The sequence below is a fragment of the Klebsiella sp. JB_Kp031 genome, from assembly GCF_040064295.1.
Classification (GTDB): domain Bacteria; phylum Pseudomonadota; class Gammaproteobacteria; order Enterobacterales; family Enterobacteriaceae; genus Klebsiella; species Klebsiella quasipneumoniae.
Genome location: NZ_JBEAJW010000028.1, coordinates 57,672 through 112,330 on the forward strand (window position 1 = coordinate 57,672; position 54,659 = coordinate 112,330).

Sequence of the window (54,659 nt, forward strand, 5' to 3'; positions counted from 1 at the left end):
CGATTGCGGTAAGGATCCTGTTTGCAAACACGCCGTGAAGAACATTTTCGCTAAGGGGCCGGTCTCACTGGATAACGCCTTCCAGATTGGCGTTGGTCATACGCGGGAAAGCAGCAAAACCGAGACGCTCAAGCTGGATGCCTGGCTGCTGCCGTTTATGAATGTTTATGGTCTCGTCGGACACACCGAGGGACACTCCATTTCGCAGATTGCCGTCGGCCTGAAGGGACCGAACGGCAAAGTGGTGCCCATGCCCGGGATGCAGGACCTCGACTTTCGCCTCGATTTTAAAGGTACCACCTATGGGATGGGCACCACGCTGGTGGGCGGCGTCGGCAACTGGTTTACGGTGCTGGACGCTAACTACACCCAGACCCGCTTTGATATCCTCGACGGCAGCATTGATGCGTTTACCTTTTCGCCGCGCGTAGGCTATCGTTTCAATACGCCTTCGGTCGATGCGCTACATCTCCCCGCCGGTAAGCTGAACCTGTGGGTCGGCAGCATGTATCAGGACGTGCAGCAGGAGTTTAAGGGCAGCCTTAACGATCTCTCGATGCCGTCGCCGCTGCTGCAGAATATGGTCAACCTGGCCAACCAGGACAATAACGGTCGCTTCGATGTGAAGCAGCATCTGCAGTCGCCGTGGAACGTGCTGGTGGGCGCACAGTATGAGCTGACGCAGAATTTTAACATCACCACGGAGTTTGGTTTTGCCGAACGTAACAGCTTCTTTATCTCCGGTGAGTATCGCTTTTGAGCCGACCGCTTAACCCTGTTCTGTTGCTTCTGACATGCGCGCTATGCGCGCCGGTCCAGGCCAAGGCCATCAGCCGCGAGCAAATCGACGGCTGGCTGCAGCATCTCGGCGCCAGCGATAAGTTCGACGCCAGCAAAGGCATTGACTGGGGCATGATGCCCGGTCCGTTTTATACGCCGGAGCTGGGGCTGGGCATCGGCACTGCCGTCGTCGGTCTCTACCGTCCCGATCCGCAGGATACCACCAGCCAGAATTCCACGCTGACGCTCAGCGGCTACGCCAGCTCCACCGGGGCCTTTGGCCTTAGCGTGAAAAACTACGCTTTTTTTGACCACGACCGATGGCGAATTTTTGTTGATGGTTCAATGGCCAACACCCCGACGTACTTCTGGGGACAAGGCTTTCATGCCGGCGATAAAGACAACGAAAAAGAGAAATATACCGCCCAGGTGCTGACCCTGCGCCCGACGGTCTACCGGCAGCTCATCGACAATGTTTATCTCGGCGCTGGATGGTCGCTGGCGGCGCAGAATGCCGATAAGATGGACCATAACGATCTGCCGAAAATTGAAAATACCCCGCAGGGACCGTCGGTATTCAGCTCGGGTGCCAGCGTCGCGCTCAACTGGGACGATCGCGACTTCGTCCCCAACCCGCGCCGGGGTCAGTATGCCAACTTCCGTTACACCCACTATGCGCCCGGCTTAGGCAGCGATACCCGCTTTGAAGAATTTCAGCTGCACTACAGCCATTATCATGCCCTCAGCGAGAAGAGCGTCCTCGCCTGGGAGGCCGATGGCGCCTTCACCCAGGGCGAGGTACCGTGGAGCATGATGCCGCTGCTGGGCAGCGATGAACGGATGCGCGGCTACTACCAGGGGCGCTACCGGGATAAAAACGTCGTCAGCGGTCAGCTGGAATATCGCCGGCAGCTCACCTGGCGGCACGGGATTGTCGCCTGGGCCGGGGCGGGAACCATGGGGCCTTCACTGTCGTCGCTGAATAATGACCGCTGGCTGCCTTCGGCGGGCGTTGGCTACCGCTTTGAATTCAAACCTCGCGTTAACGTTCGCCTCGACTACGGTATCGGCAAAGGCAGCAGCGGCTTTTACTTCCAGGTCGGCGAAGCGTTTTAAGCTCGTCGCCGGGCATTCAACCCGGTGCGGATTGCGGTATGCTAAGGCTACTCTCATATCGGCCCGGTCAGCACACCATGAAACAAGTTACCTTTGCTCCTCGCAACCACCAGCTCACCAACACCCGCACCTGGACCCCCGACAGCCAGTGGCTGGTGTACGACGTCCGCCCGTCCGGCGCGTCGTTCACCGGCGAGACCATAGAGCGAGTGAACGTAAACAGCGGCGCGGTGGAGACCATTTATCGTGCCACGCAAGGCGCGCACGTCGGCGTGGTGACCGTGCATCCAACCCAGGAGCGCTACGTGTTCATTCACGGCCCCGAGCGGCCGGATGCACAGTGGCAGTATGATTTTCATCACCGTCGCGGGGTGGTGGCCTTTCAGGATACCGTCGAGAATCTGGACGCCATGGACATTACCGCCCCTTACACCCCCGGGGCGCTGCGCGGCGGCAGCCACGTCCATGTCTATAGCCCCAACGGCCAACTGGTCAGTTTTACCTACAACGATCATGTGTTGCATGAGCGCGACCCGGCGTTGGATCTGCGCAACGTCGGCGTGGCGGCGCCGTATGGACCCGTGACGCCGCCGGGCCACCATCCGCGCGAATACGGCGGCAGCCACTGGTGCGTGCTGGTGAGCCGCACGACGCCGACTCCCGCGCCGGGCAGCGATGAGATTAATCGCGCCTATGAAGAGGGCTGGGTCGGGAACCATGCGCTGGCGTTTATTGGCGATACGCTGGCGGAAAACGGCGACAAAGTCCCGGAGCTGTTTATTGTCGAGCTGCCGCAGGATGAAGCCGGCTGGAAGCAGCCCGGCGGGGCGCCGCTGGCGGGCACCGCAACCACGATGCCGGCGCCGCCGGCGGGCGTCAGTCAGCGTCGTTTGACCTTCACCCACCATCGCCGCTACCCGGGGCTGGTGAACGTTCCGCGCCACTGGGTGCGCGCCAATCCGCAGGCGACGGCGATAGCCTTTCTGATGCGCGACGACGCCGGCGTAGTGCAGCTATGGCTTATTTCCCCGCGGGGGGGCGAGCCGCGGCAGTTGACGCATCACGCGTCGGGTATCCAGTCGGCGTTTAACTGGCATCCGTCGGGAGAGTGGCTGGGCTTTGTACTGGAGGGGCGGATTGCCTGCTGTCATGCCGGCACAGGCGATATCACCTTTTTAACCGAGGCGCATGCTCATGCGCCCTCGGCGGACGCGATCGTCTTTTCGCCAGACGGTAAACAGATTGCCTGGATGGAGGAGGTGGACGGTTATCGTCAGCTGTGGGTTACGCAGACCGGGCGATAACTTACTGGGCAGGCATCGGCGCTGGCGGGATCACCGAGTTGGTCGCCAGCGTGGCCTTCTCGCTCTTTTCGACCCGAGATTTGATTGAGCTGTCGGTGCGGAACATATCCCACGGCAGCAGCAGGGTATCCATGACGGCGGTGAACGGCATGTCCAGCGCCACCAGCGATTTCACACCCCAGTTGGTATTGCTGTCCCCCAGCGTTTGCGCACTGGATCGCGTGCCCGGATAGGTTCCCTCTTTGCCACCGGTATGTGACATTACGCTGGAGCAACCGCTCAGGCTTATTATCCCGCTGAACAGGACCAGCTTTAACAGTCGTCTGCTTTTCATTGTTCTTCCATCGTCGTTTCGGGCGTTGAGATAACCTTGTTGGGTTATATCGGGCCATCCCGTGAATGCATAGCGTTATTGCGCCGCACTGTGGCGGGCATCGCACTTTGCTTTTTGTGCTCCTCCCCCCAGTCTAAGCAATCATCGGCAAACTGCAAAAAAAAACGCCCCGAATCCCTTGAAAAGGACGGGGAGAAACCCATTTTATAGGTGTAACCCGCTGAGAATACGCCTGAGGGGTATTCCGGATTACCGCGGCCTGTCCACGATGGAAGGTCATTTGATTCTCGCTGATTTTCAGGAGCTATTTATTATGCGTAACTTCGATCTCTCCCCGCTTTATCGTTCAGCCATTGGTTTCGACCGCCTGTTTAACCTGCTGGAAAACAATCAAAGCCAGAGCAATGGCGGCTACCCTCCGTATAACGTCGAGCTGGTAGACGAAAACCACTATCGCATCGCCATCGCGGTGGCCGGCTTTGCTGAAAGCGAACTGGAGATCACCGCCCAGGACAATCTGCTGATCGTCAAAGGCGCCCACGCTGCCGAGCAGAAAGAGCGGACCTACCTGTATCAGGGGATCGCCGAGCGCAACTTCGAGCGCAAATTCCAGCTAGCGGAAAACATTCATGTCCGCGGCGCCAACCTGGTAAACGGTCTGCTGTATATCGATCTGGAACGGGTGATCCCGGAAGCGAACAAGCCGCGCCGTATCGAAATCAACTAATTGTCTCTCTCAGGCCGCAAGGCGGCCTGATGTAACAACCTGCTCGCCGTCAGGGAGCAGATGCGAATTCACGCAATTCGCAGACATTCACTCGCTTCTTAGAAGGAGAAAACAGTATGCGTAACTACGATTTATCCCCCCTGCTGCGTCAATGGATCGGTTTTGACAAACTGGCCAGCGCCCTGCAAACCGCCGGTGAAAGCCAGAGCTTCCCGCCCTATAACATCGAAAAAAGCGACGATAACCACTACCGCATCACCCTTGCGCTGGCCGGTTTCCGTCAGGAAGATCTGGATATTCAACTGGAAGGCACCCGTCTGGTGGTAAAAGGCACGCCGCAGCAGCCGGAAAAAGAGACCACCTGGCTGCACCAGGGGCTGGTGAGCCAGGCCTTCAGCCTGAGCTTTACCCTCGCTGACAACATGGAGGTCTCTGGCGCGACCTTCACCAACGGTCTGCTGCATATCGATCTGACCCGCAATGAGCCTGAGCAGATCGCCCCGCAGCGTATCGCCATCAGCGAACGACCGGCGTTAAATAGTTAATTAAGCGAATAACTTATAAGGCCCCGATTTTCGGGGCTTTTTTGTGCCTGTCTGTTTGCTGGTATTGTGCGCCAGGCAGCATACAACCCGCCTGGTCGCGGTCATAATCCCTGTTAATAATAATGTTATTCACAGGGACGGTACCATGAGTGAGATAGCATTGACGGTCAGCGTACTGGCGCTGGTGGCGGTGGTTGGGTTGTGGATCGGCAATGTCAAAATCCGCGGCGTTGGCTTTGGTATTGGCGGCGTGTTATTTGGCGGCATTATCGTCGGTCACTTTGTCGATCAGGCGGGCGTCGCCCTCAGCAGCCCGATGCTGCATTTTATTCAGGAATTCGGCTTGATCCTGTTTGTCTACACCATCGGTATCCAGGTGGGACCGGGCTTTTTCGCCTCGCTGCGGGTCTCAGGCCTGCGGCTCAATCTGTTCGCTATCCTGATCGTGATTCTCGGCGGCCTGGTCACCGCGGTGCTGCATAAGCTGTTCAATATTCCTCTCCCGGTGGTGCTTGGCATCTTCTCCGGCGCGGTGACCAACACGCCGGCGCTGGGGGCCGGGCAGCAAATCCTGCGCGATCTCGGGGTGCCGTTCGAGGTGGTCGATCAGATGGGGATGAGCTACGCGATGGCGTATCCGTTCGGCATCTGCGGCATTCTGCTGACCATGTGGCTGGTGCGCCTGTTCTTTCGCATCAATGTCGAGAAAGAGGCCCAGCAGTTTGAGGAGAGCAGCGGCAACGGCCATGCCCATTTGCACACCATCAACGTGCGGGTGGAGAACCCCAACCTCCACCAGATGGCGATTCAGGATGTGCCGATGCTCAACAGCGACAATATCGTCTGTTCGCGGCTGAAGCGCGGTGAGCTGCTGATGGTGCCTGCGCCGGGAACCCTTATCCAGGCCGGCGATCTGCTGCACCTGGTGGGGCGGCCGGAGGATCTGCACAATGCGCAACTGGTGATCGGCCAGGAGGTGGCCACCTCGCTGTCAACGCGCGGCACCGACCTGAAGGTGGAGCGGGTGGTGGTGACTAACGAGAAAGTGCTGGGGAAGAAAATACGCGATCTGCACGTCAAACAGCGCTATGACGTGGTGATCTCCCGGCTTAATCGCGCAGGCGTCGAACTGGTGGCCAGCAGCAGCGCCAGCCTGCAGTTTGGCGATATCCTCAACCTGGTCGGCCGTCCGGAGGCGATTGACGCCGTGGCCGCCGAGCTGGGTAACGCCCAGCAGAAGCTGCAGCAGGTTCAGATGCTGCCGGTATTTATCGGCATCGGCCTCGGGGTACTGCTGGGTTCTATCCCGTTGTTTATTCCCGGCTTCCCCGCCGCCCTGAAGCTGGGGCTGGCCGGGGGGCCGCTGATTATGGCGCTGATTCTCGGGCGCATCGGTAGCATCGGCAAGCTGTACTGGTTTATGCCGCCGAGCGCCAACCTGGCGCTGCGCGAGCTGGGGATCGTGCTGTTTCTGGCGGTGGTCGGGCTAAAATCGGGGGGCGACTTTGTGGCGACCCTGACCCAGGGCGATGGCCTGAGCTGGATCGCTTACGGCATTTTCATCACCGCCATCCCGCTGCTGACGGTAGGCATTCTCGCGCGCATGCTGGCGAACATGAACTATCTGACGCTGTGCGGCATGCTGGCCGGCTCGATGACCGACCCGCCGGCGCTGGCCTTCGCCAACAATCTGCACGCCACCAGCGGCGCGGCGGCGCTCTCTTACGCTACCGTCTATCCGCTGGTGATGTTTCTGCGGATTATCACCCCGCAGCTACTCGCCGTGCTGTTCTGGGGGCTGAGCTAGCGGGCTGTGCGTCTGGACGCGGCGCAGATGGTAGTCCACCTGATACTCGCTGGCGTTGCGGAACATGACCGAATAGTTAAGAAACTCGCCGCTGTCGCTGTAGGAAAGGGAGGTAATACGCAGCAGCGGCGTCTGCTCCGGGACGTTCATTGAGCGCGCCAGCTGCTTGTCCGCCAGCACCGGCGTCAGCGTTTCATAGTTCCCGCTGATGATGATCCCGCACTCCTTCTCAATATAATCAAATTTCGACCCTTCCAGATGACTCAGCGACAGGTTGCGGAACAGCTTCACCGGCATATAGCTATCCTCCAGCATCAGCGGCTTGCCGTCGACGAAGCGCACCCGCCGTGAGAAGTAGATCCGTTCATCAATTTTAATCCGCAGCAGACTGGCGATGGCCGGCGGGGCGGGCATCACCTCGAAGGCCAGCACCTGACTCACCACCTCTTTACCCTGTTTGCGCAGCACTTCCGCCAGGCCGGTGAGATTGCTGGTTTCATGATGGACGTCTTTGCGCGCCACGTAGGTCCCCGAGCCGTGACGACGGACCACCAGCCCCCAGTCCACCAGCAGGTCGATGGCTTTGCGGATGGTCATGCGCGCCACCCCGAACTCCTCGGCCAGTTTTTTCTCTCCCGGCAGCGGGCTGCCGATGGCGAAGTCGGCAGAATTCAGCCGTAGCCGCAGGCGGTCAGCAATGGATTTGTAGATCACCAGTAGTCCTCTTGTCCAGGAAAGGGCGAGGTTATTTTCTTCACCTGTTAGCAAAAAATAGGTTTTAAGACAGATAGTTATTATCCATTCATTAGATCGATTACATCCTTTAGCTTATCGATGTCTAACTTTTGTTAGCGAAGTAGACAACTTTGGCCAAATTAAAACCATGAAAGCGATCACGAATCGCAACGGCGCGGCATGTTGTCGGACGGGCAAATTCCTATTCTCGAGTGAGGCCGGTAACCAAGAAAAAGAAGGCCATTCACCCTACGAGTTGTTATATGAGGATTTCCCAATGCTCAGTCAAATACAACGCTTTGGCGGCGCCATGTTTACCCCGGTTTTATTGTTTCCTTTCGCCGGGATCGTGGTCGGTATCGCCATTATGTTGCGCAACCCGATGTTCGTCGGCGAAGCGCTGACCGCACCCGACAGCCTGTTTGCACAAATCGTTCACATCATCGAAGAGGGCGGTTGGACCGTCTTTCGTAATATGCCGCTGATTTTCGCCGTCGGCCTGCCGATTGGCCTGGCGAAACAGGCCCAGGGCCGGGCCTGTCTGGCGGTACTGGTGAGCTTTCTCACCTGGAACTACTTTATCAATGCCATGGGGATGACCTGGGGCCACTTCTTCGGCGTCGACTTTTCCGTTGAACCCACGGCCGGCAGCGGCCTGACGATGATTGCGGGGATTAAAACCCTCGACACCAGCATTATCGGGGCGATCGTCATCTCCGGCCTGGTGACGGCCCTGCATAATCGCTATTTCGATAAACCCCTGCCGGTGTTCCTCGGCATCTTCCAGGGCTCATCGTTCGTGGTCATTGTCGCCTTCCTCGCGATGATCCCCTGCGCCTGGCTGACGCTGCTCGGCTGGCCAAAAGTCCAGCTGGGTATTGAATCGCTACAGGCCTTCCTGCGCTCTGCCGGCGCGCTTGGGGTGTGGGTTTACATCTTCCTTGAGCGCATTCTGATCCCCACCGGCCTGCACCACTTCGTCTATGGCCCGTTCATCTTTGGCCCGGCGGTGGTGGAGGGGGGACTACAGGTCTACTGGGCAGAGCATCTGCAGGCGTTCAGTCAGAGTACGGAACCGCTGAAGACGCTGTTCCCGGAGGGCGGCTTTGCCCTGCACGGTAACTCGAAAGTGTTTGGTTCGGTGGGCATTGCGCTGGCGCTCTACTTCACCGCCGCGCCGGAAAATCGCGTCAAGGTTGCCGGCCTGCTGATCCCCGCCACGTTGACCGCGATGCTGGTCGGGATCACCGAGCCGCTGGAGTTCACCTTCCTGTTCATCTCGCCGCTGCTGTTCGCCGTCCACGCAGTGCTGGCGGCGTCCATGGCGACGGTAATGTACATCTGCGGGGTGGTGGGCAATTTCGGCGGTGGCCTGCTCGACCAGTTCTTGCCGCAAAACTGGATCCCAATGTTTCATCACCACGCCTCGATGATGTTCATTCAGATAGGTATTGGTCTCTGTTTCACCGCTCTCTACTTCGTGGTCTTCCGCACCCTGATCCTGCGTCTGAACCTGAAGACGCCGGGCCGGGAAGAGAGTGAAATCAAGCTCTACAGCAAGGCCGACTATCAGGCAGCGCGGGGTAAAACCACGGCGGCGGCCGTGCCAGAGACCCGGCTGGGCCAGGCCGCTGGCTTCCTGCAGGCCCTCGGCGGCGCCGGCAACATTGAAAGTATCAATAACTGCGCCACCCGACTGCGCATCGCACTGGTCGATATGGCGAAAACGCAAAGTGACGACGTCTTTAAAGCGCTGGGCGCCCACGGGGTAGTTCGCCGCGGCAACGGGATTCAGGTCATCGTCGGCCTGCACGTTCCCCAGGTGCGCGACCAGCTGGAAAACCTGATGAAAGATTCTCTTTCGACCGAACATACCACCATGACGGAGGCAGTATCATGAAAAAATTCTCAGTTGTTATCGCAGGCGGCGGCAGCACCTTCACTCCGGGCATTGTCCTGATGCTGCTGGCAAACCAGGATCGTTTTCCGCTGCGGTCGCTGAAATTTTACGACAACGACGGTGCGCGCCAGGAGACCATCGCCGAGGCGTGCAAAGTGATCCTCAAAGAGCAGGCACCGGAGATTGAATTCAGCTATACCACCGATCCGCAGGCGGCATTTACCGATGTTGATTTCGTCATGGCGCATATCCGCGTCGGGAAATATCCGATGCGTGAACAGGATGAGAAAATCCCGCTGCGCCACGGCGTGCTGGGCCAGGAGACCTGCGGACCGGGCGGGATCGCCTACGGTATGCGGTCTATCGGCGGCGTGCTGGAGCTGGTGGATTATATGGAAAAATATTCGCCGAACGCCTGGATGCTCAACTACTCCAACCCGGCGGCGATTGTGGCGGAAGCCACCCGCCGTCTGCGGCCAAACGCCAAAATCCTCAACATCTGCGATATGCCAATCGGTATCGAAGGGCGGATGGCGCAGATTGTTGGCCTCAAAGACCGTAAACAGATGCGCGTGCGCTACTACGGCCTTAACCACTTCGGCTGGTGGACTTCGATTGAGGATCTCGACGGCAACGATTTGATGCCAAAACTGCGCGAATATGTGGCGAAATACGGCTATGTGCCGCCTTCTAACGACCCGCACACCGAGGCCAGCTGGAACGACACTTTTGCCAAAGCGAAAGATGTGCAGGCGCTGGATCCGCAGACCATGCCGAATACCTATCTGAAATATTACCTGTTCCCGGACTACGTGGTGGCCCACTCCAACCCGGAACGCACCCGCGCCAATGAGGTGATGGATCATCGCGAGAAAAACGTCTTCAGCGCCTGCCGGGCGATTATTGCCGCCGGGAAATCCTCCGCTGGCGATTTGGAAATTGACGAGCACGCGTCGTATATCGTCGATCTGGCGACGGCCATCGCCTTTAACACCCAGGAAAGGATGCTGCTGATTGTGCCGAACAACGGCGCGATCCATAACTTTGACGCTGACGCGATGGTGGAAATTCCTTGCCTGGTGGGTCACAACGGGCCGGAGCCGCTGACGGTCGGCGACATCCCGCACTTCCAGAAAGGGATGATGAGCCAGCAGGTGGCGGTGGAAAAACTGGTGGTCGATGCCTGGGAACAGCGCTCTTACCACAAGCTGTGGCAGGCGATTACCCTGTCGAAAACCGTGCCGAGTGCCTCGGTGGCAAAAGCGATCCTCGACGACCTGATTGCCGCCAACAAAGATTACTGGCCGGAGCTGCATTAATCCCCGCCGTTGACCGGCGCCCTGCGGGGCGCCGGTTCTTCTCCCCGGTTCCTGATTTACGCTATGCTGAAGCCTGCTGCGCGATGAACAAGGAACCGTCATGAAAATCTCCCGCCTCGGCGAAGCGCCGGATTACCGCTTTTCGCTGGCTAACGAACGTACCTTTCTGGCATGGATCCGCACGGCGCTCGGTTTTCTCGCCGCTGGCGTCGGTCTTGACCAGCTGGCGCCAGACTTTGCCACGCCGCTGATCCGTGAAATTCTCGCCCTGCTGCTGTGCCTGTTTGCCGGCGGCATGGCCATCTATGGCTATCTGCGCTGGCTGAATAACGAGAAGGCGATGCGCCTGAAGCAGGATCTCCCCTATACCCGGACGCTGCTGGTGATTAGCATCCTGCTGCTGGCGGTGGTGGTCGCGGTGATGCTGCTGGTGCTGTATGGCGGATAAACGCCGGGCGCGGCGGGAAAGCGACCCGGGACTACAGCCAGAGCGTACCTCGCTGGCCTGGTTTCGCACCCTGTTGGGCTATGGCGCGCTGATGGCGCTGGCGATTAAGCACAGCTGGCACCGCGCCGGACTGCCTTTCTGGCTGTCGATCGGCGTGCTGGCGATAGTGGCGGTGATCCTCTGGGGCTATACCCGCCGTCGTCATCTGATGGACGTCGACGACAGCGATTTTTTACAGCCGCGGGCGGTTCGTGACAAATTTTTGATCGCACTCGCAGTACTTTCTCTGGCATTCCTGTTTGCTGTTACTCACCTTCAACAGATCGTTTTATTCATTAGGGATATGTCATGACAGGATGTCCGGCGAATTTGCCTCTCACTCATGCCCCCGGCCAGCAACATGACACTCCCTTTCAGGCTGTCGTTGTGGAGGCGCATCATTGCCATCAACCGCAGGCGTTCTATGCGCAGCTGCGTCAACAGGGACTCACGGCTATCCATTTTATTCCGCAGCTGGGGACCGGCGACGCCGTGCTTTGGGGTGAGTTTCTCTGCGCAGTCTTTCACCGCTGGGTGCGGGAAGATATTGGCCGTATCAATATTTTGCTGTTTAGCGAGACGCTGAGCGCCTGGTGCGGCGAGTTGATAACGCAGGCGGGGGCGCTGGCGGCCAACAGCGCCTGCTACGGCTGTCCGTGGCTACGCCTGTGCCGCTGCGGCGAACAGGAAGACCCGCTGTGCGCGGGTTACCGGCAGTTTTACGATCTCAGCGGGCCCTATATGCGGGTGATGCGGGACCTGCGCCGACAGCAGCGGCCGCCAGAGGCGTTGATGCCGCTGCTGCGCTGAAGATTAGCGCCCCTTCGCCAGATACTGCGCCATCTCCTCTTCCGGCACCATTCCGCCGCCGGTGGCCCACACCAGGTGGGTCGCCTGCTGCAGCTGTTGCTCACTCAGCCCCTGCAGCTGATGGTACGCTTTGCTGGCACAGACGCGCTGCGGCCCGGCCATTCCGGCCAGCGCGGAGGGTTCAAGGCGGATATTTTCCGCTGTCGCCAGCCAGCCCAGCATGTCATACATCGTCTGGTCATCAAGGGTATAGAACCCGTCGAGCAGGCGCTCCATTGCCCGGCCAACGAAGCCGGACGCCCGGCCGACCGCCAGACCGTCGGCGGCGGTCAGATTATCAATGCCTAAATCCTGCACCGCTATCTGGTCATGAAGCCCGGTATAGACGCCGAGCAGCATGCAGGGGGAGTGGGTCGGTTCGGCGAACAGGCAGTGAACGTGGTCGCCAAAGGCCAGCTTGAGGCCAAACGCCACGCCGCCAGGGCCGCCGCCGACGCCGCACGGCAGGTAGACGAACAGCGGATGGTCGGTATCGACCACCCGTCCGGCTTTGGCGAACTGCGCCTTCAGGCGCTCGCCGGCCACGGCATAGCCGAGGAACAGCGTGCGCGAATTTTCATCGTCGATGAAAAAGCAGTTTGGGTCGTATTCCGCCGCCTTGCGCCCCTGTTCGACCGCCACGCCGTAGTCCTCTTCATACTCCACCACCGTCACGCCGTGGCTGCGCAGTTTGGCCTTTTTCCACGCCCGGGCGTCTGCGGACATATGCACGGTAACCTTAAAGCCGATGCGGGCGCTCATGATGCCGATCGACATCCCGAGGTTGCCGGTGGAGCCGACGGCGATGCTGTACTGGCTGAAGAACTGTTTAAACTCCGGCGTCAGCAATTTGCGATAATCGTCTGCGGTAGTCAGCAGTCCGGCTTCCAATGCCAGCTTTTCCGCATGGGTCAGCACTTCATAAATGCCGCCGCGCGCTTTGATCGAGCCGGAGATCGGCAGATGGCTGTCTTTTTTCAGCAGCAGTTCGCCGCCAATCGGCTGGCCGAATTTTTGCTCAAGGCGGTGCTTCATTGCCGGAATGGCGACTACTTCCGATTCGATAATCCCACCGCTGGCGGCCGTTTCCGGGAAGGCTTCCGCCAGATAGGGCGCGAAGCGCTGAAGGCGGGCATGGGCGCCCTGCACGTCGTCGGCGGTCAGGCCGACGTAAGGCAATCCCTCCGCCAGAGAGGTGGTGGCGGGGTTAAACCAGGTGGTTTCTTTCAGGGCGATCAGATCCTGCACAAGCGGGAAGGTCGCGGTTAAGTTGGTCAATTCAGCGTGTTTCATCATACGTCTCTTTGCGCTCAGATAATGAAAGAAAGCAGGAAGGTGGCGGCCAGTGCAAGTAGCGACGCGATAAAAGTCGCCGTCGTGTAGTACTTGAACGTTTCACTGAGGCTGGCGCCGCAGTACTGTTTTACCAGCCAGAACAGGGAATCGGTGACGATCGTGCAGCCAATGGCGCCGGAACCGATGGCAATGGCGATGATCTCCGGGCTTACGCCGGGATAAAGCGGCAGCATCGGGGCAACGATGGCGGTAGCGCCCATCATCGCCACGGTGGCGGAGCCAACGGCGGCGTGCAGGATAAGCGCCACCAGCCAGGCCAGCAGAATCGGATGCATGTCGAGGTTCGACAGAATCACCGCCAGGCTATCGGCCAGGCCGCTGGATTTTAAAATCGCGTTGAATGCGCCGCCTGCGCCGATAATCAGCAGGATGTTGGCGATAGACCCAAAGCCGTTTTCCGTATGGGTCAGCAGGACGCCCATCCCCATCTGCCGACGAATGCCGAGCATGTAATAGGCGACAAAGACGGCGATAAACATCGCGGTGATGGGGTTGCCGATAAATTCCAGCACCGTATACAGCGTGCCGCCTTTCTCCATGTTCAGTTCGGCGACGGTTTTCACCAGCATCAGGCCAATCGGCAGCAGTACGGTAAACAGCGTGGCGCCGAGTGACGGCAGCGTCGACGCCTCGCGGACCTCAAGGTTGGCAAATTCGGCCGGAACCGGTTTGTACGGCAGGCGGTTGCCTAACGCTCTGAGAAACAGCGGACCGCCAACCAGCGAGGCGATCAGACCGACCAGCAGGCCATAAACAATCACTGTGCCGATATCGGCGCCCAGTTTGTTAGCGACAAACAGGGCCGCCGGATGCGGGGGGACCACGCAGTGCACCGCCATCAGCGCGGTACACAGCGGAACAGCCAGCTTCAGTAGCGAGGTATTGGTTTTTTTGGCGATGGAGAAGGCCAGGGGGATCAGCAGGACCACGCCGACTTCGACAAACAACGTGATGCCGCAGATCAGGCCGACCAGCACCATAATCACGTCCGCCGACAGCCAGCGGCAGCGCTGCAGCGTCAGGCCGATGCGCTCCGCCGCGCCGGAGACCTCCATCATCTTGCCGAGAATGGTGCCGAGACCGATCACCGCCGCAAGGAAGCCCAGCGTACCGCCGATGCCGCTCTCAATAGCGTTGACCATCTCCAGCGGGCCCATCCCCATCATCGCGCCGACGAAAAAGCTCGCCAGCAGCAGCGCCAGAAATGGATGAAACTTCAGTTTGACGATCGTTAAGACGATTAACACGATGCTGATCAGCAGCGTGCTCACAACCCAGACTTGCGAACCCATATTCCACCTCGCCTGTGAATAATCTGGCCTTATTGAAGCGAGAATCGTCATGGGCTGACAAACGATAAAAATGGGCTTTAGGGTGAGGAGAATTGAATCAAATGGGTGATTTAGCTCAAAAACAGACCATTAAATATGCTATGGGTCAAATTAACTCACCCTTTTGCGGCAAAACCGGCGTGATTTTTTTATCATCAACAGCCACTGTATTTGCCAGGAGCGCGTGATGGATGTGCTAAAAACCTTAGGTACCCGGTTGCTGAACGGCTGGCAGCTCTCCAGGCTGTCGACCTTTGAGGTGGCGGCGCGGCACGAGTCGTTTGCCCTGGCCGCCGACGAGCTGGCGCTCACGCCTGGCGCCGTCAGCCACCGGATTAATCAACTTGAAGAGGAGCTGGGGATCCTGCTCTTTGTCCGCTCGCATCGCAAAGTTGAGCTGACGCGTGAAGGTAAGCGGGTCTACTGGGCGCTGAAGTCGTCGCTGGATGGTCTCAATCAGGAGATCCTCGATATCAAAAACCAGGAGCTCTCCGGCAGTCTGACGGTCTACTCGCGGCCCTCTATCGCCCAGTGCTGGCTGGTGCCGGCCCTGGGTGACTTTACCCGCCGTTACCCGGCCATCTCCCTCACCGTGCTGACCGGCAATGAGAACGTTAACCTGCAGCGGACGGGCATCGATCTGGCGATCTATTTTGATGATGCGCCGTCGTCGCAGCTGAGTCACCATTTTCTGATGGATGAGGCAATCGTGCCGGTATGTACGCCGAATTACGCGCAACAGCGGCAGTTAATGTCGAATCCGGGCAATCTGTGCCACTGTACGTTGCTCCACGACCGCCAGGCATGGAGTAACGATTCCGGCACCGACGAGTGGTATAGCTGGGCGCAGCAGTTTGCGGTGGAACTGCCGCCATCGTCGGGGATTGGCTTCGATCGTTCCGATTTAGCGACGATTGCGGCGATGAATCATGTCGGGGTGGCGATGGGGCGTAAGCGGCTGGTGCAGAAGCGGCTGGAGAGTGGGGAGTTGATCGCCCCGTTTGGCGATATGACGCTGAAATGCCACCAGCACTACTATGTAACCACCCTGCCGGGTCGCCAGTGGCCGAAAATCGACGCCTTTATCGAGTGGCTGCACAGCCTGACATAAGACAAAAGCAGCCACCGGGAGGTAGCCCGGATAAGGCGTCAGCCGCTATCCGGGGAGCGCCAAGCGGCGCTTAGACCGGCTGCTGATGGTGGGTAAAGCGCGAGGCCAGCGGCAGCCAGCACAGCAGAATCAACAGACCCATCAGCATCATCAGCAGACCGAGACTGCCCTGACCGTTTTGCGGCATCATCGCCGACAGCCAGGCCAGTACGCCGGAGCCGATATTCTGCAAGCCGCCAACCAGCGCCCCGGCGGTACCGGCGAGGAACGGGAATGGCTCCATCGCGCCGCTGGTGGCCAGCGGGAACAGCATGCCGGCGCCGAAGAAGAACAGCGCCGCCGGCACCAGCAGGGTCCAGACGGTCATGACGCCCAGCAGCCCCGGGATCCACATCATCAGACCCGCCAGCAGGCAGCAGATAACCGATTGCCACATCAGGGTCGGGAAACGCTTGTTCGGGCGGCCGGCAAACCAGGCGCCGAAGAAGGCCGCCGGGATCGGCAGAATAAACAGAATACTCACCGCCATGCTGCTCAGGCCGAGCACCGCGCCCATCAGTACGCCGGAACAGGCTTCGAATACCGCAATCCCCGCCAGGCCGCCGATCAGCATCAGCAGATAGCAGTTAAACGCGCCAGTGCCGAACAGCGTTTTGTAGCTGGCCAAAAGTTTGGTGCGCGGCGCGCCCTCCGGGCGCGTTTCCGGCATCCATTTCGCCATGCTGAAGGTCACCCCGGCGCACAGCACCAGCAGGAAAGCGTAACAGGCGCGCCAGCTCCACAGGGTGTCGAGGATGCCGCCGAGCAACGGGGCAATCAGCGGGCTGACCAGAATACCCATATTTAACAGGCTATTGGCATGACGTAGCTGGGCGCCTTCGTACAGATCGCGGGGCAGGGTGCGCGCCATCACGCCGCCGACGCCGGTGCCCATCCCCTGCATGGCGCTGGCGGCGATCAGCACCGGCAGGCTATGGGTGGTCATGGCGACCAGCGTCGCCAGCATAAAAATCGACATCCCGACGAGGATCACCGGGCGGCGACCAATGCGGTCGGAGAGCGGGCCGTAAAACAGCTGTGAAATACCGTAGGTCAGCAGGTAGGCCGCCATCACGCTTTGAACCGCCCCTTCGCGAACGTTCAGCGCGACCGCCATGTCGGCGATGGCCGGAATATATATGGTCTGCGCCATCTGGCCAACGGCCACCAGCAGTACCAGCATCAACAACAAATTGAAGTTTTTATGCCGTTTCATGTCGATGAATACTTTGTGAGTAAAGAGAAATGAAGAATATGTGACTGGCACATCCCGTAATCGATGGAGGAATCTACCATATAAAAATGACAGAACAACTGCAAAGTGCCGATTGTTGAGGGAATTCCAGGCAGATTATGTAAACAGGAACGGCAACTAATGTTGCCATTGCAGGCTACGCAAGGCGCAGGAGGATCGCCCCGGCGGCAATCCCGCAGGCGGCGAAGATGCGCAGCGGCATCAGTTGCTCTTTCAGGACGATAAAAGCGATCAGCGCGCCGAACAAAATGGAGGTTTCACGCAGCGCGGCGACCACCGCCAGCGGCGCCTGGGTCATCGCCCACAGCGCCAGGCCGTAGGAGCCCATGGTGCCGATACCGCCGAGGATACCTTTTCGCCAGTGCAGGCGCAGATAGCGGCTGGCTTCAGCGCGGCGGGTCATCATTGCCCAGCTTAGCAGGCAGAAGCCGTTCATAAAAAAGGTCCACAGGGTGTAGCCCAGCGCCGAGCCCGCCAGCCGGACGCCGGTGCCGTCCACCAGCGTATAGCCGGCGATGAAGCAGGCGTTGATCAGCGCCAGCACGATGCCTTTGCGCGAGCTGGCGCGGCCGTTAAAGGCCATCGCCAGAATAGCCAGGCAGATGACGCCGATGCCCAGCCAGGCCAGCGGCGACAAACGATCGCCGAGAAACAGCACGCTTATCGCCGCCACCAGCAATGGGGCAGTTCCCCGCATCAGCGGATAGGTCTGGCTCATATCCGACACCTGATAGGTCTTCGCCACCAGCACCGTATACACCACCTGTAACGCGCACGACGCCAGCAGATAGGGGGCGCTGGCAAGCGTTGGCTGCGGGGAAAAGGGCAGCATCACCAGCGCGATCAGCGCGGCCGAGCCGCTGACGCCGATCGCCGCGTACATTTTATCGCCGCTGGCTTTGACAATAGCGTTCCAGCTGGCGTGCAGCAGGGCGGCGAACAGCAAAATGCAGAATACGGTGATGGTCATCGCAGACAGGTTCAACAGTGAAGGTCACCGGACTGTAACACGCGCCCGCGCTGCCAGCCAGCGGGGCTACAGCGAACAAAACAGGCGATGCGTCACCCGCGGTTCATCGTACACCGGGCGAAAGCCAAGTCTTTCATAAAAGGGCCAGGCCTGCGCCGGGGCGTGGGTGTTCAGAAAATCAAACCAGGCGCTGGAGTGGGTGATAACCGAGACCAGCAGCTGCTGGCCGATCCCCCGGCGGCGGTAGCGCTCGCTGATGTAGAGATGGCGAATACGCCCGGCCCGCGGCTGCGGGCTGAAGGGATCGCTATTGATGCCGCATACCCCAACCAGCTGGTGGTTCACAAAGGCGCCCAGCAGCGTTTCGCCCGGCGCGGTAAAGCGGTTTTTGCCGCTCTGCCAGTTTTCCGCCAGGCGGCGCAGCATATTGAAATGCTGTTCAAGGCTTTCGGTGCGCAGCGCCGCGAACCCCGGGGCATCCGGCGTCGTGGCGGCAATTAACAGGGGTGGCATAGCTTCCTCCATCAAGTCATCCCGGGACGCCCGGCGGGCGCCTGCAGGGGGGCGGTTTCCCGCCCCCCTCAGGTGCGACTTGAACCTGAATCAGCGGAACTGTTTCAGGACTGCATCAAGTAGTTGCAACACAGCAACCATGAGTTTCAGGATTAAAATAATAATATCCATTCCGCCCATACGCGCGTCTCCTGTGGTTAAGGAGCACAATAAGCTGACGTACCTTTCCGCTGCCTGTTGCCAGCTTATCCCTGCCTGTCGCCGGCGGCGTCGCCCTGGCCAATGATTGCTCCTTCCGTGGACGGCTTCCCGGCCCGCCGCCAGCAACGACAGGGGTGCGCAGCGCTGAACCACGCGTTGCCGCGCGGACCAGTGACTGCACGTTGTTGACGTAACACAGTGTGCTCTCTCGGGGTTAAGGCACTGACGGCACCACCCGTTTCAGCCAGGACTTCGTTGCGCCGGTCAAACTTGCGGCCCCCGAATGGCACACCATGAACACACCCAGTATAGATAAATACTGTATGGATGAACAGTATTTTTTGGACAAATCCGCCGCTCTCGCCCATACTCTATGGCAGAGAAAAAGCGACCTTAAATTGCGCGAACTGCAGCGATCGCGTATACTTTTGGCGTTGACGTAATACAGTGTGCTTGCGGCTACCACCTGTAACCATACTGATAAAAACCTCGCTCCGGCGGGGTTTTTTGTTTTCTGCCCTTTTGCGCCGAACTGTGATCTTTCGCGCAAATTTTCGTGGATGAAAATAAATCCATTGTGAAAACGTAAAACCTGTGTTTGTATAAATTCAGCTTATTTTTCGACACAACAGGTCCCTAATGAACGCAACCCTGATCGCTTCGACCCTACTAAAAACCGCGCCAGCCGCGGTGGTCGTCGTGTCTGTGGTGGTCGTCGTCGGCAATGCGCCGTAGGGTCCGGAACAACACGAATTCCAAACCCCGCCGGCGCAAACCGAGCGGGGTTTTTTGTTGGCGAGCCCCCCGGTAAAGTCGGCCCAGAAGAAAAGGACTGGAGCATGGCAAGTTCGGGCACCACATCAAACACAATGCGCTTTACCGGCGCGCAGCTGGTTGTTCATTTACTGGAACGCCAGGGTATCACTATGGTTAGCGGCATTCCGGGCGGCTCCATCCTGCCTATTTACGATGCCTTAAGCCAGAGCACGCAGATCCGCCACATCCTGGCGCGCCACGAGCAGGGCGCGGGCTTTATCGCCCAGGGGATGGCGCGTACCGAAGGCAAACCAGCGGTCTGTATGGCCTGCAGCGGCCCGGGGGCGACGAACCTGGTGACGGCGATCGCCGATGCCCGCCTGGATTCGATTCCACTGGTCTGCATCACCGGCCAGGTGCCGGCATCGATGATTGGCACCGACGCCTTCCAGGAAGTGGACACCTACGGCATCTCTATCCCCATCACCAAACATAACTATCTGGTGCGCGACATCGCCGAGCTGCCGCAGGTGATCAGCGACGCCTTCCGTATTGCTCAGTCCGGGCGTCCCGGGCCGGTGTGGATAGACATTCCTAAGGACGTACAGTCGGCGACCATTGAGCTGGAAACGTTGCCGGAACCGGGCGAGCGCGCCGCTCCGCCGGCATTCGCCCACGAAAGCGTGCGCGAAGCGGCGGCGATGATCAATGCGGCGAAGCGTCCGGTGCTCTATCTGGGCGGCGGGGTGATTAACGCGCCGCAGGAGATCCGTGAGCTGGCGGAAAAAGCCAATCTGCCAACCACCATGACCCTGATGGCGCTGGGCATGCTGCCGAAGGCGCACCCGCTGTCGCTGGGGATGCTGGGGATGCACGGTGCGCGCAGCACCAACTTCATTCTGCAGGAAGCGGATTTACTGATTGTTTTAGGCGCGCGTTTTGATGACCGGGCGATTGGCAAGACCGAGCAGTTCTGCCCGAACGCGAAGATTATCCACGTCGATATCGACCGCGCCGAGCTGGGCAAAATCAAGCAACCGCACGTGGCGATTCAGGGCGATGTGGCGGAAGTCTTAGCCCAGCTGAACCCGCAGATTGAGGCGCAGCCGCGCGAGGAATGGCGCCAGCTGGTGGCCGACTTGCAGCGCGAATTCCCTTGCGCCATCCCGCAGGAAAGCGACCCGCTTTCCCATTACGGCCTGATTAACGCCGTGGCAGCCTGCGTGGATGATGAAGCGATCATCACTACCGACGTTGGCCAGCACCAGATGTGGACGGCGCAGGCCTACCCGCTCAACCGTCCGCGCCAGTGGCTGACCTCCGGCGGCCTCGGTACCATGGGCTTCGGCCTGCCGGCGGCGATTGGCGCGGCGCTGGCGAATCCGCAGCGCAAGGTTATCTGCTTCTCCGGCGACGGCAGCCTGATGATGAATATTCAGGAGATGGCTACCGCCGCTGAAAATCAGCTGGATGTAAAAATTATTCTGCTGAACAACGAAGCGCTGGGGCTGGTGCATCAGCAGCAGAGCCTGTTTTATCAGCAGGGCGTTTTTGCCGCCACTTATCCAGGGATGATTAACTTTATGCAGATTGCCGCCGGTTTTGGCCTGCAAACCTGTGATTTAAATAACGAAGCCGATCCGCAGGCGGCGCTGCAGGCGATCATCGCTCGTCCGGGACCGGCGCTGATCCACGTGCGCATCGACGCGCAGCAGAAAGTGTATCCGATGGTACCGCCGGGTGCGGCCAATACTGAAATGGTGGGGGAATAAGCCATGCAAAAACACTGTGAAAACGTCATTCTGGAACTCACCGTCCGCAACCACCCCGGCGTCATGACCCACGTCTGCGGGCTTTTTGCCCGCCGCGCTTTTAACGTCGAAGGGATTCTTTGTCTACCGATTCAGGGCAGCGAACACAGCCGCATCTGGCTGCTGGTGAACGACGATCAGCGTCTCGGGCAGATGATTAGCCAGATTGAAAAGCTGGAAGATGTCACCAAAGTGGCGCGTAACCAGTCCGATCCCACCATGTTTAACAAAATTGCGGTGTTCTTTGAGTAAATCGCGCAAGGCTTGAACGGTAAGGTGCTTATGGTTAAGGTAAGCGCCTTTGCCGGATGGCGCTGCGCTTATCCGGCCTACGGACACAGCGCTTTGTCGCCTCAGGCACCAGGACCCTATCATGACCACCATCGCCCTTATTGACGATCATTTGATTGTCCGCTCCGGCTTTGCTCAGCTGCTGGGGCTGGAAACTGATTTTCAGGTTGTCGCCGAATTCGGCAGCGGCCGCGAGGCGCTGGCGGGGTTGCCGGGGCGCGGCGTTCAGGTCTGTATCTGCGATATCTCAATGCCGGATATTTCCGGGCTGGCGCTGCTCAGCCAGCTGCCGAAGGGGATGGCGACCATCATGCTGTCGGTGCACGACAGCCCGGCGCTGGTCGAGCAGGCGCTTAACGCCGGCGCGCGGGGCTTTCTGTCGAAACGCTGCAGCCCGGACGAACTTATCGCCGCGGTGCGCACGGTGGCGGCGGGCGGCTGCTATCTCACACCGGATATCGCCATGAAGCTGGCCGCCGGGCGCCAGGATCCGCTCACCAAACGCGAACGCCAGGTGGCGGAAAAGCTGGCGGAGGGCATGGCGGTGAAAGAGATCGCCGCTGAGCTCGGACTGTCGCCGAAAACCGTCCACGTTCACCGCGCTAACCTGCTGGAAAAGCTGGGCGTCAACAATGACGTCGAGCTGGCGCGCCGTATGTTTGACAGCTGGCAATGAAGACCATACTCCCGCGCCTGCTGTCGGTGATCGGCTGCGCCTTTATTTTCGCCGCCGCCTGGTTTTGTCTGTGGAGCATCAGCCTGCATCTGGTGGAGCGCGCCGATCTGGCGGTGCTGCTGTTCCCCTTCGGCCTGCGTTTGGGGCTGATGCTGCAGTGCCCGCGCGGCTACTGGCCGGTGCTGCTGGGAACCGAGTGGCTGCTGATCTTCTGGCTGGCGCAGGAAGTAGCGCTGGCGCACCCGATAATATTGATGACCGGAAGCCTGCTGACCCTCCTGCCGGTGGCGCTGATCTCGCGATATCGCCAGCAGCGCGACTGGCTGACGCTTCTGCGTCAGGGCGGGGCGTTAATGGCCGCCGCGCTTCTGCAATCGCTGCCCTGGCTGGCGGAGGGGGACGAGGGTCTTAACGCCCTGCTGTTGACGCTCACCGGCGGCCTGACTCTGGCGCCGACCTGTCTGGTGTTCTGGCACTACCTCACCAGCACCGTCTGGCGGCCCCTGGGGCCGTCGCTGGTGGCGCAGCCGGTAAACTGGCGCGGGCGGCATCTGATCTGGTATCTGTTGTTATTCACCATTAGCCTGTGGCTGCAGCTTGGGCTGCCCGCCGAGCTCTCCCGCTTTACCCCGTTTTGCCTTGCGCTGCCGATTATCGCCCTCGCCTGGCACTACGGCTGGCAGGGCGCGCTGATCGCCACATTGATGAACGCTATCGCCCTGATTGCCAGCCAGACCTGGCACGATCACCCCGTCGATCTCCTGCTTTCGCTGCTGGCGCAGAGCCTCACCGGGCTGCTGCTGGGGGCGGGGATCCAGCGATTGCGCGAGCTTAACCAGTCGCTACAGAACGAGCTGGCGCGTAATCGTCGTCTGGCGGATCGCCTGCTGGAGACCGAAGAGAGCGTGCGCCGCGACGTCGCCCGCGAGCTCCATGATGATATTGGCCAGACCATCACCGCAATACGCACCCAGGCGGGGATCGTCCAGCGGCTGGCGCCGGACAACGCCAGCGTTCGCCAGAGCGGCCAGCTGATTGAACACCTCTCGCTAGGGGTTTACGACTCGGTGCGTCGCCTGCTGGGCCGCCTGCGTCCGCGCCAGCTTGACGACCTGCCGCTGGAGCAGGCGGTACGTTCTCTGATGCGCGAGATGGAGCTGGAGGACCGCGGCATTGTCAGCCATCTCGACTGGCGGATTAACGAGGCGGGGCTGAGCGAAAACCAGCGCGTGACCCTGTTCCGCGTCTGCCAGGAGGGACTGAACAATATCGTCAAGCACGCCAGCGCCAGCGCCGTGACCCTGCAGGGCTGGCAGCAGGAGGAGCGTCTGATGCTGGTGCTGGAGGATGACGGCTGCGGCCTGCCGCCGGGATCCAGCGCGCAGGGATTCGGTCTGACCGGCATGCGCGAGCGCGTGACCGCCCTGGGGGGCACGCTGACGATCTCCTGCACCCACGGTACCCGGGTGTGCGTCAATCTACCGCTGCGTTACGCCTGAGAGGATCGCTGATGTTCGCCTTTTTAAAAGCCCCGCCTGACGCTGCGCCGATTAGCGATAAACGCGAGCTTGATGCGCGTTATCGCTACTGGCGCCGCCATATCCTGTTGACCATCTGGCTGGGCTACGCGCTGTTCTATTTCACCCGCAAAAGCTTTAACGCCGCGGTGCCTGACATTCTCGCCAGCAACGTGCTGACCCGCAGCGATATCGGTCTGCTGGCCACGCTGTTTTACATCACCTACGGACTGTCGAAATTTTTCTCCGGTATCGTCAGCGACCGCTCCGATGCCCGTTATTTTATGGGGTTGGGGCTTATCGCCACCGGGGTGGTGAATATTCTGTTCGGTTTTTCTTCCTCACTGTGGGCCTTCGCCCTGCTGTGGGCACTGAACGCCTTCTTTCAGGGTTGGGGCTCGCCGGTCTGCGCCCGGCTGCTGACGGCCTGGTATTCACGCACCGAACGCGGCGGCTGGTGGGCGCTGTGGAATACGGCGCATAACGTGGGCGGCGCGCTGATCCCGATGGTGGTGGGAGCGGCGGCGCTACATTACGGCTGGCGCACGGGGATGACCATCGCCGGCGGCCTGGCGATCCTCGCCGGATTATATCTGTGCTGGCGGCTGCGCGATCGTCCGCAGGCGGTGGGGCTACCCGCCGTGGGCGACTGGCGTCACGATGCGCTGGAGATTGCCCAGCAGCAGGAGGGCGCCGGGCTGACGCGCAAAGAGATCCTCACCCGATACGTGCTGGCAAACCCCTATATCTGGCTGCTGTCGCTGTGCTATGTGCTGGTGTACGTGGTGCGGGCGGCGATTAACGACTGGGGCAATCTGTATATGTCGGAGACGCTTGGCGTCGATCTGGTGACCGCTAACTCGGCGGTGACCATGTTCGAGCTGGGCGGATTTATCGGCGCGCTGGTGGCGGGGTGGGGCTCGGATAAGCTGTTTAACGGCAATCGCGGACCGATGAACCTGATCTTCGCCGCCGGCATTTTGCTGTCGGTTGGCGGCCTGTGGCTGATGCCGTTCGCCAGCTACGTGATGCAGGCGGCCTGCTTCTTCACCACCGGTTTCTTTGTCTTCGGCCCGCAGATGCTGATCGGCATGGCGGCGGCGGAGTGTTCGCATAAAGAGGCCGCCGGGGCGGCTACCGGGTTTGTCGGCCTGTTCGCATATCTTGGCGCGTCGCTTTCCGGCTGGCCGCTGGCGCAGGTAATGGATATCTGGCACTGGACCGGATTCTTCGTGGCGATCGCGATTGCCGCCGGCATTTCCGCGCTGCTGCTGCTGCCGTTCTTAAACGCGCAGGCGCCGCGCGCCGCCAGTGAAGCGTGATGCATCTCACTCTTTCGCCGCGAATGGGGCAAAACTAAGAAATTTTCCCGGTTTCACCTGGACGCCGTCTCAGGCCAGACGGCGCGCTGATTTTTACAATGCCTGGCTATGACGCAGGCATAAAAAATCAGCTCAGGAGATACCCATGCTGGCCTTTCTGAATCAGGTTCGTAAGCCGACCCTGGATCTGCCGCTCGACGTGCGGCGCAAAATGTGGTTCAAACCTTTCATGCAGTCCTATCTGGTGGTCTTCATTGGCTACCTGACCATGTACCTGATCCGCAAGAACTTTAATATTGCGCAGAACGACATGATCTCCACCTACGGGTTGAGCATGACCCAGCTGGGGATGATTGGCCTGGGCTTCTCCATTACCTACGGCGTAGGGAAAACCCTGGTTTCCTACTATGCCGATGGCAAAAACACCAAGCAGTTCCTGCCGTTTATGCTGATCCTCTCCGCCATCTGCATGCTGGGCTTTAGCGCCAGTATGGGTGCGGGTTCCACCAGCCTGTTCCTGATGATCGCCTTCTATGCGCTAAGCGGCTTCTTCCAGAGCACCGGCGGCTCGTGCAGCTATTCCACCATCACCAAATGGACGCCACGACGCAAACGCGGCACCTTCCTCGGCTTCTGGAATATCTCTCACAACCTCGGCGGCGCCGGCGCGGCGGGCGTGGCGCTGTTTGGCGCCAACTATCTGTTCGACGGCCACGTGATCGGCATGTTTATCTTCCCGTCGATTATTGCGCTGATCGTCGGCTTTATTGGCCTGCGCTACGGTAGCGACTCGCCGGAATCCTACGGCCTCGGCACGGCGGAGGAGCTGTTTGGCGAAGCGATCAGCGAAGAGGATAAAGAGACCGAAGAAAACGCGATGACCAAGTGGCAGATCTTTGTTGAGTACGTGCTGAAAAACAAAGTGATCTGGCTGCTGTGCTTCTCCAACATCTTCCTCTACGTGGTGCGTATCGGTATCGATCAATGGTCCACCGTGTATGCCTTCCAGGAGCTGAAGCTGTCGAAAGAGGTGGCGATTCAGGGGTTTACCCTGTTTGAGGTCGGCGCCCTGGTTGGCACGCTGCTGTGGGGCTGGCTGTCGGACCTGGCCAACGGCCGCCGCGCGCTGGTGGCCTGCATCGCGCTGGCGCTGATTATCGCCACTCTCGGTGTTTATCAACATGCCAGCAATCAGTACGTCTATCTGGCTTCGCTGTTTGCGCTGGGCTTCCTGGTGTTTGGCCCGCAGCTGCTGATTGGCGTCGCCGCCGTTGGCTTCGTACCGAAAAAAGCGATCGGCGCCGCCGATGGGATCAAGGGCACTTTCGCCTATCTGATCGGCGATAGCTTCGCCAAGCTGGGCCTCGGGATGATCGCCGACGGCACCCCGGTCTTTGGCCTCACCGGCTGGGCCGGCACCTTTGCGGCGCTGGACGCCGCCGCCATCGGCTGTATCTGCCTGATGGCCATCGTGGCTATCTTCGAAGAGCGTAAAATTCGCCGCGAGAAAAAGAACCGCGTTTTGCAGACCGCCTGATTCACCAGGTATTGGGTAACCTTGCCCGGCCATTGCGCCGGGCTTTTTTTATCGTTTCTGCTGGCTGGTTTGTAGCAGCAGCTCCCGCAGCCACTGTTGAGCCGGATCGCGATGATTGCGTTCGTGCCAGGCCATACTTTTGGTAAACCCGGGGATCGCCAGCGGCGGAGTAGCGATTTTCATGCCGCTGGCCATTTTCGCCAGCCTGCGTGGTACTACGGCAATCATGTCACTCACCGCCAGCACTTCCGGCAACACCAGAAAACTGCTGACCGACAATCCTACTCGCCGGGTCCGACCAAGCGCCGCCAGTGCGTCGTCGGTCACGCCGCGAAAGCTATCGCCCTGCCATGAAACCAGAACATGTTCCAGCGCACAGAAGCGGTCTAGCGTTAGCGGCTGGTTGGCCTGGGGATGGTCTTCGCGCAGCAGACAGACATACTCTTCCTGATACAGCGCCCGGCTGTGCAGTTCCGGCGGCGTATCGTGGGGCGTTAACAACGCAATATCCACTTCGCCGCGTTCGGTCTGTGCCAGCAGCGTGGCCGGAGATTCGGGAATAATGCGCACGCGGATACCCGGCGCCATTGGCTTCAGCGCGGCGATAAATGGCACGATCACCGCTTTCAACGCATAATCCGTCGCGGCGATGGTCCAGGTGAAGTCAGCCTCCAGCGGATCGAAAACCGCGGGTTGCAGCAGGGCTTCGGCATCGGTCAGCAGTTGCTTTACCGGAGCCGCCAACGCCTGGGCGCGCAGCGTCGGCACCATGCCGTGCGGGGCGCGGATAAACAGCGGGTCATTAAAGGCGTCGCGCAGGCGAGTGAGCATGCCGCTGACCGCTGGCTGGGTGAGTGCTAGCCGCGCTGCCGCCCGGGTGACGCTGCGCTCATCGAGCAACGCATCCAGGGCTTTCAGCAGGTTGAGATCGAGGTTTCTGATATCAGATTTCATGATAGCCATCCGCAAACGCGATAAGTCACATTATGGTACGTCCGGCAGTCGACAGCAGGCAAATTCCCATTATGATAGTGAGGCCGCGATTGGATGAGAGGATGCATGATCTGGATAGGACTGGCCACCCTGGTAGTGGTGTTTGTTGTGGGATTTCGGGTGCTTACCTCTGATTCACGCCGCGCGATTCGTCGTCTGAGCGAACGCCTGGGCATGACGCCTGTTCCGGTGGAATCGATGATCGATCAGCTGGGCAAAACCGCCGGTCATGAGTATTTGCGCTACCTCGAGCGACCAAATGAAGCGCATCTGCAGAATGCCGCCCAGGTGCTGCTCATCTGGCAGACCGCTATCGTTGACGCCAGCGAAAAAAACCTGCATGACTGGTATCGCCTGATGCAAAAAGCGCGTTTAGCGGCGCCGATTACCGATGCGCAGATCCGTCTGGCGCAAGGGTTTCTGCGCGAACTGGACCCGGATGTCAGTGATCTGTATCACCTGCAGCAACGCTATAATGCGCTGTTCCTGCCGGAAGAGGGCGTGCACTGGCTGCACTGATATCACCCTTGCTTATGATGGTCATCAAAGATGGTGATTCGCTTTATATCACTGCCCGGCGCATGATTAACCTCGTTATATCAATCGTTCACGAGGTGAAACATGAAACAGTCTCTACAGCAAAGCGCCATTGTCTGGCCGGAAGAGTATCTGCCGGGTACGACCGACAACTTTGCCTCCAATGAAATTATCGTCAGCGGCCTGACGGCGGCCGAGATTTGGGCACAGCTCGATGACACCACGCTGTGGCCGGGCTATTACAGCAACGTTGCCGATATCCATTTCCATGACGGCAGCGGCCCGAACCTCAGCGCCAACGCCCGCTTCAGCTTCAGCACCTTCGGCTTTCCGATTGAGGCGCAGATTACCGAATATGTTCCTCCCGTTGCCGGCCAGGCGGCGCGCGTAGCCTGGCACGGCTGGGCGGAAGGGGATGCAACAACGCGGCTTGATGTGATCCACGCGTGGTTGTTTGAAGATTTGCCCGGCGGGCGCGTGCGTATCCTCACCCAGGAGTCGCAAAAGGGCGTTCCGGCGCAGGAGCTGGCGCGTACCTTGCCCAATCCGATGATTAACGGCCACCAGGAGTGGATCTGCGGGCTGGTGAAATCGGCTCGCGGCGAGTAAATCCGAGTGCCGGATGGCGGCTGCGCCTTATCCGGCCTGTGCTTCAAACCTTTGTCTTCCTTGTGTTCCTTGTAGGCCGGATAAGCGTAAGCGCCATCCGGCAGGATAACTACAGTAGGATTTTCAGGCCGTGTTTTTGTACGACGCTAAGCAATTTTAATGACATTCCGCTTGGTCGCTTAGCGCCAGTCTCCCATTTTTGCACGGTAGACACGCTGGTATTCAGATAACGAGCGAACACGGGTTGGCTAACATTGAGTTGTTCACGTAGCGCTTTAATTTCAATGGGTTGAAGTGCGGCTACGCTACCGAGACATGATTCATCAAAATGGCGCATTGTTTCCTGTGGGATTGCGCCAACGCTGAATAGCCCCGACGCAGCGCTATGGATCGCTTCGAAAGCCGGGCTTTTGTATTTATTTTTTGCTGTCATCGCAAATCTCCACCAGTTCTTTACTTTTAACTAAGACCGTCGTTTTCTCTTAAGAGAGATTGGCATAGTGTTTTGCTAACTCACGAAAACCCATTAACTCGCGATGGTTGATATTGGCCATATCCTGTTTGGCATATAGAAAGGTATAAAACCAATACCCTGCGCTTTTGGTAAGGATGATTGCGCGATCGCGATTCTTGTTGAGTCGCTTTTTATAAACCCCTCCTCCTAAATCAACCACCTTGCCCTGAAGCGCAGATTGAATTGCCTGGTAGAGCTCGTCGTCGGAAATGCCATGAGAGCTAGCCTCTCTGGCGAACCATTTGGTTTTGAAGATACGCATTGCTGACATCCTGTCGTTAAAAGTATAGCACATAGTGCTATATTAAATTCTCCTGAGATTTGTTAAAGCGATAGCAAGCATCGTTTTTTTAAACATGCGAGCAGCTACGCATCCTCTTATGAAAAGCGAGAAGAGTTGCGAAAACGTTAAATGCGTCACAAACAAAATGTTACACTGCGCAGCTTTCCGCCACTTTCTTCGCAGGTCACTCATGAGTTATTCAAATGAAGCCAAACCCCATGCACGCGAACTCGCGCGACCAAACTGGTCGGCGGTCTTCGCGGTTGCTTTCTGCGTCGCCTGCCTGATTACCGTCGAATTTCTACCGGTCAGCCTGCTGACGCCGATGGCGCTGGATTTAGGTATCTCCGAAGGGATGGCCGGGCAGTCGGTGACGACGACGGCATTCGTCGCGATGTTTTCCAGCCTGTTTATCACTTCCGTCATTGGCAAAACCGATCGCCGCTACGTGGTGATCCTCTTTTCGCTGCTGCTGACCCTTTCCTGCCTGTTGGTGTCCTTTGCCGATAGCTTCACCCTGCTGCTGCTGGGACGCGCCTGTCTGGGGCTGGCGCTCGGCGGTTTCTGGGCGATGTCAGCCTCGCTGACCATGCGGCTGGTGCCGATGCGCGTGGTGCCGAAAGCGTTGTCGATTATCTTCGGCGCGGTATCCATCGCGCTGGTGATCGCCGCCCCGTTGGGCAGTTTCCTTGGCGGGCTTATCGGCTGGCGCAACGTGTTTAACGGCGCGGCGGTGATGGGTGTACTGTGTACGCTCTGGGTGCTGAAAGCGCTGCCGTCGCTGCCTGGTGAATCGGCGGCTCAGCAGCAAAATATGTTTGGCCTGCTGAAGCGGCCGGGGGTGATGGCCGGCATGTGCGCCATTTTCATGGCCTTTGCCGGACAGTTCGCCTTTTTTACCTATATTCGCCCGGTCTACATGACCCTCGCCGGGTTTGATGTCGATGGCCTGACGCTGGTGCTGCTGAGCTTTGGTATCGCCAGCTTCATCGGCACGTCGCTCTCCTCGGTGCTGCTCAAACGCTCGGTGAAAGCGGCGCTGGCGATTGCGCCGCTGGTGTTGACCGCCTGCGCGGCGGCGCTGGTGCTGTGGGGAGAAAGCAAAATCGTCGCCTCGACGGTGGCAATTATCTGGGGCTTCGCGTTCGCCTTGATCCCGGTGGGGTGGTCAACGTGGATCACCCGTTCACTCTCCGATCAGGCGGAAAAAGCCGGGTCGATTCAGGTGGCGGTAATCCAGCTGGCCAACACCTGCGGCGCCGCGGTCGGCGGCATTGCGCTTGACCACTTAGGGCTGCTGTCGCCGCTGGTGTTGTCAGGGGTATTAATGCTGTTTACCGGCCTGTTGGTGGCGGCCAAAGTGAAGGTGAATTCACCTGCTTAAGGCCGTTCGCCTTTTGCCAGCCGGGCGTTGATGTCGGCAATCACTTCCGGCAGGTCCGCCAGGGTATCAACCACATAATGCGCCCCGGCGGCATACAGCTTGCCTGCCGCCCGCTCGCGACGGGTGGCGATTTCCTCTTTCGACATCGTCTGGTACGCCTCCCAGGTAGCGCCGAATTCGTTACCGGACACCGCCAGGCCGACGCTCCACATCCCGGCATGTAACCCTTCGCTGATGCCCGGTGCGGCGTCATCGACCTTCACGCAGTGGGCCACATCGTCTATGCCAAGGGCAATTACGTTCTGCAGCGCCATCCACGGCCCGGGACGCCCGCCGGCGGCAAGGTCATCGGTGGCGACCCAGTGGTCCGGGGCATAGCCCTGGGCGGCGGCGGCTGGAACCAGCTTTTCCATCACCGGACGCGGATAGCCCGAGCAGGAGCCGATCTTCAGTCCGTCGGCGCGCAGCGCGGCGAGGGTGTCGACCACGCCGGCGATCGGAGCGGAAAAATCGACAACCTTAGCGATTTGCAGCGGCATAAACGCGGCGTAGATCGCATCAATATCAGCAGCCGTCATTGGCCGACCAAATTTCGCCTGCCAGCGGCTATCGACCGACGGCAGTTTGCCCAGCGCCTCAATGTGCTGCCATTTGCCAAGCCCCATCGGCACGCGGGCCTCTTCAAGGGAGAGCTCAATATCGAAGGCCTGGCGGAAGGCCTCGACGAAAATTTGCGTCGGCGCGAAGGAGCCGAAGTCCACGGTGGTGCCGGCCCAGTCGAGGATGAGTGCGGTGATACGGTTCATGGCGGTTCCTTATTGTTTCCAGTACATGGCGTTGTCGATGGCCGCCAGCAGGGCGGTGATGTCGGCGTCGTAGACTTCGCCGATGTTGCCGATGCGGAAGCAATCGCTTTGCGACACTTTGCCCGGATAGATAACGAAGCCCTGATCTTTCAGCTTCTGGTAGAAGGTGTGAAAGCGATACTGCGGCGCGTCCGGCGAATAAAAGGCGGTAATGATCGGCGAGTGCAGGCTGTCATCAAGCAGCGTCCGGAAGCCGAGCGCGCGCATTCCGGCGACCAGTCGGCGCTGATTGTGGCTGTAGCGCTGATGGCGGGCGCTGACGCCGCCCTCCTGGGCCAGTTCTTTCAGCGCCTGAGCGAAGGCCAGCACGGTATGGGTCGGTGAGGTGAAGCGCCACTTGCCGTGGTTATCCTCCATACAGCGCCACTGGGCGTAAAGATCCAGCGACAGCGAGCGCGAGCGGCCTTTGCAGGTGGCCAGCTCCGATTCGCGGGCGATGACGAAAGCGAAGCCCGGCACGCCCTGAATGCATTTGTTGGCGGAGCTTATCAGATAGTCAATATTCAGCGCGGCGATATCCAGCGGAATGCCGCCGAAGCTGCTCATCGCATCGACGATATAGCGTTTGCCATACTCCTTCGCCAGCGCGGCTACCTCTTCGATCGGGTTGAGCATGCCGGTGGTGGTTTCGCTATGCACCATCGCGATATGGGTGAACATCGGGTCATCCTGCAGGATACGCGCGATCGCCGCCGCGTCCGGACGGGCGACTTCGCCGCAATCGTAAGGATGAAAGGCGATACCCATCAGCTGCGCCATCTCAATCATACGCGCGCCATAGGCGCCATTGCTGACGATCAGCACTTTGCCCTGTTCGCCGATGACGCTGCCGAGCACCGCTTCGACCGCGTAACTGCCGCTGCCCTGCAGCAGCACCGCCGTATAACCGTCGGCCGGGGTGGCCAGCTGCACCAGCTGCTGGCGAATGGTCTGTACCACGCCGAGATTGTAATCATCATCCCAGGTGCAGCTATCGAACAACATCGCCTCTTTCACCGTGCGGGAGGTGGTTAGCGGGCCGGGAGTCAGCAGCAGGTAATTCCGTGAACTCATTTGTCTCACCATTTGGTCTATACCAGATTGATATTTATCATGGAGACAAAGCCGGGGCAGGGTCAAAGGAAATGTGGCGCTGCAACAAAAAATTCATCTGGCTATGTATAATGAGCGCACCAAAAGTGGCAGTGAGTAAACATGAAATCACCCTCTGGCGAGATGCCGCAATACCTGATGATTAAGGCGCAGCTGCAGGCGCGTATTCAAAACGGCGCATTGAAAAGCGGCGATAAGCTGCCTTCCGAGCGCGAACTGTGCGCGCTGTTCAACACGACCCGGATTACGGTACGCGAGAGCCTGGCGCAGCTGGAGGCCAGCGGCGTGATCTACCGCGCCGACCGCCGCGGCTGGTTTGTGACGCCGGAGCGTCTGTGGCTGGATCCGACGCAGAACACCAACTTCCACAAGCTGTGTCTCGAACAGGGACGTGAGCCGAAAACGGTGCTGCTTGATGGCCGCTTAACCGCCGTGCCGCTGGATGTGATGGCGCCGCTGGCGCTGCAGCCCTTCGATCAGGTCTACCTGCTGACCCGCCTGCGCTATGCCGACGGGCGTCCGGTGTGCTATTGCGAAAACCACTGCCTGCCGGCCCGGGTGCCGGAGCTGCTGCGCCACGATCTCAATGGCAGTCTGACCGAGATTTATCAGAGTCACTACGACCTGATCTATACCAGTATGCATCTGTCGTTTTATCCCACCTCCATGCCGCCGCAGGCCGCAGAGGCGTTGGGGGTGATGGAGGGGCGCCCGGCGCTGCTGCTGCGCAGGCTGAATTACGATCAGCACGGGCGTATTCTTGATTACGATATCGAATACTGGCGGCATGACAGCCTGCGGATCGAAGTCGATACCCATTGATTTTATTGTATTAACCCTTCCCGTATCCCCGGTGGCGTCAGCGTTAACCGGGGGCGACGTATCCCCTTCGCTTTAACTCTTTCGACACACTTCTTTCATTGTTTTGTCATAAACCCTCGGTAGCGTGAACGCAAATCTGGTCTACACCAGAACAACTAACTGCGATGAGGCTAACACGATGAAACTCTCCCGACTTGCTCTGCTGTCCCTGTTCGCGCTGACCAGCTCCCCGGTTTGGGCGGACGGCGTCGTCACGGTTTACTCCGCCGACGGCCTGCATGACGGCGATAACAGCTGGTATCAGAGCCAGTTTGACGCCTTCACCAAAGCGACGGGCATCAAAGTGCAGTATGTGGAAGGCGGCTCTGGCGCGATCGTCGAGCGTCTGGCGAAGGAGCGCACCAATCCGCAGGCCGATGTGCTGGTCACGGTGCCGCCGTTTATCCAGCGCGCCGCGAAAGAGCAGCTGCTGGCCACTTTTACCCCACAGGGCAGCGCGCAGATCCCCGGCGCCAATGACCGCTATTCGCCGCTGGTGAACAACTATCTGACCTTCATCTATAACGGCCAGTTGCTGAAAACCGCGCCGGCCAGCTGGCAGGATCTGCTGGATAGCCGCTTTAAGAATAAGCTGCAGTACTCCACGCCGGGCCAGGCGGGGGACGGCACCGCGGTGATGCTGCAGGCCTTCCACAGCCTTGGCGGCAAAGATGCCGGCTTCGAGTATCTGGGCAAGCTGCAGGCCAATAACGTCGGCCCATCGGCCTCCACCGGCAAGCTGACGGCGCTGGTCAACAAAGGCGAGCTGTACGTCGCCAACGGCGATCTGCAGATGAACCTGTCGCAGATGGCGCGTAATCCGAACGTCAAAATCTTCTGGCCGGCGGACGACAAAGGCGAGCGCAGCGCGCTGGCGCTGCCCTACACCATCGGGCTGGTGCAGAACGGACCGAACAGCGAAAACGGCAAGAAGCTGATTAATTTCCTGCTGGATAAACCGGCGCAATCCAGCGTCAGCGCGCGCTCCTGGGGCTTACCGGTGCGCAACGACGTGGCGCCGGATGACGCTAACTTTAAGGCAGCGCAGGCGGCGCTCGACGGCGTGAAGCGCTGGGAACCCAACTGGGACGACGTCGCGGTTTCTCTCTCGGCGGATATCGCCCGCTGGCATAAAGTGACCGATAGCGAGTAAGCCTGATGTTAATGAAAACCACCGTCATCTCTTCCCCGTCGCTGGCGGGGACCTCCGGGATCACCCTGGACTCGCTGCGCGTTTCCTACCACGGCAACGTGGTCTTAAAACCGCTGTCATTGACCATTGAGCCCGGTGAAGTGCTGGCGCTGATTGGCCCTTCCGGTTCCGGGAAAACCACCGTGCTGCGGGCGATTGCCGGTTTTGTGCAACCGGCTGGCGGGCGGATCCTGATCGGTGACACGGACGTCACCCACCTACCGCCTTACCAGCGCGGGCTGGCGATGGTGGTGCAGAACTACGCGCTGTTTCCCCATATGAAGGTGGAAGACAACGTCGCCTTCGGCCTGCGGGCGCAAAAGCAGCCCAGGGGGCTTATCGCCGGGCGGGTGACTGAAGCCTTAAAAATCGTCGGTATGGCGGACTACGCCACCCGCTATCCGCATCAGCTTTCCGGCGGCCAGCAGCAGCGCGTGGCGATAGCCCGCGCGATTGCCGTGCGTCCTCGGGTGCTGTTGCTTGATGAACCGCTGTCGGCGCTGGATGCGCAAATTCGCCATAACATGGTGGAAGAGATTGCCCGCCTGCATCGCGAACTGCCGGAGCTGACCATCCTCTACGTTACCCACGATCAGACCGAAGCGCTGACCCTGGCGGACAAAATCGGCATTATGAAAGACGGGTCGCTGATCGCCCACGGTGAAACGCACGAGCTGTACCACTATCCGCCGAACCGCTTTAGCGCCGAATTCCTCGGCCGCGCCAATATCCTGCAGGCGACGGCGCTGAAAGACAGCCCCGAGCCGGGGCTGGTTAGCGTAAGCTGCGGCGGCGGCCTGATTAACGCCTTCAGCCGGGGCGGCCTGCATGGCAACAATAAGCTGTTATGCATTCGCCCGCAGCACATGAGCCTGGCGCCGCGATCGGCAACCAGTAATCGCCTCAACGCCACCCTGACGTCGGTGCACTGGCAGGGCGATCTGACGCATCTGCTGTGCGACGTCGCGGGCGAAGCGGTGCGGATCGTCATGACTCACGTAAATCCACTGCCGCGCGCGGGGGATAAGCTGGCGCTCTACTTCGAACCTGGCGATGCGGTTCTGATCGAGGTGCAATGATGGCGCAAACCTTAATACTCACGCCCCCGGCGCGAAACCTGCGCCCTTATCTGTGGCTGGCGTTGCCGCTGCTGGTGCTGGCGACGCTGTTTTTCTATCCGCTGCTGCTGATCGCCGAACAGGCGTTACGCGACGCCAGCGGCAACCTGAGCCTCGAGACCTTCTGGCAGGTGATCGACTCTAAGCGCTTTATTGGCGCGCTGCTCAATACCTTACAGATTGCGGTGTTCGCCACCCTTGGCTGCCTGGTGCTCGGCAGCGTCCTGGCGCTGATTCTGGTGTTTATTCCGTTCCCCGGCAGCCAACTGGTGGGCCGGGTCATTGATACTTTTATTGCGCTGCCGACCTTTCTTATCACTCTCGCGTTCACCTTTATTTACGGCTCGGCGGGGCTGCTCAACGGCACCCTGATGGCGCTGTTTGCTTTTGAACTGCCGCCGGTAGACTTCCTCTATTCGATTAACGGCGTGATTCTGGCGGAGATTACCGTGTTTACGCCGCTGGTGATGCGCCCGCTGATGGCGGGACTGCGGCAGATAGATAAGAGCCAGCTGGAAGCGGCGAGTATTCTCGGCGCTCATCCGTTACGGGTGATTACCCAGGTTATCTTCCCGGCGGCGCTGCCGGCGCTGATGGCGGGGGGCAGCCTGTGCCTGTTATTGACCACTAACGAGTTCGGTATCGTGCTGTTTATTGGCGCCAAAGGGGTCAATACCCTGCCGATGATGGTCTACAGCAAGGCGATTCTGGAGTCGGATTACAGCGTGGCCTGCATGATTGCGCTGATCAATATTTTGCTGTCGCTGGGGCTGTTTATGCTCTATCGGCTGGCGGCGGTGCGCACTGGCGTAAGGAGTTAACGATGTTGATTTGGTCGCGTAAAGGCCGCGCGGCGGCGGGCGCGCTGGCGGTGACACTTTTTGCCGGCGTTTTCCTGCTGCCGCTGGCGGTGATTTTACTCTCCAGCCTGAGTAAACAATGGAACGGCCTGCTGCCCACCGGCTTTACCTTTGCCCACTTTGTTAACGCGTTTCGCGGGGCGGCGTGGGATTCGCTGTTTTCCAGCCTGGTGGTGGGCTTCTGCGCCAGCCTGCTGGCGCTGCTGTGCGGGATGTGGGCGGCGCTGGCGCTGCGCCAGACTGGCGCGAAGCTGCAGAAATATCTTGGGCTGATGTTTTATCTGCCCAGCGCCATCCCCTCGGTTTCAGTGGGACTGGGCATTCTGGTGGCCTTCAGCCAGGGGCCGCTGCAGATGAACGGCACCTTCTTTATCGTCCTGGCGGCGCATTTCGTGCTGATCTCGGCCTTTACCTTCAGCAACGTCACGACCGGCCTGGCGCGGATTTCCGCTGATATTGAAAACGTCGCCTCCAGCCTGGGCGCTTCACCGTGGTACCGCCTGCGCCATGTGACGCTGCCGCTGATGACGCCATGGATGATCTCGGCGCTGGCGCTGAGCCTGTCGTTGTCGATGGGAGAGTTAGGGGCGACGGTGATGATCTATCCGCCGGGCTGGACGACGCTGCCGGTGACCATTTTCAGCCTGACCGATCGCGGTAATATAGCCGATGGCTCGGCGCTGACCATCGTGCTGGTGGGCGTCACGCTGCTGTTGATGATGAAGCTGGAGCGTATCGCACGCCGATTAAGCCAGAGATAAAGAATTGATGACGCCACCAGGGCACGGGGCTGACTGCCCGGCGGCGCTGCGCTTGCGCGGGCCTGGGGGGGATCCCGCAGGCCTCCTCAGTCGTAGCCCGGCTAAGCGTAGCGCCAGCCGGGAACGCTCCTTCAACAACGCTATCGCATCAGAACCACGCCTCAAACATCCCGCCGACGTTCAGCGAATCCAGCTGCTGATCCTGGGTGCCGTTGACCTTCGCGGTATGCTCATTGTCCACCTGGCCGCCGGTCACGTAGAAGCGCAGCATCGGACGGAACTCCGGCCCCATACCGATGGCGATGTTCTGCGACAGCGTCAGCTTCCAGCCGTGGTTATCCCCGCCCTGGTCGTAGTCCACGCGCTGGTAGCCCGCTTCCAGCCAGGTGGAGTGCACGTCGTTCCAGAAATACATCGGCCGCACGATGGCGCCGTAGTTTTTACGGTTGTCGGTGTTGTCCCTGCCGTTGTTGTAGTCGTGGAAGGCCAGCAGATATTCCACCTGCGCCTGCTGGGTGAACTTATGGCTGCCCTCGAAGCTGGCGTAGACCGTGGTCAGGTCGTCGGTTTTGTTGTAGACGCTGTTATCCGAGTTGTCGGAGTAGCGCAGGATCACCTTGTTCACCCCGCTGTCGTTGGTGTGGCTCAGCACCAGGCCGCCCTGCCAGGCTTCGAGGCGCGCGTCGCTGTCCACCGCCTTCGAGTCAAAGCCGTAGTTGGCGTACACCTCGACGTCGATCGGCCCGGCCTTGATGTTGTGGGTTTTGGTGGTCAGCGCGTAGTGGCCGTTGTCGCCGGTGTCGGAGCTGCCGGTACAGGTGATGCGCGACGGGTTGGTCTCGTCGGCCATCACTTCGGGGCTACAGGATTTCACCTGCGACACCGCCGCCACGTCGAACTGTACGCCGCCGATATCAAAGTTCTTCACCCCGGCGCCCTGGCCGTCGTGGTTCATCCAGAAGTAGTCGTTGATCCCCTGTTGCGGACGCTGGTGGAAGTCGCGGCCGGCCCAGAGATAGGCGTTGGGGTTGGATTCCAGCACGTTGGTGACGCCGACGTAGGCCTTCTTCAGGTTAACCTCGTCGCTCCAGTGGTCGAACATCACGTTAAGATCCCAGATAGCCCCCTGCGCGCTTTTGAAGGCCTTGCTGATCTGGAATTCGCCGCCGTTGCTTTCGTTGCCCAGGCGGCCGATCGCCGAGGCGCCGTTATAGGAGCCGTCGACGCCGACATATTTCTGGTCGCCGGTCTGGAAGTGGGCGCCATAGCGGGCGTAGCCGCTGAACTTGAGGCCGAACGGAATGGCCATATCCGGCGAGGCGGCGGTGGTCTGCGGGTTGGTGATCACGTCGACCTTTTTGTCGGCCGCGGCGTCGATTTTCGCCTGGCGTTCGGCCAGCGCTTTATCAACGGCTTTGGCGACGATGGCGTCGATCTGTTCCTGAGTAAATTCTTGCGCCATTACGGAAATTGGGCACAGCGCGGCGACAACCGCCATGGCTAAAGGCAGTTTTTTCACAGTATTCATGGTTATCTCGCTTTAATAATTAATATATTTCAGATAATAACCATCCCATTCTGGCTAAAATATATAGCCAAAATAAGCTGATTTGTTTTTTAGGGTACAGCGACGCCGGAGAATAATATTCTCGCAGGCGTTATTCCATATTAATTAACGCTGGTACAGATGGATTAATTCTTCTGAGAACTCGCGGGCCAGCAGCGAATTCATCAGATGATCCTGGGCATGTACCATAATCAGCGTCATAGGCTGACGCGCTTCACCGGCATCCTGCTCGATGAGCTGGGTCTGCATCTGATGCGCCCGACGGGCGTAACCGTCGGCTTCATTTAACAGTAAACGCGCTTCGTCGATATTTCCGGTTCGGGCCGCATGTAGCGCTTCAAAACATAATGAGCGTGACTGTCCCGCATTAACGATAATTTCCATTACCGCATCTTCTAATTCAATCATGTGTATTCCTGAGGTCTTTATTATTTAATAATGCAGTGAAAGTCCTTTTTCTGCATTATTACGCTGCCATCATATTATCTCTCCGGGGCGGAGAGGAATTAGCTAACGGTTTCTACCACCGGAACGCTATTTTTGGTTTTCTCAACTTCGGTTTTCATTAAGGAACGTTCATAGGCGCGCAGGAACGGCAGGTAAATGACCGCCGACATCACCATGCAGATAAGGCACATCACTACCGGGCTCAGCGTCCAGTTGGCCGCCCACGAGGCGCCAATCGGTGCCGGCGTGGTCCACGGAGTGAGGGACACCACCTGGCTCAGCCAGCCAAGACGCGTCGCGCCGTAAGCCAGCACCGCGTTGACCATCGGTACGCAGACGAAGGGGATAAACATCATCGGGTTCATGATGATCGGCGCCCCGAACAGGATCGGCTCGTTGATATTAAAGAAGCTCGGCACGATGCCCATCTTGCCGATGGTGCGCAGATGCGTGGCCCGACTACGCAGCAGCAGGAAGGCCAGCGGTAGGGTTGAACCGACGCCGCCAATCAGCAGATAGTGATCCCAGAAGCCCTGCAGATAGACGTGCGGCAACACCGTGCCGGCCGCCAGCGCAGCCTGGTTTGCCGAGAGGTTAGCCATCCAGAACGGGTTCATAATGCCGGTGACAATCAGCGAGCCGTGGATCCCAGCGAACCAGAAAATCTGGCACATCAGGACGGAGAGCAAAATCGCCGGCAGCGAGTCGGAGGCGGAAACCAGCGGCTCCAGCAGATGCATGATCGCCTGCGGCAGGATCATCCCGGTCTGCGCTTCGATAAACAGGTTCAGCGGATGCAAAGTACCAATCACCACCAGCACCGGGATAAGGATTTCAAACGAACGAGCGACGCCGGTCGGTACCTCTTTCGGCAGTCGAATGGTGATGTTGTTTTGCTTCAGCCACGCGTAGACGCGGGTGGAGTAGATGGCGGTGATGAGGGCGGTAAAAATGCCCTGGCCGGACAGATACTGAGTGGAAATTTTTCCATCGGCATAGGGCGCGGCGACCAGCAGGAAGGCCATAAACGCCAGCAGACCGGACATCACCGGATCCAGCTGAAACTGACGACCGAGGCTGGCGCCAATGCCGACCGAGATAAAGAAGGTCATTACGCCCATGCTGAGGTTAAACGGCAGCATCAGCTGTTCGCGGTAGTGCTGGGAGAAATCGAGCCAGCCGCGGGCAAAGCCGTTGGTGGTCTCGGGTGAAAACGGCGGAAAGATAAATACCAGCATGAAAGAGCCGATGATCATAAACGGCAATGCGGCAGTGAAGCCATCGCGGATAGCGATAACATATTTCTGCTGCCCAAGGCGTCCTGCCAGCGGAGTAATAGATTGCTCGATCACGGCAATCATGGACTGATACAGAGAACTCATTTCAACACCTCTCAGTGCGCCGCTGCGATCAGCGACAGAGCATAATTCAGGACGTTGTCTCCCCGCTGCATACCGTAGTCCATCGTATCGATGGGCTGAACGGGAATGTTCAGGGGAGCCGCTTTATCAGACAGGGTTTTCAACATGTATTTCACCTGGGGGCCTAGCAACACCACCTGATACTGCGGAAACTGGATGTCAAATTCGGAAACGCCATAGGCGTCAATCTGCACCGGCAGATCACGTTCATTCGCCGCCTCCACCATCTTTCTGACCAGCAGACTGGTGGACATTCCGGCAGAGCAGCACAGCATAATCTTGTACATCGACGACCATCCTCAAAATGTAAAAAGTTATTGCGTGGATGATTTGATATCAGACGGAAACCGGTTTCCATTTATAAAAAGCAGAACTGTGATAGTGGTCAAGATCTCCTGCTTATGGGGCGGATTTATTGGATTTGGCTCACATTATTCTGTCGATTTGGCGATGTTTTGCGCTGAAATGGAAAATCGGTTTCCAAACAAATGGCGAAATGGATATACTGCGCTGGTCATAATTGAAGCGATTCAGGTTTACAGGATTTTGGCGGGACGCGGCGCCCGCGCAGGGGAAAATGATGTCGACAATCAATGATGTTTCACGACTTGCCGGGGTTTCCAAAGCCACGGTGTCGCGAGTGTTGAGCGGCTCACGTGGCGTGAAGGAAGCCAGTCGTCAGGCGGTGCTGCAGGCGGCGGAAGCGCTCAATTACCGGCCAAACATGATAGCCCAGTCGTTGCTTAGCCAGTCCACCGGCTGCATCGGCGTCATCTGCGCCCAGGACAATATCAATCAAACCACCAGCTATCTCTACGCCCTGGAAAAACAGCTCAGCCAGCACCAGAAGCACCTGCTGCTGCGCTTCGCCAACACCAGCAGCGGCGTGATGAACTCGCTGGAGGAGTTAACCTGCGGGCTGTGCGATAACGTGCTGATCATCGGCGCGCGTTTTCCTCTGAATATTAACCGCCCGGACGTGGTGTTGGTGGACTGCCTCGACAGCGAGGGCGAAAACAGCATTCAGTTCGATCACGCCTTCGCCGCCGAAACCGCCTGCCACTATCTGATAAGCCAGGGCAGAAGGCAGATTGCGCTGATCCATCCGCAGAGCAGCGGCTTTGCCGATCAGGTGCTGCTGGGCTACAAGCACGCGCTGGAAAAAAACTTTTTGCCGTTTAATCGCAATCTGGTGTTTCTGGATAACACCTCGCCGTCGGTGGCGGTGCAGGAGCTGGTCAATAACGCCACGACGCTGAACTTTAACGCGCTGCTGGTGAGCGATGAGCTTCAGGCGCAGCGCGTGGTGCCGCAGCTGCAGGCGTTTAACCGCGCCGTTCCGCAAAATGTGATGGTGTTTAGCCTCGCCGGATCGTTACAGCTGCCCGGAATCCCGACTATCCCGGCGATTGAATATTCCATGGACGCGATGGCGTCGCGGATCGTCAACTGGCTGACCGAGAAAACGGACAACCCGGGCGGCAGCCCGCTGCGCGGCGATTTAATTATTCCAAAGCACTGATCGTCGCTCTTGCCCTGACCCGCCGCCGTTGGCTGCGGGTTTTTTAATGGCTGTTTTTTGTCGTATCCCTCACATTATAAATAAAACTCATATCTGTCGCCGGGTTTTCGAACCGGACAGCCTGCGTGACCTGCCTTAAGTTGAGTACGAAAGTTCCACTCAAAAAAACACTAACCAGAACATTCGTACCGCCTGCTTGAGGAAGTCACCCTATGAATCACATGAACGTTGTCGATGTGAAAGCGTGGATAGATGCCCGCCCGGTCTCGCGCTTTCAATGGAACGTGCTGCTGCTCTGTTTCATCATCATTATGCTGGATGGGTATGACGCTGCGGTGATGGGCTTTGTCGCCCCGGCGCTCATCGAGGACTGGGGCATCAGCCGGGCTGAAATGGGGCCGATTCTTGGGGCGGCTATGTTCGGCGTCGCCATTGGCGCGCTGGTGGCGGGCCCGCTTTCTGACCGCTACGGCCGAAAACGCATTTTACTCTGGTCGGTGGCGCTGTTTGCGCTGTTCAGCCTGGCCGGCGCCGTGGCGCAAAGCCCGTCGCAGCTGGCGCTGCTGCGCTTTCTCACCGGCCTCGGACTTGGCGCCGTGATGCCCAATTGCGTCACGCTGGTGGCGGAATATATGCCGGAGCGGCGTAAAGGGGTGATGATCACCCTGATGTACAGCGGATTCAACGTGGGTTCCGGCCTCGGCGGCTTTATCGCTGCCGGGTTGTTATCGCATTACAGCTGGCACTCGGCGCTGATTTTTGGCGGCGTGCTGCCGCTCGTGGTGCTTCCCTTTATGATCGTGATGTTGCCGGAGTCGGCGATGAGCATGGTGGCGCGCCGACTACCGGGCGAGCAGATCGCCAGGGCGCTTAACCGGCTTGGAGGCCAGTTTACGGCTGACACCGTCTTCCAGCTGAATGCGCCGCCCATCACGCGGAGCAGTAAAGTGGCGCAGCTGTTTCGGCATGGCTATGCCCGCGGCACGATAGCGCTGTGGCTGACCTATTTTATGGGGCTGTTCGTGATATATCTGCTGAACGGCTGGCTGCCAACCATTCTCCGCTCCGGCGGGCTGTCGCTGCAGCAGGCGGCGATGATGACCGGCTTGTTCCAGCTCGGCGGCCCGCTGGGCGGGATCCTTGTCGGTATGCTGATGGATCGTGCTTCGGCGAAAGCGGTGATTGCGGCAACCTATTTCCTCGGCTGCCTGTGCCTGTTGTCCCAGGGGTTGATGGACTTCGGATCGGCGGCGCTGTCGGTGCTGATTTTTATCAGCGGGATGTGCATTAACGGCGCGCAGAACGGTCTGCAGGCCTATTCGCCAGCCTATTATCAAACCGAGATCCGTGCTACCGGCGTCAGCTGGATGCATGGTATCGGCCGTACCGGGGCTATTCTCAGCTCCACGCTGGGCGGGATGCTGATGCTGGTCGTGCCGGGACACTCGTCGATCTTTTTGGTGCTTGCGCTGCCGGCCTGCCTGGCGGGGACCTGTATTTTGTTGCACCGTATGAATCACGCTAAGCCTCGACTCACAGAGGCAGAACTGGACGCTTTGTCATCCCCCCTGGAACACCGATAAGTGGAGTTATCTGATGGCTAACATTCTCGGCGGTATCGCCGTCTCTCATACCCCGACTATCGGCTTCGCGGTCGATCATCATAAACAGCAGGACCCGGCATGGTCGCCGATCTTCCAGAGCTTCGAACCGCTGCAGCGCTGGCTGGAGGAGAAAAAACCGGATGCGCTGGTGTACATCTTTAATGACCATGTGACCGCCTTTTTCTTCGATCACTATTCGACATTTACGCTGGGAATCGATAGTCAATATGACGTTGCCGATGAAGGCGGCGGACCACGCTGTCTGCCGCCGGTCCAGGGCAATGCGGCGCTCTCAAGGCACATTGGCGCCAGCCTGATGGCCGATGAGTTTGATATGTCGTTCTTTATGGATAAAAAGCTCGACCACGGCCTTTTCTCGCCGCTTTCGGCGCTGTTGCCCTGGGATGAAGCGCAGGGGTGGCCGACGGCGGTAATCCCGTTACAGATCGGCGTGCTGCAATTTCCGGTACCGAGCGCGCGCCGTTGTTACCGACTCGGCCAGGCGCTGCGCCGGGCAATTGAAAGCTTCCCGGAAGATATCAATGTGGCGATTGTCGCGACCGGCGGGCTCTCGCATCAGGTTCATGGCGAGCGCTGCGGATTTAATAATCCCGACTGGGATGCCCAGTTTGTTGACATGTTGGTTAATGACCCGGAAAAGCTTACCGAAATGACCCTTGGCGAATATGCCGAGCTGGGGGGAATGGAAGGGTCTGAGGTGATCATGTGGCTGGTGATGCGCGGCGCGCTATCAGCCAATGTCACCGAAACCTGGCGCGACTATTACCTGCCGTCGATGACCGGTATCGCTACGCTGATCCTTGAGAACAATGCGCGCCTGCCCCCCGTCGATACCCTGACGCGCCATCGCCAGCATATGGCGCAGCAGCTGGCCGGGGTGGAGAAACTGCCGGGAACCTATCCTTTTACCCACGAGCGCAGCCTGAATGGCTTGCGGCTTAACCGTTTCCTGCATCGGCTGATTGAGCCTGCCTGGCGCGAACGTTTTCTGCAGTCGCCTCAGTCGCTTTATGCCGAAGCCGGACTGAGTGAGGAGGAACAGCAGTTGCTCAACTCACGCGACTGGCGGGGATTGATTCAGTATGGCGCCAGTTTCTTCCTGCTGGAGAAAATGGGCGCGGTGGTCGGCGTATCCAACCTGCATATTTACGCCGCGATGCGCGGGCAGACGCTGGAGGCGTTTCAGCAAACGCGCAACCAACAGGTAACCTATTCGGTGGCGGGTAAACGTTAAACAGTCCCGTCCTGAACCTGCTGATAAATAAAACGCAACAGCGCCTGCGTCGCCGGGGAGGGCAGGCTGCCGGCGCGAAACGTCAGCCCGATACGCCGGGTGGTATCGGGCAGGGGGACCGGCAACACGCTGAGCAACCCATTGTCAGTTTCAAAACGCATCTGGCTGGCGGAAACCGCCGCCAGCATGTCGGAGTCCTGCAGCAATCCTCGCACCATCGCCGCATCCCCGGTCTCCACCGTCGGCTGGGGCAGCGGCAGCCCCAGGGTGACAAACGCCTTATCCAGCAAATGGCGCGCCGGCGCGTTGGCGCGCGGCAGCACCCATTGCGCTGTCGCCAGCTGGCTGCGCGGATCCGGATGGCGCAGCAGCGGGTGGTTATTACGCAGTAAAATCAGCATATCCTCTTCGAATAACGCCTCGCTACAGAGGTCCGGGAGATCTTCATCCTGACGCAGGGCGCCGATAATAAAATCGATATTACCTGCGCGCATATCGGCGACCAGCGACTCATACGGGCTTTCATTGGTCATGAGGGTAATGCCCGGGTGCTGGGCCAGAAAGGCGGCGATGGCGGAGGGCAGTAGCCGGGTGCGACTCAGCGGCAGGGCGCCAATGCGCACGGTGCCCTCCAGCACCCCGCGACGGGCGGCGAGATCGCTCCAGATGTTTTCCAGCTCGTTGAGCGCTCTGCTCACCGGGGGATAGAGCAGTTCTGCGGCAGGCGTGGGACGCACCCCTTCTGGCGTTCGGCGAAACAGCGCCGAATCCGCCCCTTTCTCCAGGACCTTCAGCGCGGCGCTGACCGCCGGCTGGGTGATCCCCAACTGTTGCGCGACGGTTTGGGTATGGTTGACGTGATAGAGCTGAATAAAAATGGCTAACCGGCGGGTATTGAACAGCCAACCGGCGTCCGCCAGCGGGCCGCTGGTGCGGGTATGGTGCTTCTGCAACAGCGCCGGGATGGCCTGCAGGTCGTCAATCGCCCGCCGGGCGCGCGGCAGGATGCACTTGCCATACTCGGTGGGCACCATGCCGCTGTAATGGCGTTCGAACAGCGTGACGTTCAACGCGGCTTCAAGGTCGCGGATAGCCCGGGTTATCGCTGACTGCGTGCGGAATAAGTCATCGGCAGCACGCGAGACGCTTCCGCGCAGCGCGACCTGACAAAAAAAGCGCAGCTGCATGATATTTATGATTTTATCGTGCTTTCTCTTCAGCATTATTCGTCAGGCCTGAAATAGTGAGTGAGTCGACAACATAAATAAAAATCATAGCCTTCGCAAGTTAACGAATTACCTTCCAACGGCGGGACATGACAAGCTGAAAAAAACAACAGAGGAAGCCATCATGTCTCATCCGGTTAGCGAAAAAAGTGCCCTTGTCGTCAGCGCCCACTCGGCCGATTTCGTCTGGCGCGCGGGCGGTGCGATAGCCCTGCATGCCCTGCAGGGCTATCAGGTCCATGTGGTCTGTTTGTCCTTTGGCGAGCGCGGCGAGTCCGCCAAATTGTGGCGTAAAGGCAACATGACCGAGGAGGCGGTGAAGCAAGTCCGTCGCGAAGAGGCGCAGGCCGCCGCCGAGATCCTGGGCGCCAGCGTCGAATTCTTTGATATCGGCGACTATCCGCTGCGCGCCGATAAAGAGACGCTGTTTCGTCTGGCGGATGTGTATCGCCGTATCCAGCCCCACTTTGTTCTGACGCACTCGCTGCAGGATCCCTATAACTACGATCACCCGCTGGCCTCCCACCTGGCTCAGGAGGCTCGGATTATCGCTCAGGCAGAAGGCTATCGCCCCGGCGAGAAAATTGTCGCTGCTCCCCCGGTTTACTGTTTCGAACCGCACCAGCCGGAGCAGTGCAACTGGAAGCCTGATGTGCTGCTGGACATCACCACTGTCTGGGAGAAAAAGTATCAGGCCATTCAGTGTATGCAGGGCCAGGAGCATTTGTGGGAGTACTACACCCGCGTGGCGCTGCAGCGCGGAGTGCAGGCCAAACGCAACATCGGCATCACGGCCGCGCGCGATATCGTTCACGGCGAAGCCTTCCAGAGCATCTTCCCCCGCGTAACGGAGAACCTGGCATGAAGCTGTTAAATAAAAAAGGCCTTGTGATCCGCCATCTGCCGCGCCATGACGAGGCGGTTTTGCGCCGCTGTGAGGCGGCCGGGGTGGCGACGCTCCATGAAGCCTGGGCACGCCAGGGGCTGATGGGACCGGCAATCCGTCCGATTCAGCAGGGCGTCAGCCGGGCGGGCAACGCGGTCACGGTACTGGTGACGCCAGGCGACAACTGGATGTTTCATGTCGCGGTCGAGCAGTGCCGCGCCGGCGATATTCTGGTGGTGGCCCCGACGTCGCCGTGCGGCGATGGCTTCTTCGGCGATCTGCTGGCGACGTCTCTCCAATCGCGCGGTGTGGTCGGTCTGGTGGGCGATATCGGCATTCGCGATTCGCAAACGTTGCGGGAGATGGGATTCGCCGTCTGGTCCCGTCAGGTTTATGCCCAGGGAACGGTGAAAGAGAGCCTCGGCTCGGTTAACGTCCCGGTGATTTGCGCAGGCCAGCTTGTGCAGCCGGGCGATGTCGTGGTGGCCGACGACGATGGCGTCGTGGTGCTGCCTCACGCCCAGGTGCGTGATGTGCTCGATAAAGCGGAAGCACGCATGAGCAATGAGCTTGCGAAGCGTGAGCGGATGCGCCATGGCGAGCTGGGGCTGGATATTTACGCGATGCGCCAGCGTCTGGCGGAAAAGGGGCTGCGGTATTACGACAGCGCAGATGAGGTGGAGGAGTAAGATGGCGCAACGCGGAATTCCCTGTCTATGGATGCGCGGCGGCACCTCGAAGGCGGCCTGTTTTCTGGCTGACGATCTGCCTGCCGATCCGGTGCAACGTGATGCGGTGCTGCTGGCGGTGATGGGCTCGCCTGATCCCCGGCAAATTGACGGGATCGGCGGCGCCGATCCGCTGACCAGTAAAGTGGCGATTATCCGCCGCTCCGCACGGCCTGACGCCGATGTGGACTATCTGTTTGCCCAGGTGAACGTGACGGGGGCCTCTGTGGACTACGGCCAAAACTGCGGCAATATTCTTGCCGCCGTTGGCCCTTTCGCCATCGAGCGTGGGCTGATTCGCCACGATGCGCCGCTCACTCGGGTGCGTATTTATATGGAGAACACGGGGCAACTGGCGGTGGCAGAGATCCCCTGCGATGCCGACGGGGTCGACTACGTCGGCGAGAGTCGTATCGATGGCGTGCCGGGCAGCGCCAGCCCGATCCTGCTCCATTTTCTTGATGTGGCAGGCTCCAGCTGCGGGGCACTGCTGCCGACCGGCCGGGTCCGTGACCGTTTTGACGGCGTCGAGGTGACCTGCATCGATAACGGAATGCCGGTGATCCTGCTGCGCGCGTGCGACCTCGGTTGCACCGGCTATGAGACACGCGAACAGCTGGATAATGACGACGCGCTTAAACGTCGCCTGGAGTCGATTCGCCTGCAGGCCGGGCCGCTGATGCAGCTTGGCGACGTCAGCCAGCGCACGGTGCCCAAGATGACCCTGATCGCCGAGCCGCGACACGGCGGCGCCATCAGCAGCCGCACCTTTATCCCGCACCGCTGCCACGCGTCGATCGGCGTATTTGGCGCGGTGAGCGTGGCCAGCGCCTGTCTGCTTCCTGGATCCGTCGCGCAGGGCATGGCGCAGGTCGCGCCAGGCGCTACGCCGCTGCTCAGCGTTGAGCATCCGACAGGCGAATTTAGCGTGACGCTTCAGCTTGACGCAGACGGCGCCCTGACAGGCTGCGGCCTGTTACGCACGGCGCGACTGCTGTTTGCTGGCGAAGTTTTTATTCCGGCCCGCGTCTGGCCGCGTGAGGAGTAATGATGACGACAATCGCGTTTATTGGTTTTGGCGAGGCGGGTGGCATTCTGGCGGCAGATCTGGCCCGTGAGCATGCGGTGACCATATGGGATTGCAAGCTCAATGGCCCGGAGCGAGAGGCAATGGTCAGGAAAGCCGGTGATTCGCGCGTTCAGGCGGGGAGTTCGCTGGCGCAGGCGCTGGAGAGCGCCGCGCTGATTTTTTCTACTGTGACCGCCGGTGAGGCGCTAAAGGTCGCGCAGCAGGCCGCCGCGCTGCTGCAGCCGGGGCAATATTTCCTCGATCTCAACTCCGTGGCGCCGGAAACGAAACGGCAGGCAGCTGAACATTTTCTGCCCGGCGCCTACATTGATGTCGCGGTGATGGCGCCGGTGCCGCCGGCCCGATTGCAGACACCGTTATTGATCGGCGGGCCGCAGGCGGAGGCGATCGCGCCGCGTCTGCAGGGGCTGGGGCTGAATGCCCGCTATGGCGCCAGTACGGTGGGCCAGGTGTCGGCGATAAAAATGTGCCGTAGCGTGATGATCAAAGGTCTTGAAGCGCTCACCACAGAATGCCTGTTCGCGGCCCGTGAATATGGCGTCGAGGAGGAGGTGCTTAGCTCCTTGCATCATAGTTTCCCGTCTCTGGGCTGGACAGGCGCGTTTCCCGACTATCTGATCAGCCGGGTGGCGGAACATGGCGTTCGGCGCAGCGAAGAGATGGAAGAGGTGGTGAAAACCCTGCGTGATGTGGGGAGCGCCGGGATAATGAGCGAGGCGATCGCGAAAAGCCAGCGCCAGCTTCCGGAGCAGATGGCCGCCCGTAGCCTGAGCTACAGGCAGCTGACGCCGTTTGACTGGAAAACGCTGGTCGCCAGGCTGAAATAACCGCTATTTGGCCGGACAGACGATTTTGTCGATTGCGGCCTGGTAGCTTTTCTGGTTATTGCGCTCTTTCGCCAGCGTTGCTTCGCGGACCGCGTTCTTGTTGCCGTCGGTCGCCAGTACTTTATTGGCAAAATCGTTGTCGCTGAGGTGGCTTGCTGGCGCGCATTTTTCCTTCACCGCTTTGAGCACCTGCTGCTTTTGCTGCTCGAACTGCAGGCTTTGCAGCGGTGATTCGGCCCACGCCGACGTGGCGCTCAGGGCGGTGACCAGGCATACCATCCAACATGCTTTCATCAGGCTTCTCCTTCCGTAATCGCTTCCGTCAACTATATGCGCAGGCGGGAAAACACGCAAATAGCGGTTAATTTAACTTGTTGAAAAGGCGTTTGTTATCATCGCCTCAGGCGGCTCTCACCCGCCGCCGCGAGTCGATGGCGATCAGCACCACCGACGCCAGGATCAGCAGAGTGCCCAGCCAGTCCGGCAGCGTGAAGGTGATCCCCAGCAGCAGGAGCGACAGCAGGGCGCTGCTCAGCGGTTCGGCGCAGCTGAGGATCCCCGCTTTGGCGCCGCCAATCTTCTGCGCGCCGTTAAGATAAAGGCTGAATGTCAGCGAAGTACCGATCACCACCAGGTAGAAAAAAGCTAACAGCAGGCTGCCGTTCACCACAAAATCGGTGCCCTGGCCGCCGTAAAACGGCAGCAGCATCGCACCGCCGAACAGCATGCTCCAGCCGACGATCGGCAGCGTCCCGTAGCGGGCAATTAGCGTCGAGGGATAGGTGGTATAAAACGCGGCGGCAAACGCCGAGGCGATCCCCCAGAACAGCGCCGCCGGCGAAATCGACAGCGTCGTCGGGTTGCCGTGGGTTACCAGCAGAAAGGTGCCCGCCAGCGAGGTGCAGATAGCCCCCAGCACCAACGGAGTGGGGCGCGCTTTGCGGGCGAGGGCGAACCAGGCGACGATGATCGTCGGGGACAGGAACTGCAGCACCGTGGCCGTGGCGGCATTCGATTTTTCAATGGTCATCAGAAAGGTGAACTGCACGGTTAACGCGCCAAACAGCGAGAAAAACAGCAGGCTGACGGCGTCGCGGCGGTTTTGCAGCACGCGGAAAATGCGGTCGCCGTGAACAAAGCCGAGCATCAGCAGGATCAGCCCGGCGAACAGCAGACGCGTCATGGTCAGAAACGGCGACGACATCTGGCTTTCCTGCATAATAAACTGCGCGCATACCCCGGAACTGCCCCACAGCACGGCGGCAATCAGTACGTTCAGCATCCCTTTTTTGCTGGAGCCCATCTTTTCCTCTGGTGAAATGTGACAAAGGGGAATCATAGCATGCGCCCGCCCGGGCGGCGGGGCAGGAAATGGTAGTTGGCCGCGGCAGCAGAACGATTTTGCAGGCCCGGGAAGGCGAAGTCGCCGCCGGGCATGACCCGACAATCGCGTTCTAGCTTAAATCGACATTTTTACTGCCGAACAGCCAGGTGAGCACAAAGCCGCACAGGTAGGAGACCGCCAGTCCGCCGGCGTAAACCGCCATCCCGGCGTAAATCCCGCTGCCGGAGGTCATCAGCGGCAGCGCCACCAGCCCGGACGGACCGAACACGGTGTTCAGGCCGACCGGCAGCCCCAGCCAGGCGATCAGTCCGACGAAGAAGCCGCCGCAGGCGCCGCCGAGGCAGGCGGTAACAAACGGCTTCATCCGCGGCAGGGTGACGCCGTAGATCAGCGGCTCGCCAATCCCGAGGAAGCCCGGAATAATCGCCCCTTTAATCTGGGTTCGCAGCAGCGAATCGCGCTTCGCCCGCCAGAACAGCGCCAGCGCCGCCCCCACCTGCCCGGCCCCGGCCATCGCCAGGATCGGGAACAGCGAGTTAAAGCCCTGGGCGTCCACCAGCGCAAAATAGACCGGGACAAACCCCTGATGGACGCCGAACATCACCGCCAGCAGGAACAGACCGGCCAGCACCGCCGAGCCAAACGGATTGCCATTAAGATGCAGGAACAACCACGACATGCCGGTAAACAACCAGCCGCCAATCGGCATGATCACCGTAAAGGTCACCGCGCCCATGATCAGCAGCGTCACCGCCGAGGTGAGGATCATATCGAGGTTGGCCGGCATTACCCGCCGCACCTGGCGTTCAACCCACGCGCCAAGGATGGCGGCGATCAGTACGCCGATGATATTGCCGCGCGGATCGATGCTGTGGCCGAAGAAGGTGGAGATCCCGGCGTAGACGCCGCTGGTCGCCTCCGGGTTGTAGCCCAGCACGAACAGCGAGGCGATAATCGCGCCGTTTACCCCGGAGCCGCCGAACGCCTTCTGCGCGTTATAGCCAATCAGGATGCTCAGGAAGGTGAACATCCCTTTGCTGAAGACCTTCATATAGCCAATCAGCGCCACCAGGCTGGCGTTCGGATGGGCGTTCTCCAGCACGAAAACCTGTTCCGCCAGGGTGGCGAAGCCCAGCAGCAGCCCGACGGCGATAAAGCCGGGGATTAGCGGCGTAAAGATGGTGGCGAATTTGGCGAGAAACTTCTGTACCGCGCTGGTCTGCTTGCCCTTCAGCGCCTGTTTTCTCTCCGCCGCGACATCGGCCAGCGACGGCGCGGCGGCGGGCGCCGCCTCCAGCAGGCCGTTCATCATCTCGGCGGCGGTTTGCGCTTTGCCGGGGCCGAGCACTACCTGGAACTGCTCGTCGCTGACGATTACCCCCATCACGCCGTCAATCTGGCGGATGGCGGTGGTGTCGGCCAGCCCTTCATCGCGCAGGGTCAAGCGCAGGCGCGTCATGCAGTTGCCCGCCTGCGCGACGTTTGCGGCGCCGCCCACGTGGCTGAGGATCCGCGCTATCATCTCTTTCGTTATTTTTGCCATTGCCCGTTACCTGTCTGTCGGCGCTCAGGCGTTGCTGAGCGCCTTGCGGATATAGCCGTTGTTTTTCGCCAGCAGCGACTGCGCCTCTTCGGCGCTTAAGTCTGCCAGCACCATCACGATCGCGGTTTTACAGTGGCGGCCGCAGGCCTCCAGCGCCTTCTGGGCGGCGGGGCGATCGCAGTCGGTCGCCTCCATCACGATGGAAACCTGGCGCTCAATCAGCTTGGCGTTGGTCGCTTCGACGTCGACCATCAGATTGCTGTAGACCTTGCCGACGCGGATCATCGCCCCGGTGGAGATCATGTTCAGCACCAGCTTCTGCGCAGTGCCGGCTTTCAGGCGGGTTGAGCCGGTCACCACCTCCGGGCCGACCACCGGAGTAATGGCGACGTCCGCCAGCTGGGCCATTTCGCCATGCGGGTTACAGCTGACGATGGCGACAAAGGCATTCTGGCGATGGGCATACTCCATGGCGCCAATGACGTACGGCGTGCGTCCGCTGGCCGCCAGCCCCACCAGCACATCGCGGTGGCTGAAGTTCAGGTTCTGCAGATCCATCGCCCCCTGCGCTTTATTGTCTTCCACGTTTTCCACGGCGCTGAGAATCGCTTTATGTCCGCCGGCGATGATCCCCACCACCTGCTCCGGGCGGGTGCCGAAGGTCGGTGGGCATTCGCTGGCATCGAGGATCCCCAGACGCCCTGAGGTGCCAGCACCGATATAAATCAAGCGGCCACCGGCCTGCAGCGCCGTCGCGACCTTATCCACCACCTCGGCAATCTGCGGCAGATAGGGCGTAATCGCCTGGGCCACCTGCTGGTCTTCCTGGTTTATCACCGTCAGCATCTCAAGGGTGGAAAGGGTGTCAATGTTGGCGCTGTTGGCGTTGCGTCGCTCGGTCAGCAGTTTGCTCAGGTCGATACTCATAGAAACCTCGTTATTCTCAGTCGTGCGCAGTATAAGGAATTATTTATTCCTTGCCTGTGAAGAGTATCACGATTAGTACGCGGAGAATAATACGAGAATGGTAGAGATGGCGGGAAATGGTGCGGTAATAAAGGTGGAATATTTTATTACCGCACCTGGCGTTTAGCGCGCGCTGCGCGACTGGCTGAGGCCCATTAGCAGCGCCAGCAGGTAGCAGATCGCCATCGCGAGGCTCATTTTCAGCATCGTTTCGCCGCCGAGGCCCGCCAGCGGCGCGGCGATGCCGCCGAAGACAAACATCAGGGTGCCCATCAGCGCGGACGCGGTCCCGGACTGCGCGGCGTCAACGGCGCTCATCGCCTCCGCGCCGGCGACGGTGCTGATGCCGCTCATCAGCGACACGGTAAAGAACAGGCCGACCAGCGCCAGCACCGGCAGCTGCAGCCAGGCAAACAGCAGCATGATCGCCGCGCAGCTCACCGCCAGCGTCAGGCCGCCGCGCAGCAGGCTTTCGGCGCTGAAGCGGCGCGCCAGACGGGAAAAGATCATCGCCGCGATAATCAGCCCGATACCGTTCAGACCGAACAGCAGGCTGAACTGCATGGCGCTCAT

At 59.5% G+C, this 54,659-nt stretch carries 59 protein-coding genes, 1 pseudogene and 1 other annotated feature (2 of these 61 cut by a window edge); of the genes and pseudogenes, 36 read left to right on the plus strand and 24 right to left on the minus strand.

From position 1 onward, the window contains the following. The 3 genes from ABLV64_RS12825 to ABLV64_RS12835 all read left to right on the plus strand — a co-directional run. Positions 1 to 760, plus strand: the 3' portion of a protein-coding gene (locus tag ABLV64_RS12825; RefSeq protein WP_004202278.1) for a hypothetical protein. 323 nt of this gene lie to the left of the window's left edge; only the last 760 of its 1,083 coding nucleotides appear in the window; its start codon lies beyond the left edge, outside the window; it ends in the stop codon at positions 758 to 760. A 20-nt stretch (positions 761 to 780) separates the two neighbouring features. Further along, positions 781 to 1,896, plus strand: coding sequence for a BamA/TamA family outer membrane protein (locus ABLV64_RS12830; RefSeq protein WP_162492921.1), 1,116 nt, complete (start codon positions 781 to 783; stop codon positions 1,894 to 1,896). 77 nt (positions 1,897 to 1,973) lie between these two features. Next, positions 1,974 to 3,200, plus strand: coding sequence for a DUF3748 domain-containing protein (locus ABLV64_RS12835; protein WP_043522864.1), 1,227 nt, complete (start codon positions 1,974 to 1,976; stop codon positions 3,198 to 3,200). Between the two features lies 1 nt (position 3,201). Here ABLV64_RS12835 and ABLV64_RS12840 read toward each other — a convergent pair whose 3' ends face one another. Continuing rightward, a complete protein-coding gene (locus ABLV64_RS12840) occupies positions 3,202 to 3,534 on the minus strand; it encodes a YceK/YidQ family lipoprotein (protein WP_004202272.1) in 333 nt (110 codons plus the stop codon). 244 nt (positions 3,535 to 3,778) lie between these two features. Continuing rightward, positions 3,779 to 3,854 (plus strand) — a sequence feature (ROSE (Repression Of Heat Shock gene Expression) occurs in the 5'-region of heat shock genes and acts as an RNA thermometer to modulate expression.). Here ABLV64_RS12840 and ibpA point away from each other — a divergent pair. The 3 genes from ibpA to ABLV64_RS12855 all read left to right on the plus strand — a co-directional run bounded on the left by ibpA (position 3,848) and on the right by ABLV64_RS12855 (position 6,613). Further along, positions 3,848 to 4,261 carry a small heat shock chaperone IbpA gene (ibpA, locus tag ABLV64_RS12845; RefSeq protein WP_004151523.1) on the plus strand — a complete coding sequence of 138 codons (414 nt, stop codon included), beginning with the start codon at positions 3,848 to 3,850 and terminating at the stop codon, positions 4,259 to 4,261. Its footprint overlaps the feature before it by 7 nt. A gap of 116 nt (positions 4,262 to 4,377) precedes the next feature. Continuing rightward, a complete protein-coding gene (gene ibpB, locus ABLV64_RS12850; RefSeq protein ID WP_004145074.1) occupies positions 4,378 to 4,806 on the plus strand; it encodes a small heat shock chaperone IbpB in 429 nt (142 codons plus the stop codon). 145 nt (positions 4,807 to 4,951) lie between these two features. Further along, positions 4,952 to 6,613, plus strand: a complete 1,662-nt coding sequence (locus ABLV64_RS12855; protein WP_004202271.1) for a putative transporter — start codon at positions 4,952 to 4,954, stop codon at positions 6,611 to 6,613. On the opposite strand, the gene ABLV64_RS12860 is transcribed toward ABLV64_RS12855, so the two are convergent. After that, on the minus strand, positions 6,581 to 7,327 hold the full coding sequence (locus tag ABLV64_RS12860; RefSeq protein WP_004202269.1) for a GntR family transcriptional regulator: 747 nt from the start codon (positions 7,325 to 7,327) through the stop codon (positions 6,581 to 6,583). The two genes, ABLV64_RS12855 and ABLV64_RS12860, sit on opposite strands and share 33 nt — an antisense overlap. A 298-nt stretch (positions 7,328 to 7,625) precedes the next feature. Here ABLV64_RS12860 and ABLV64_RS12865 point away from each other — a divergent pair, with 298 nt between their 5' ends. The 5 genes from ABLV64_RS12865 (at position 7,626) to ABLV64_RS12885 (ending at position 11,864) form a co-directional block, all read left to right on the plus strand. Then, on the plus strand, positions 7,626 to 9,248 hold the full coding sequence (locus ABLV64_RS12865; protein WP_004202268.1) for an alpha-glucoside-specific PTS transporter subunit IIBC: 1,623 nt from the start codon (positions 7,626 to 7,628) through the stop codon (positions 9,246 to 9,248). Beyond that, positions 9,245 to 10,567 (plus strand): 6-phospho-alpha-glucosidase, encoded by a 1,323-nt coding sequence (locus ABLV64_RS12870; RefSeq protein WP_017899668.1) that lies wholly within the window; start codon positions 9,245 to 9,247, stop codon positions 10,565 to 10,567. Before ABLV64_RS12865 ends, ABLV64_RS12870 begins: the two co-directional genes overlap by 4 nt. A gap of 100 nt (positions 10,568 to 10,667) precedes the next feature. After that, positions 10,668 to 11,015: a DUF202 domain-containing protein gene (locus ABLV64_RS12875; protein WP_004202264.1), complete on the plus strand. Its 348-nt coding sequence runs from the start codon at positions 10,668 to 10,670 to the stop codon at positions 11,013 to 11,015. Beyond that, complete coding sequence (locus tag ABLV64_RS12880) at positions 11,005 to 11,367, plus strand: DUF202 domain-containing protein (protein WP_017899669.1); 363 nt, start codon at positions 11,005 to 11,007, stop codon at positions 11,365 to 11,367. Before ABLV64_RS12875 ends, ABLV64_RS12880 begins: the two co-directional genes overlap by 11 nt. 74 nt (positions 11,368 to 11,441) lie before the next feature. After that, positions 11,442 to 11,864, plus strand: a complete 423-nt coding sequence (locus ABLV64_RS12885) for a regulator (protein ID WP_080848126.1) — start codon at positions 11,442 to 11,444, stop codon at positions 11,862 to 11,864. 3 nt (positions 11,865 to 11,867) lie between these two features. Here the strand turns inward: ABLV64_RS12885 and dsdA are convergent, their stop codons facing one another. Together dsdA and dsdX are read right to left on the minus strand one after the other, a co-directional pair. Further along, complete coding sequence (gene dsdA / locus ABLV64_RS12890; protein ID WP_080848128.1) at positions 11,868 to 13,196, minus strand: D-serine ammonia-lyase; 1,329 nt, start codon at positions 13,194 to 13,196, stop codon at positions 11,868 to 11,870. A gap of 17 nt (positions 13,197 to 13,213) precedes the next feature. Beyond that, complete coding sequence (gene dsdX / locus ABLV64_RS12895) at positions 13,214 to 14,551, minus strand: D-serine transporter DsdX (RefSeq protein WP_080848129.1); 1,338 nt, start codon at positions 14,549 to 14,551, stop codon at positions 13,214 to 13,216. Between the two features lie 92 nt (positions 14,552 to 14,643). Between dsdX and ABLV64_RS12900 the strand changes: the two genes are divergently transcribed. Both ABLV64_RS12900 and dsdC read left to right on the plus strand, forming a co-directional pair. Then, entirely contained in the window at positions 14,644 to 14,778 is a 135-nt protein-coding gene (locus ABLV64_RS12900; RefSeq protein ID WP_032425824.1) for a hypothetical protein, read from the plus strand. Then, positions 14,778 to 15,701 carry a DNA-binding transcriptional regulator DsdC gene (gene dsdC, locus ABLV64_RS12905; RefSeq protein ID WP_017899673.1) on the plus strand — a complete coding sequence of 308 codons (924 nt, stop codon included), beginning with the start codon at positions 14,778 to 14,780 and terminating at the stop codon, positions 15,699 to 15,701. Before ABLV64_RS12900 ends, dsdC begins: the two co-directional genes overlap by 1 nt. Before the next feature lie 70 nt (positions 15,702 to 15,771). On the opposite strand, the gene emrD is transcribed toward dsdC, so the two are convergent. The 5 genes from emrD to ABLV64_RS12930 all read right to left on the minus strand — a co-directional run bounded on the left by emrD (position 15,772) and on the right by ABLV64_RS12930 (position 19,306). Then, a complete protein-coding gene (emrD, locus tag ABLV64_RS12910) occupies positions 15,772 to 16,956 on the minus strand; it encodes a multidrug efflux MFS transporter EmrD (protein ID WP_004202254.1) in 1,185 nt (394 codons plus the stop codon). Positions 16,957 to 17,131: 175 nt separating this feature from the next. After that, the gene (locus tag ABLV64_RS12915) at positions 17,132 to 17,965 is read right to left on the minus strand and encodes a DMT family transporter (protein ID WP_004202252.1); all 834 of its coding nucleotides are present in this window, start codon (positions 17,963 to 17,965) and stop codon (positions 17,132 to 17,134) included. 66 nt (positions 17,966 to 18,031) lie between these two features. Next, positions 18,032 to 18,478 (minus strand): GNAT family N-acetyltransferase, encoded by a 447-nt coding sequence (locus ABLV64_RS12920; RefSeq protein ID WP_004202251.1) that lies wholly within the window; start codon positions 18,476 to 18,478, stop codon positions 18,032 to 18,034. 90 nt (positions 18,479 to 18,568) lie between these two features. After that, positions 18,569 to 18,688, minus strand: coding sequence for a type I toxin-antitoxin system toxin TisB (tisB, locus tag ABLV64_RS12925; RefSeq protein ID WP_004145059.1), 120 nt, complete (start codon positions 18,686 to 18,688; stop codon positions 18,569 to 18,571). Between the two features lie 450 nt (positions 18,689 to 19,138). Beyond that, on the minus strand, positions 19,139 to 19,306 hold the full coding sequence (locus ABLV64_RS12930) for a hypothetical protein (protein ID WP_072096580.1): 168 nt from the start codon (positions 19,304 to 19,306) through the stop codon (positions 19,139 to 19,141). A 12-nt stretch (positions 19,307 to 19,318) separates the two neighbouring features. Between ABLV64_RS12930 and ivbL the strand changes: the two genes are divergently transcribed. The 7 genes from ivbL (at position 19,319) to uhpT (ending at position 26,589) form a co-directional block, all read left to right on the plus strand. Then, positions 19,319 to 19,414 carry an ilvB operon leader peptide IvbL gene (gene ivbL, locus ABLV64_RS12935; protein WP_002923286.1) on the plus strand — a complete coding sequence of 32 codons (96 nt, stop codon included), beginning with the start codon at positions 19,319 to 19,321 and terminating at the stop codon, positions 19,412 to 19,414. A gap of 104 nt (positions 19,415 to 19,518) precedes the next feature. Continuing rightward, on the plus strand, positions 19,519 to 21,207 hold the full coding sequence (gene ilvB, locus ABLV64_RS12940; RefSeq protein ID WP_032425823.1) for an acetolactate synthase large subunit: 1,689 nt from the start codon (positions 19,519 to 19,521) through the stop codon (positions 21,205 to 21,207). A gap of 3 nt (positions 21,208 to 21,210) precedes the next feature. Further along, positions 21,211 to 21,498 (plus strand): acetolactate synthase small subunit, encoded by a 288-nt coding sequence (gene ilvN / locus ABLV64_RS12945; protein ID WP_023319383.1) that lies wholly within the window; start codon positions 21,211 to 21,213, stop codon positions 21,496 to 21,498. Positions 21,499 to 21,619: 121 nt separating this feature from the next. Next, positions 21,620 to 22,213 (plus strand): transcriptional regulator UhpA, encoded by a 594-nt coding sequence (gene uhpA, locus ABLV64_RS12950; protein ID WP_032456764.1) that lies wholly within the window; start codon positions 21,620 to 21,622, stop codon positions 22,211 to 22,213. Positions 22,214 to 22,230: 17 nt separating this feature from the next. Beyond that, entirely contained in the window at positions 22,231 to 23,712 is a 1,482-nt protein-coding gene (gene uhpB, locus ABLV64_RS12955; protein WP_025999189.1) for a signal transduction histidine-protein kinase/phosphatase UhpB, read from the plus strand. 11 nt (positions 23,713 to 23,723) lie between these two features. Next, on the plus strand, positions 23,724 to 25,052 hold the full coding sequence (locus ABLV64_RS12960; RefSeq protein WP_004202243.1) for an MFS transporter: 1,329 nt from the start codon (positions 23,724 to 23,726) through the stop codon (positions 25,050 to 25,052). Positions 25,053 to 25,197: 145 nt separating this feature from the next. After that, the gene (gene uhpT / locus ABLV64_RS12965) at positions 25,198 to 26,589 is read left to right on the plus strand and encodes a hexose-6-phosphate:phosphate antiporter (protein ID WP_023291435.1); all 1,392 of its coding nucleotides are present in this window, start codon (positions 25,198 to 25,200) and stop codon (positions 26,587 to 26,589) included. Positions 26,590 to 26,637: 48 nt separating this feature from the next. Here uhpT and ABLV64_RS12970 read toward each other — a convergent pair whose 3' ends face one another. Next, positions 26,638 to 27,543, minus strand: a complete 906-nt coding sequence (locus tag ABLV64_RS12970; RefSeq protein WP_050533512.1) for a LysR family transcriptional regulator — start codon at positions 27,541 to 27,543, stop codon at positions 26,638 to 26,640. Positions 27,544 to 27,648: 105 nt separating this feature from the next. Here ABLV64_RS12970 and ABLV64_RS12975 point away from each other — a divergent pair, with 105 nt between their 5' ends. Together ABLV64_RS12975 and ABLV64_RS12980 are read left to right on the plus strand one after the other, a co-directional pair. Beyond that, a complete protein-coding gene (locus tag ABLV64_RS12975; RefSeq protein WP_048298591.1) occupies positions 27,649 to 28,101 on the plus strand; it encodes a DUF1198 family protein in 453 nt (150 codons plus the stop codon). A 102-nt stretch (positions 28,102 to 28,203) separates the two neighbouring features. Next, complete coding sequence (locus ABLV64_RS12980) at positions 28,204 to 28,728, plus strand: polyketide cyclase (RefSeq protein ID WP_050533511.1); 525 nt, start codon at positions 28,204 to 28,206, stop codon at positions 28,726 to 28,728. 109 nt (positions 28,729 to 28,837) lie between these two features. On the opposite strand, the gene ABLV64_RS12985 is transcribed toward ABLV64_RS12980, so the two are convergent. Next, a complete protein-coding gene (locus ABLV64_RS12985) occupies positions 28,838 to 29,161 on the minus strand; it encodes a DNA-binding transcriptional regulator (protein ID WP_004173862.1) in 324 nt (107 codons plus the stop codon). After that, positions 29,145 to 29,504, minus strand: a pseudogene (locus ABLV64_RS12990) (type II toxin-antitoxin system RelE/ParE family toxin). The gene ABLV64_RS12985 and the pseudogene ABLV64_RS12990 overlap by 17 nt, the downstream one beginning before the upstream one ends. A 211-nt stretch (positions 29,505 to 29,715) precedes the next feature. On the opposite strand from ABLV64_RS12990, the gene nepI reads away from it, so the two are divergent. After that, entirely contained in the window at positions 29,716 to 30,909 is a 1,194-nt protein-coding gene (nepI, locus tag ABLV64_RS12995) for a purine ribonucleoside efflux pump NepI (RefSeq protein ID WP_004202240.1), read from the plus strand. Here nepI and phnX read toward each other — a convergent pair. Both phnX and phnW read right to left on the minus strand, forming a co-directional pair. After that, on the minus strand, positions 30,906 to 31,715 hold the full coding sequence (gene phnX, locus ABLV64_RS13000) for a phosphonoacetaldehyde hydrolase (protein WP_043522841.1): 810 nt from the start codon (positions 31,713 to 31,715) through the stop codon (positions 30,906 to 30,908). The two genes, nepI and phnX, sit on opposite strands and share 4 nt — an antisense overlap. A gap of 9 nt (positions 31,716 to 31,724) precedes the next feature. Continuing rightward, positions 31,725 to 32,828 (minus strand): 2-aminoethylphosphonate--pyruvate transaminase, encoded by a 1,104-nt coding sequence (gene phnW / locus ABLV64_RS13005; RefSeq protein ID WP_348843299.1) that lies wholly within the window; start codon positions 32,826 to 32,828, stop codon positions 31,725 to 31,727. Between the two features lie 141 nt (positions 32,829 to 32,969). Here phnW and phnR point away from each other — a divergent pair, with 141 nt between their 5' ends. From phnR to phnV, 5 genes are all read left to right on the plus strand, one after another. Then, positions 32,970 to 33,689 (plus strand): phosphonate utilization transcriptional regulator PhnR, encoded by a 720-nt coding sequence (gene phnR / locus ABLV64_RS13010; protein ID WP_004202235.1) that lies wholly within the window; start codon positions 32,970 to 32,972, stop codon positions 33,687 to 33,689. Between the two features lie 178 nt (positions 33,690 to 33,867). Continuing rightward, positions 33,868 to 34,881 carry a 2-aminoethylphosphonate ABC transporter substrate-binding protein gene (gene phnS / locus ABLV64_RS13015; protein WP_004202233.1) on the plus strand — a complete coding sequence of 338 codons (1,014 nt, stop codon included), beginning with the start codon at positions 33,868 to 33,870 and terminating at the stop codon, positions 34,879 to 34,881. A 5-nt stretch (positions 34,882 to 34,886) separates the two neighbouring features. Beyond that, positions 34,887 to 35,999 (plus strand): 2-aminoethylphosphonate ABC transport system ATP-binding subunit PhnT, encoded by a 1,113-nt coding sequence (gene phnT / locus ABLV64_RS13020; RefSeq protein WP_094311144.1) that lies wholly within the window; start codon positions 34,887 to 34,889, stop codon positions 35,997 to 35,999. Beyond that, a complete protein-coding gene (phnU, locus tag ABLV64_RS13025) occupies positions 35,999 to 36,859 on the plus strand; it encodes a 2-aminoethylphosphonate ABC transporter permease subunit (protein WP_053809846.1) in 861 nt (286 codons plus the stop codon). Before phnT ends, phnU begins: the two co-directional genes overlap by 1 nt. A 2-nt stretch (positions 36,860 to 36,861) precedes the next feature. Further along, positions 36,862 to 37,659 (plus strand): 2-aminoethylphosphonate ABC transport system, membrane component PhnV, encoded by a 798-nt coding sequence (gene phnV, locus ABLV64_RS13030; protein ID WP_017900800.1) that lies wholly within the window; start codon positions 36,862 to 36,864, stop codon positions 37,657 to 37,659. A gap of 148 nt (positions 37,660 to 37,807) precedes the next feature. Here the strand turns inward: phnV and ABLV64_RS13035 are convergent, their stop codons facing one another. From ABLV64_RS13035 to ABLV64_RS13050, 4 genes are all read right to left on the minus strand, one after another. After that, positions 37,808 to 39,187: a carbohydrate porin gene (locus ABLV64_RS13035; RefSeq protein ID WP_088357941.1), complete on the minus strand. Its 1,380-nt coding sequence runs from the start codon at positions 39,185 to 39,187 to the stop codon at positions 37,808 to 37,810. Between the two features lie 144 nt (positions 39,188 to 39,331). Next, positions 39,332 to 39,634, minus strand: a complete 303-nt coding sequence (locus ABLV64_RS13040; protein ID WP_004205145.1) for a PTS lactose/cellobiose transporter subunit IIA — start codon at positions 39,632 to 39,634, stop codon at positions 39,332 to 39,334. 98 nt (positions 39,635 to 39,732) lie between these two features. Then, positions 39,733 to 41,055 carry a PTS sugar transporter subunit IIC gene (locus ABLV64_RS13045; protein WP_348843324.1) on the minus strand — a complete coding sequence of 441 codons (1,323 nt, stop codon included), beginning with the start codon at positions 41,053 to 41,055 and terminating at the stop codon, positions 39,733 to 39,735. An 11-nt stretch (positions 41,056 to 41,066) separates the two neighbouring features. After that, complete coding sequence (locus tag ABLV64_RS13050) at positions 41,067 to 41,381, minus strand: PTS sugar transporter subunit IIB (RefSeq protein ID WP_017900185.1); 315 nt, start codon at positions 41,379 to 41,381, stop codon at positions 41,067 to 41,069. Here ABLV64_RS13050 and ABLV64_RS13055 point away from each other — a divergent pair. The 4 genes from ABLV64_RS13055 (at position 41,374) to ABLV64_RS13070 (ending at position 45,475) form a co-directional block, all read left to right on the plus strand. Then, the gene (locus ABLV64_RS13055; protein ID WP_123811952.1) at positions 41,374 to 41,691 is read left to right on the plus strand and encodes a hypothetical protein; all 318 of its coding nucleotides are present in this window, start codon (positions 41,374 to 41,376) and stop codon (positions 41,689 to 41,691) included. The two genes, ABLV64_RS13050 and ABLV64_RS13055, sit on opposite strands and share 8 nt — an antisense overlap. Next, positions 41,675 to 42,616, plus strand: coding sequence for a LacI family DNA-binding transcriptional regulator (locus ABLV64_RS13060; RefSeq protein ID WP_004205142.1), 942 nt, complete (start codon positions 41,675 to 41,677; stop codon positions 42,614 to 42,616). Before ABLV64_RS13055 ends, ABLV64_RS13060 begins: the two co-directional genes overlap by 17 nt. A gap of 212 nt (positions 42,617 to 42,828) precedes the next feature. Further along, complete coding sequence (locus tag ABLV64_RS13065) at positions 42,829 to 44,199, plus strand: aromatic acid/H+ symport family MFS transporter (protein ID WP_094334428.1); 1,371 nt, start codon at positions 42,829 to 42,831, stop codon at positions 44,197 to 44,199. A gap of 13 nt (positions 44,200 to 44,212) precedes the next feature. Then, positions 44,213 to 45,475: a gallate dioxygenase gene (locus ABLV64_RS13070; protein WP_108450781.1), complete on the plus strand. Its 1,263-nt coding sequence runs from the start codon at positions 44,213 to 44,215 to the stop codon at positions 45,473 to 45,475. Here the strand turns inward: ABLV64_RS13070 and ABLV64_RS13075 are convergent. Next, complete coding sequence (locus ABLV64_RS13075) at positions 45,472 to 46,698, minus strand: LysR family transcriptional regulator (protein ID WP_017900183.1); 1,227 nt, start codon at positions 46,696 to 46,698, stop codon at positions 45,472 to 45,474. The genes ABLV64_RS13070 and ABLV64_RS13075 overlap by 4 nt on opposite strands. A 127-nt stretch (positions 46,699 to 46,825) precedes the next feature. Here ABLV64_RS13075 and galB point away from each other — a divergent pair, with 127 nt between their 5' ends. Genes galB through ABLV64_RS13095 form a run of 4 tightly spaced genes read left to right on the plus strand, consistent with a single transcriptional unit; the run spans position 46,826 to position 50,232 of the window. Beyond that, positions 46,826 to 47,566 (plus strand): 4-oxalmesaconate hydratase, encoded by a 741-nt coding sequence (gene galB / locus ABLV64_RS13080; protein WP_004205133.1) that lies wholly within the window; start codon positions 46,826 to 46,828, stop codon positions 47,564 to 47,566. Beyond that, positions 47,563 to 48,276 (plus strand): 4-carboxy-4-hydroxy-2-oxoadipate aldolase/oxaloacetate decarboxylase, encoded by a 714-nt coding sequence (locus tag ABLV64_RS13085; protein ID WP_017900182.1) that lies wholly within the window; start codon positions 47,563 to 47,565, stop codon positions 48,274 to 48,276. The genes galB and ABLV64_RS13085 overlap by 4 nt, the downstream gene beginning before the upstream one ends. A gap of 1 nt (position 48,277) precedes the next feature. Further along, entirely contained in the window at positions 48,278 to 49,363 is a 1,086-nt protein-coding gene (locus ABLV64_RS13090) for a 4-oxalomesaconate tautomerase (RefSeq protein WP_004205131.1), read from the plus strand. Between the two features lie 2 nt (positions 49,364 to 49,365). Next, positions 49,366 to 50,232 carry an NAD(P)-dependent oxidoreductase gene (locus ABLV64_RS13095; RefSeq protein ID WP_023319368.1) on the plus strand — a complete coding sequence of 289 codons (867 nt, stop codon included), beginning with the start codon at positions 49,366 to 49,368 and terminating at the stop codon, positions 50,230 to 50,232. Between the two features lie 3 nt (positions 50,233 to 50,235). Here the strand turns inward: ABLV64_RS13095 and ABLV64_RS13100 are convergent, their stop codons facing one another. The 5 genes from ABLV64_RS13100 to ABLV64_RS13120 form a co-directional block, all read right to left on the minus strand. Continuing rightward, entirely contained in the window at positions 50,236 to 50,526 is a 291-nt protein-coding gene (locus ABLV64_RS13100) for a YicS family protein (RefSeq protein ID WP_002923120.1), read from the minus strand. 106 nt (positions 50,527 to 50,632) lie between these two features. Next, entirely contained in the window at positions 50,633 to 51,535 is a 903-nt protein-coding gene (locus tag ABLV64_RS13105; RefSeq protein ID WP_004205129.1) for a DMT family transporter, read from the minus strand. Between the two features lie 151 nt (positions 51,536 to 51,686). Beyond that, the gene (murP, locus tag ABLV64_RS13110; RefSeq protein WP_153669374.1) at positions 51,687 to 53,120 is read right to left on the minus strand and encodes a PTS N-acetylmuramic acid transporter subunit IIBC; all 1,434 of its coding nucleotides are present in this window, start codon (positions 53,118 to 53,120) and stop codon (positions 51,687 to 51,689) included. 24 nt (positions 53,121 to 53,144) lie between these two features. Beyond that, a complete protein-coding gene (murQ, locus tag ABLV64_RS13115; protein ID WP_222903528.1) occupies positions 53,145 to 54,047 on the minus strand; it encodes an N-acetylmuramic acid 6-phosphate etherase in 903 nt (300 codons plus the stop codon). Between the two features lie 162 nt (positions 54,048 to 54,209). Then, on the minus strand, positions 54,210 to 54,659 hold the end of the coding sequence (locus ABLV64_RS13120) for a multidrug effflux MFS transporter (protein WP_004205126.1). The gene runs 714 nt beyond the window's last position; the window shows 450 of its 1,164 coding nt (coding positions 715-1,164); the start codon falls outside the window, past its right edge; its stop codon occupies positions 54,210 to 54,212.

Bases quoted from the DNA above. Each gene is read 5' to 3' on its own strand.
- ABLV64_RS12835 (WP_043522864.1), top strand. From the start codon at position 1,974: ATGAAACAAGTTACCTTTGCTCCTCGCAACCACCAGCTCACCAACACC.
- ABLV64_RS12840 (WP_004202272.1), bottom strand. From the start codon at position 3,534: ATGAAAAGCAGACGACTGTTAAAGCTGGTCCTGTTCAGCGGGATAATA.
- ibpA (WP_004151523.1), top strand. From the start codon at position 3,848: ATGCGTAACTTCGATCTCTCCCCGCTTTATCGTTCAGCCATTGGTTTC.
- ibpB (WP_004145074.1), top strand. From the start codon at position 4,378: ATGCGTAACTACGATTTATCCCCCCTGCTGCGTCAATGGATCGGTTTT.
- ABLV64_RS12855 (WP_004202271.1), top strand. From the start codon at position 4,952: ATGAGTGAGATAGCATTGACGGTCAGCGTACTGGCGCTGGTGGCGGTG.
- ABLV64_RS12865 (WP_004202268.1), top strand. From the start codon at position 7,626: ATGCTCAGTCAAATACAACGCTTTGGCGGCGCCATGTTTACCCCGGTT.
- ABLV64_RS12870 (WP_017899668.1), top strand. From the start codon at position 9,245: ATGAAAAAATTCTCAGTTGTTATCGCAGGCGGCGGCAGCACCTTCACT.
- ABLV64_RS12875 (WP_004202264.1), top strand. From the start codon at position 10,668: ATGAAAATCTCCCGCCTCGGCGAAGCGCCGGATTACCGCTTTTCGCTG.
- ABLV64_RS12880 (WP_017899669.1), top strand. From the start codon at position 11,005: ATGGCGGATAAACGCCGGGCGCGGCGGGAAAGCGACCCGGGACTACAG.
- dsdA (WP_080848128.1), bottom strand. From the start codon at position 13,196: ATGAAACACGCTGAATTGACCAACTTAACCGCGACCTTCCCGCTTGTG.
- dsdX (WP_080848129.1), bottom strand. From the start codon at position 14,551: ATGGGTTCGCAAGTCTGGGTTGTGAGCACGCTGCTGATCAGCATCGTG.
- dsdC (WP_017899673.1), top strand. From the start codon at position 14,778: ATGGATGTGCTAAAAACCTTAGGTACCCGGTTGCTGAACGGCTGGCAG.
- emrD (WP_004202254.1), bottom strand. From the start codon at position 16,956: ATGAAACGGCATAAAAACTTCAATTTGTTGTTGATGCTGGTACTGCTG.
- ABLV64_RS12915 (WP_004202252.1), bottom strand. From the start codon at position 17,965: ATGACCATCACCGTATTCTGCATTTTGCTGTTCGCCGCCCTGCTGCAC.
- ABLV64_RS12920 (WP_004202251.1), bottom strand. From the start codon at position 18,478: ATGCCACCCCTGTTAATTGCCGCCACGACGCCGGATGCCCCGGGGTTC.
- ivbL (WP_002923286.1), top strand. From the start codon at position 19,319: ATGAACGCAACCCTGATCGCTTCGACCCTACTAAAAACCGCGCCAGCC.
- ilvB (WP_032425823.1), top strand. From the start codon at position 19,519: ATGGCAAGTTCGGGCACCACATCAAACACAATGCGCTTTACCGGCGCG.
- ilvN (WP_023319383.1), top strand. From the start codon at position 21,211: ATGCAAAAACACTGTGAAAACGTCATTCTGGAACTCACCGTCCGCAAC.
- uhpA (WP_032456764.1), top strand. From the start codon at position 21,620: ATGACCACCATCGCCCTTATTGACGATCATTTGATTGTCCGCTCCGGC.
- ABLV64_RS12960 (WP_004202243.1), top strand. From the start codon at position 23,724: ATGTTCGCCTTTTTAAAAGCCCCGCCTGACGCTGCGCCGATTAGCGAT.
- uhpT (WP_023291435.1), top strand. From the start codon at position 25,198: ATGCTGGCCTTTCTGAATCAGGTTCGTAAGCCGACCCTGGATCTGCCG.
- ABLV64_RS12970 (WP_050533512.1), bottom strand. From the start codon at position 27,543: ATGAAATCTGATATCAGAAACCTCGATCTCAACCTGCTGAAAGCCCTG.
- ABLV64_RS12975 (WP_048298591.1), top strand. From the start codon at position 27,649: ATGATCTGGATAGGACTGGCCACCCTGGTAGTGGTGTTTGTTGTGGGA.
- ABLV64_RS12980 (WP_050533511.1), top strand. From the start codon at position 28,204: ATGAAACAGTCTCTACAGCAAAGCGCCATTGTCTGGCCGGAAGAGTAT.
- ABLV64_RS12985 (WP_004173862.1), bottom strand. From the start codon at position 29,161: ATGACAGCAAAAAATAAATACAAAAGCCCGGCTTTCGAAGCGATCCAT.
- nepI (WP_004202240.1), top strand. From the start codon at position 29,716: ATGAGTTATTCAAATGAAGCCAAACCCCATGCACGCGAACTCGCGCGA.
- phnX (WP_043522841.1), bottom strand. From the start codon at position 31,715: ATGAACCGTATCACCGCACTCATCCTCGACTGGGCCGGCACCACCGTG.
- phnW (WP_348843299.1), bottom strand. From the start codon at position 32,828: ATGAGTTCACGGAATTACCTGCTGCTGACTCCCGGCCCGCTAACCACC.
- phnR (WP_004202235.1), top strand. From the start codon at position 32,970: ATGAAATCACCCTCTGGCGAGATGCCGCAATACCTGATGATTAAGGCG.
- phnS (WP_004202233.1), top strand. From the start codon at position 33,868: ATGAAACTCTCCCGACTTGCTCTGCTGTCCCTGTTCGCGCTGACCAGC.
- phnT (WP_094311144.1), top strand. From the start codon at position 34,887: ATGTTAATGAAAACCACCGTCATCTCTTCCCCGTCGCTGGCGGGGACC.
- phnU (WP_053809846.1), top strand. From the start codon at position 35,999: ATGGCGCAAACCTTAATACTCACGCCCCCGGCGCGAAACCTGCGCCCT.
- phnV (WP_017900800.1), top strand. From the start codon at position 36,862: ATGTTGATTTGGTCGCGTAAAGGCCGCGCGGCGGCGGGCGCGCTGGCG.
- ABLV64_RS13035 (WP_088357941.1), bottom strand. From the start codon at position 39,187: ATGAATACTGTGAAAAAACTGCCTTTAGCCATGGCGGTTGTCGCCGCG.
- ABLV64_RS13040 (WP_004205145.1), bottom strand. From the start codon at position 39,634: ATGATTGAATTAGAAGATGCGGTAATGGAAATTATCGTTAATGCGGGA.
- ABLV64_RS13045 (WP_348843324.1), bottom strand. From the start codon at position 41,055: ATGAGTTCTCTGTATCAGTCCATGATTGCCGTGATCGAGCAATCTATT.
- ABLV64_RS13050 (WP_017900185.1), bottom strand. From the start codon at position 41,381: ATGTACAAGATTATGCTGTGCTGCTCTGCCGGAATGTCCACCAGTCTG.
- ABLV64_RS13060 (WP_004205142.1), top strand. From the start codon at position 41,675: ATGTCGACAATCAATGATGTTTCACGACTTGCCGGGGTTTCCAAAGCC.
- ABLV64_RS13065 (WP_094334428.1), top strand. From the start codon at position 42,829: ATGAATCACATGAACGTTGTCGATGTGAAAGCGTGGATAGATGCCCGC.
- ABLV64_RS13070 (WP_108450781.1), top strand. From the start codon at position 44,213: ATGGCTAACATTCTCGGCGGTATCGCCGTCTCTCATACCCCGACTATC.
- ABLV64_RS13075 (WP_017900183.1), bottom strand. From the start codon at position 46,698: ATGCTGAAGAGAAAGCACGATAAAATCATAAATATCATGCAGCTGCGC.
- galB (WP_004205133.1), top strand. From the start codon at position 46,826: ATGTCTCATCCGGTTAGCGAAAAAAGTGCCCTTGTCGTCAGCGCCCAC.
- ABLV64_RS13085 (WP_017900182.1), top strand. From the start codon at position 47,563: ATGAAGCTGTTAAATAAAAAAGGCCTTGTGATCCGCCATCTGCCGCGC.
- ABLV64_RS13090 (WP_004205131.1), top strand. From the start codon at position 48,278: ATGGCGCAACGCGGAATTCCCTGTCTATGGATGCGCGGCGGCACCTCG.
- ABLV64_RS13095 (WP_023319368.1), top strand. From the start codon at position 49,366: ATGACGACAATCGCGTTTATTGGTTTTGGCGAGGCGGGTGGCATTCTG.
- ABLV64_RS13100 (WP_002923120.1), bottom strand. From the start codon at position 50,526: ATGAAAGCATGTTGGATGGTATGCCTGGTCACCGCCCTGAGCGCCACG.
- ABLV64_RS13105 (WP_004205129.1), bottom strand. From the start codon at position 51,535: ATGGGCTCCAGCAAAAAAGGGATGCTGAACGTACTGATTGCCGCCGTG.
- murP (WP_153669374.1), bottom strand. From the start codon at position 53,120: ATGGCAAAAATAACGAAAGAGATGATAGCGCGGATCCTCAGCCACGTG.
- murQ (WP_222903528.1), bottom strand. From the start codon at position 54,047: ATGAGTATCGACCTGAGCAAACTGCTGACCGAGCGACGCAACGCCAAC.